The organism is Rathayibacter sp. VKM Ac-2762, assembly GCF_009866585.1.
GTDB lineage: Bacteria > Actinomycetota > Actinomycetes > Actinomycetales > Microbacteriaceae > Rathayibacter.
The window spans coordinates 899,953-955,234 of the sequence record NZ_CP047419.1 but is presented as its reverse complement, the minus strand read 5'-3'; the positions used below and the strand labels follow the sequence as shown (position 1 = coordinate 955,234).

Here is a 55,282-nt window from a genome sequence, read left to right as displayed (position 1 = left end):
CGGACCTGCCCCGTAACATGTCGGAAACAACAGGGACACGGTGGGGAAACCCCCCGTCACTACCCTGGAACGGCTGCGCTCTGCAGCACCCCGTTACGCCATTGGAGACCTTTGCATGTTTAAAGATTCTTCCGAGGTGCTCTCGTTCATCAAGGACACGGACGTCAAGTTCCTCGACATCCGGTTCACCGATCTCCCCGGTGTCCAGCAGCACTTCAACATCCCCGCCTCGACTGTCGATGAGGAGTTCTTCTCCGTCGGTCAGCTCTTCGACGGGTCCTCGATCCGCGGATTCGCGAACATCCACGAATCGGACATGCAGCTGATCCCTGACGTGACCACCGCCTACGTGGACCCGTTCCGCGTCGAGCGCACGCTGATCCTCGTCTTCGACATCTACAACCCGCGCAACGGGGAGATCTACTCCAAGGACCCGCGTCAGGTCGCGAAGAAGGCCGAGAAGTACCTCGCGTCGACCGGCATCGCCGACACCGCGTTCTTCGCCCCCGAGGCGGAGTTCTACATCTTCGACGACGTCCGCTACGAGATCACGCAGAACTCCGCGTTCCACTCCGTCGACTCGGTCGAGGGCGCCTGGAACTCGGGACGCGTCGAGGAGGGCGGCAACCTCGGCAACAAGACGCCCTACAAGGGCGGCTACTTCCCGGTGAGCCCCGTTGACAAGCAGGCCGACCTCCGCGACGACATCTGCCTCAAGCTGATCGACGCCGGCCTCATCCTCGAGCGCTCGCACCACGAGGTGGGCACCGGCGGCCAGGCCGAGATCAACTACCGCTTCGACACGATGGTCCACGCGGCGGACGACATCCTGAAGTTCAAGTACATCGTCAAGAACACGGCCGAGCAGTGGGGCAAGACCGCCACGTTCATGCCGAAGCCGCTCTTCGGCGACAACGGCTCGGGCATGCACACCCACCAGTCGCTGTGGAACGACGGCACGCCGCTCTTCTACGACGAGAACGGCTACGGCGGTCTCTCGGACCTCGCGCGCTGGTACATCGGCGGCCTGCTCAAGCACGCCCCCGCCGTCCTCGCGTTCACGAACCCGACGGTCAACTCGTACCACCGCCTGATCCCGGGCTTCGAGGCGCCGGTCAACCTGGTCTACTCGGCCGGCAACCGCTCCGCGTCGATCCGCATCCCGATCACGGGCACGAACCCGAAGGCCAAGCGCATCGAGTTCCGTGCGCCTGACGCCTCCGGCAACCCGTACCTCGCGTTCGCCGCCCAGCTGATGGCGGGCCTCGACGGCATCAAGAACCGCATCGAGCCGCACGAGCCGGTCGACAAGGACCTCTACGAGCTGCCCCCCGAGGAGGCGAAGCTCATCCCGCAGGTCCCTGCGACCCTGGGCGAGGCGCTCGACGCCCTCGAGGCCGACCACGACTTCCTCCTCCAGGGCGGCGTGTTCACTCAGGAGCTCATCGACACCTGGATCGAGTACAAGCGCGAGAAGGAGATCAAGCCCCTCGCGCAGCGTCCTCACCCGTTCGAGTTCGAGCTGTACTACGGGGTCTGATCCGGCAGCACTGCCGAAGGGCCGTTCCTCCTCGGAGGGGCGGCCCTTCGCCGTCCCCGGCGCGCGTGCGTCAGCGGTAGGAGGGAGCGTCTCCCGCGGCCGGCCCGTAGAACAGGCGCTCGAAGACCGCGCGGGAGCGGCGGGTCACGCCGAGGTAGTCGTCCTCGAGCGCCGTCGCGGACCCGGCCGGGTACTCGAGCAGGCGTGCGACGCCCTCGAGCTGACGGCGATCGGTCGGGAGGACGTCGCTGGTTCGGTTGCCCCAGAGCGTGGTGCCCGAGCGGACACGGGACGCGAGGATCCACGCGGCGCGCAGCCGCTCCGCGTCCTGCGGGCCGACCATGCCCTCCTCCTCCGCGACCGCGAGGGCGGTGAGGGTCGAGGTGGTCCGCAGCGCCGGGGTCCGCCGCGCGTGCTGCAGCTGGAGGAGCTGCACCAGCCACTCGACGTCGCTCAGCGATCCGCGGCCGAGCTTGAGGTGACGGCGCGGGTCGGCTCCCTGCGGCAGACGCTCGCTCTCGACCCGTGCCTTGATCCGCTTCACCTCGCGGATGTCGCGGTCGGAGACCGCTCCCGGGAAGCGGACCCCGTCGGCCAGCTCCTCGAAGTCCTCGATGAGCGCCTGGTCCCCCGCCACTCCCCGCGCCCGGAGCAGCGCCTGAGCCTCCCAGGTCAGCGACCAGCGGGCGTAGTAGGCGCGGTAGGAGTCGAGGGAGCGCACGAGGGGCCCGTTCTTGCCCTCGGGCCGCAGGTCGGCGTCGAGGTCGAGCGGCAGGCGGGAGTCCTCCGTGAGCCGGACCAGCTCGGCGACGACGAACTGCGAGTAGAGCTGTGCCTGGTGCGGCTCGGCGGTTCCGGGGCGCTGGACGTACATCACGTCGGCGTCGGAGCCGAAGCCCAGCTCCGCTCCCCCGTACCGGCCCATGCCGATGATCGCGAACTCCGCGTCGGCGCCGGGCCGGGTCGCACTGCCGCGCCGGATGGCGGCGAGCACGCCGCCCAGCAGTGCGCTGATGATGTCGGTGAGGCTGGTCGCGATCTCCTCGATCGAGCTGAGACCGAGCACGCCCCCCATGGCGGTCCGCAGCACCTCGCGCCGGCGCATCGAGCGGAGGACCGAGGCGACCGCGTCGGGCGTCTCGTGCCGGGCGAGCACGGCGCGCACCTCCTCGGCGAGCTGGGCGGCGCTGCGGGGGCGGAGGGCGTCGTCGTCCTCGAGCCAGGCCGCCGACTCCGGGATGCGGTCGAGCAGCTCGCCGACGAAGCGCGATCCGGAGAGCACCGTGGTGAGCCGCTTGGCGGCTCCGGACGAGTCGCGCAGCATCCGGAGGAACCAGGGCGTCCCGCCCAGTGCGTCGCTGAGGCGCCGGAACGCGAGCAGGCCGTAGTCGGGGTCCGGTCCGTCGGCGAACCACTGCAGCATCACCGGCACGAGGTGGCGCTGGATGCTCGCGCGGCGCGAGACGCCCGAGGTCATCGCGGCGATGTGGCCGAGCGCACCGCGGGCGTCCGCGAAGCCGATGGCGGCGAGGCGCGCCTCCGCCTGGCCGGTGGACAGCTCGGCGCCGCCGTCGGAGAGCGCGGCGACCGCGGAGAGCAGCGGACGGTAGAACAGGCGCTCGTGCAGGCCCCGGACGCGGTGCTTGATCCCGTTCCAGACGCTCAGCAGCTCCTCCGCCGTGCGGGCGAGCCCGCTGGAGCGGGCGAGGGTCCGCAGCTCGTGCTCGTCCCGCGGCATCAGGTGCGTGCGTCGCAGGCGCCGCAGCTGGAGGCGGTGCTCGAGCAGCCGGAGTGCTCGGTAGTCCTGCGCGAACTCCTCCGCGGCGGAGCGGCCGATGTACCCGCGGTCGGCGAGGGCGCCCAGGGCGAGCAGAGTCCCGGGCATGCGGATCTCGTCGTCGGTCTGCCCGTGGACGAGCTGGAGCAGCTGCACCGTGAACTCGATGTCGCGTAGGCCGCCAGGGCCGAGCTTGATCTGGTAGTGGACGTCGTTCTGCGGGATGTTCTCGGTGACCCGCTCCCGCATCCGCTGCACCGACTCGACGAAGTTCTCGCGGGAGGCGCTCGACCAGACCTTGGGCGCGACCGCGTCGACGTACGCCCGCCCCAGCTCCTGGTCGCCGGCGAGCGGACGCGCCTTGAGCAGCGCCTGGAACTCCCAGCTCTTCGCCCACCGGTCGTAATAGGTGATGTGCGACTCGAGGGTGCGCACGAGCGCGCCCTGCTTGCCCTCCGGGCGCAGGTTCGGGTCGACCTCCCAGAGCTCCGGCTCCATCGCCAGCGCAGAGGTCCCGCGCATGAGGAGCACGGCGAGCCGGGTGGCGACGTCGATCGCACGGGCGTTCGTCAGCTCCTTCTCCGGGTCGCCCTCGGCGACGAAGATCACGTCGACGTCGCTGACGTAGTTGAGCTCGGACGCTCCCGCCTTGCCCATGCCGATGACGGCGAAGCGGGTGGCGGCGACCTCGTCGCGGCCGAAGCGGCCCGGGCCCGTGCCCTCGACCAGCTCGGTCCGCGCCACGGCGAGGGACGCCTCCAGCGCGGCTCCGGCGAGGTCGGCCAGCGCCCTCGTCACCCGGTCGATCGCCGCGACGGGGTCGGCCTGGCTCAGGTCGTGGACGACGATCCTGGTGAGGAGGCGGCGGTACCGCACGCGCAGCGCCGTCCAGCCCGCCTCCTCCCGGAGCGACGAGAAGCCGTCGACGGCGCCGACCGACTCGAGCAGCTCGGCCTTCATCTCGGCGCGCCCAGGGAGCGTGCGCACCGGCTCGAGCACGCTGGCCAGCTCGTCGGGCCGGCGCTGGAGGAAATCGGCGAGGCCGGAGGAGGCTCCCACCACCAGAAGCAGCCGGGTCAGGGCCTCGTCGTCGGCGAGGACCGCGTCCATCCGGTCGCGGTGCCGCCGCAGCAGGTCGATCAGAGCGAGCAGCGCCTCGTCCGGGTCCGCCACCCGGGCGAAGGAGGGCAGCACCGACTCGAGCTGCCGCCCGGCCAGCTCCTCCGCCTCGGCCAGCCGCGCCCCGGTCTCGCCGAGCGCGGCGAAGCCGAGGCGTGCGACATCGCGGAGGGAGCGTTCGCGGGGCATGGCCGAGGCGTCAGAGCATCTCGAGATTGCTGCGCAGCTCGTACGGCGTGACCTGGGCGCGGTACTCGGCCCAGTCCTTCCGCTTGTTGAGCAGCACGAAGTTGAACACCTGCTCGCCCAGCGTCTCGGCCACGAGCTCGGACTCCTCCATCAGCGAGATGGCGCGGTCGAGGCTGGCGGGCAAGGCGCCGTAGCCGAGCGCCCGGCGCTCCGCGTCCGACAGGGCCCACACGTTGTCCTCGGCCTCGGCCGGGAGCTCGTAGCCCTCCTCGATGCCCTTCAGCCCGGCTGCCAGGAGCAGCGAGTACGCCAGGTAGGGGTTCGCCGCGGAGTCCAGCGCCCGGTACTCGATGCGCGACGACTGCCCCTTGTTGGGCTTGTAGAGCGGAACGCGCACGAGGGCGGACCGGTTGTTGTGGCCCCACGAGACGTAGCTGGGCGCCTCGTCGCCGCCCCAGAGCCGCTTGTAGGAGTTGACGAACTGGTTCGTCACGGCGGTGATCTCGGGGGCGTGCTTGAGCAGGCCCGCGATGAACTGACGGCCGAGCTTCGAGAGCTGGTACTGGGCGCCCTGCTCATAGAACACGTTCACGTCGCCCTCGAAGAGCGAGAGATGCGTGTGCATGCCCGAGCCGGGGTGCCCGGAGAGCGGCTTCGGCATGAACGTCGCGTAGACGCCCTGCTCGATCGCCACCTCCTTGATCACGGTGCGGAAGGTCATGATGTTGTCGGCCGTGGTGAGCGCGTCCGCGTAGCGGAGGTCGATCTCGTTCTGGCCGGGGCCCGCCTCGTGGTGGCTGAACTCGACCGAGATGCCCAGATCCTCCAGCATGCGCACGGAGCGGCGGCGGAAGTCGTGCGCCGTGCCTCCGGGGACGTTGTCGAAGTACCCGGCGGAGTCGACCGGCTCCGGACCCTCGGCGCCGAAGGACGACGACTTGAGGAGGTAGAACTCGATCTCGGGGTGCGTGTAGAAGGTGAACCCGCGCTCGGCCGCCTTCGCCAGCGTGCGCTTGAGCACGTTGCGCGGGTCGGCGACGGCGGGCTGGCCGTCCGGCGTGGTGATGTCGCAGAACATCCGCGCCGTCGGGTCGATCTCTCCGCGCCACGGGAGGATCTGGAAGGTCGACGGGTCCGGATGCGCGAGGACGTCGGCCTCGAAGGAGCGGGTGAGGCCCTCGATGGCGGAGCCGTCGAAGCCGAGCCCCTCAGCGAACGCGCCCTCCACCTCGGCCGGCGCGATCGCGACCGACTTCAGCGTGCCGACGACGTCGGTGAACCAGAGGCGAACGAATTTGATCCCTCGCTCTTCAATGGTGCGAAGAACGAAGTCCCGTTGCTTGTCCATCCAGACCCCTCCTGTTTCGACCCTCAGGCTACTGCCTCCGACCGGGGCCCGCGGGGCGCCCGAGGCGCGCCGTAGACTGGCGCCCATGTCAGCGCAGCCCGTGAAACGCGTTCGAACCCGCCACTTCCAGAACGCGAAGGACTCCGGTGCCCGCATCACCGGGCTGACCAGCTACGACCAGCTGACGGCGAAGATCTTCGACGACGCCGGGATCGACTTCCTCCTCGTGGGCGACTCCGCCGGCAACACGGTGCTCGGCTACGACACCACTCTGCCCGTCACCGTCGACGAGCTCATCCCGCTGGCACGTGCCGTCGCCGGAGCCGTCGAGCGCGCCTTCGTCGTCGCCGACATGCCCTTCGGCTCCTACGAGTCGGGTGCCGACGACGCGCTGCACACGGCGTTCCGCTTCATGAAGGAGACGCACGCGCACGCGGTGAAGCTCGAGGGCGGAGTCCGCTCCGCCGAGCAGATCCGGCGCATCGTCGAGGCGGGCATCCCCGTGATGGCGCACATCGGCTTCACGCCGCAGAGCGAGCACGGGCTCGGCGGCCACATGGTCCAGGGGCGCGGCGAGGGCATCGAGCAGCTGCTCGCCGACGCGCGCGCCGTCCAGGAGGCCGGTGCGTTCGCCGTCGTCCTCGAGATGGTGCCCGCCGACGCGGCACGTCAGGTGACGGAGGAGCTGCGCATCCCCACGATCGGAGTCGGAGCGGGACCGCACGTCGACGGACAGCTGCTCGTGTGGACGGACTTCGCCGGATTCACCACCGGCCGCATCCCCCGCTTCGTGAAGCAGTACGCGGATCTGCGCGGCGTGCTCACCGGAGCGGTCACCGCGTTCCGGGACGACGTGGAGTCCGGCGCCTACCCCGGCGCCGAGCACAGCTACGAGTAACCGCGGTCAGCGGTCCTCGGCGGCGTCCTCCTCGGCCCACTTGCGGCTGTTCTCGTGCAGCCGCTCGAGGGCGTGCTCCGCCTCCTCGCGAGAGGAGAAGGGTCCCACCCGGTCGACGGAGGGGGACACGAATCCCTGCTCCACCGTGCCGGCCTTGAGGTTGTACCACCAGGAGTTCGCGTCGCCGTCAGCCATGCCGCGATCCTACGCCGCAGCCCGCGTCGGTCCGCACCCCCGCCCTTCGCTAGCATGGCCGCTATGACTGCTGCGGCGACCGCCATCGGAATCGACATCGGGGGAACGGGCATCAAGGGGGCCTCGGTGGACCTGGCCGCGGGCACTCTGCTCAGCGACCGGATGAAGCTCGCCACTCCCCCGGGCGGCACGCCGAAGGACATCGTCGCCACCGTCCAGCAGATCCTCGAGAAGATCCCGGACCTGCCCTCGGACACCCCGGTCGGCATCTGCTTCCCCGCCGTCGTCGTCCACGGACGGACGATGTCGGCGGCGAACGTGTCGGACGAGTGGATCGGCCTCGAGGCCGAGAAGCTGTTCGAGGACGCGATCGGCCGGAACATCTTCTTCGTCAACGACGCCGATGCGGCGGGCTACGCCGAGTCGCGCTTCGGAGCGGCGAAGGACAAGGAGGGCCTGGTCATCATGACCACCCTCGGCACCGGCATCGGGACGGCGCAGATCCACGACGGGATCCTCATCCCCAACGCCGAGCTCGGCCACCTCGAGATCCACGGCGGCGACTACGAGAAGAAGGCCTCGTTCGCCGCCAAGGAGCGCGACGACCTCGACTACAAGCACTGGGCGAAGCGCCTGCAGCGCTACTACTCCCACCTCGAGGCGCTGCTCTGGCCCGATCTCTTCATCGTCGGCGGCGGCATCTCCAAGCACCACGACGAGTTCCTCCCGCTGCTCGACCTGCGCACCCCGATCATCCCGGCGGCGCTCCGCAACAACGCCGGCATCCTCGGCGCGGCCGCGCTCGCAGGGCGGGGCTGAGTCTTTTTCCTCGGCGGCCCCCGCCCGCCGAGGCGCGGTAGGCCTCGGGAGGCGACGCGTTCCGGGGAGCGGGGTGCGGACGGCTACGGCGAAACGCTGGCACGCGTTTCGCCGGTTCGCCTGGTGCGTGGCGCCATGGCGGACGGACGTGATCAGACTTTCAGGGTCCAGCGGTCGCGGTGAGCCAGGACGGGGGCGGGGGCACCTGGTCCTCGGCGGCGATCCGCAGCGGCGTCTCAGGACCGTCCTCCGGGATCGGCGCCTGCCGGACGTCGTGCTGCACCGCTTCGTCCGCAGGAGGCAGCGCGAGAGATGGACCGCGCCAGTCCTGTCGAGTGGCGGCGCAAGGATGTATCGAGACCCGGGAACCGCCACGGCAGGCCGTCGCGCTGCCTGCGGGCGGGAGCGCGAGCTCGGCGACCGGCGGAGACGCGAGATGCCCCGCCGGGGCGGGGCATCTCGTGGCGAAGGGGTCGGCTGATACGCCGGGTTCTGTTCACGCCGCGCCTCTCGGCGGGCGCTGGACGGCCATCTCTCTCGGAGCCACGTCGCCGTGACCCTCCAGCGGTCTACCCGAGGACCCGACGAGCAGCCGCATCGTCCTCTGTCTGACCTTGCTCCGGGCGAGGTTTACCGAGCGGACCGGATCACTCCGGCCCCTGGTGGTCTCTTACACCACCGTTTCACCCTTACCGCCGGCCGGAGCCGACGGCGGTCTGTTCTCTGTGGCACTGTCTCGCGGGTCGCCCCGGGTGGGTGTTGCCCACCGCCCTGCTCTGCGGAGCCCGGACGTTCCTCGGCACCACGGCTCTCGCCGCGGTGACGCGACCGTCTTGCCGGCCCGTTCGCCCGTCCAGTGTACGGCTCAGGCGAGGGTGGACTCCTCGCCGCGCACCAGGATGCAGCCGCTGTCGGGGCAGAGGACGACCTCGTCGGGAGCGGAGGCGCGGATCCAGGAGAGGTCCGACTCGGTGAGGGCCACGCCGCTACCCTCCGACACCTTCCCGCGGAGGAGGGCCGCGCCGACTCCGTAGCGGGCGCGCTGCTTCTCGTACAGCTCGACCAGGTCCTCCGGAAGGGTCGTCACCAGGTCCGCCCGGTCCCGGGCGAGCGCCTCCTGCTTGTCGCGGAGCTTCTCGGCCTGCGCGTCGCGCTCCTCGGCGAGGGTCCCGAGCGAGGCGACGACCTCGTCGCGCTCGGCCTGAGCCGCGGCGACCTCGGACTCGATGCCCTCGATCCGCTCCATCAGGGTCAGCTCGATGTCCTCGAGGTCTCCCCGTCGCTTCACGAGGGAGGTGATCTCGCTCTCGAGCGCGGCGATGTCCTTGGCCGCGGATGCGGTCTGCAGGCGGTCGCGATCGCGGGTGAGCCGCTTCTCGACCACGCTGACGTCGGACTCGATGCGCCCGAGCTCGGTGCGCACGTCCTCGAGGCGCCCTGTGCGCTCGGCGAGGGAGCGGCGGGTCTCGTTGTCGCGGGCCTGCATCGCCTGGATCCGCGCGATCTGCGGGAGCGTCGCGAGGGCGTGGCGCAGCTGCGCGCCCCTCGTGTCCAGACTCGCCAGAGTCAGGAGTTCGCGCTGGTGTGCGGGGCTGGCTTTCACGTGGCGGTCCTCGTTCCCGGCGCGCAGTACGGGCGCGCCGGGTCCATTCTCCCGTGCCCGCGGCGGGTCAGTGCACGATCGCGAAATCCCACGGGTCGGTGCGGGTCTCGCTCACCTCGACGGTGACCGTGGGCAGGGCCTCCCGCAGCGCGGTCGCGGCGACGTCGAGCCACAGCCACTCGCTCGCCCAGTGCGAGACGTCGATGAGGGCGGGCCCGGTGCCGTGCAGGGCCTTCTCGCGAGCCTCGGAGGCCGGGTGGTGCCGGAGGTCGGCGGTGATGAAGACGTCGCTCGTGCGGACGGCGGGGGCGTCCAGGAGGGAGTCCCCCGCTCCCCCGCAGAGCGACACGCGGCGCACGGGTGTCTCGTAGGCGCCCGCGGCCCGCACTCCCCCTGCGGTGGGCGGCAGGAGCTCGGCCACGGCTCCGGCCAGGCGTCCGAGCGTCACCTCCTCGGGCAGGTCGCCTACTCGGCCGAGCCCGACCGACGGGTCGGCGCCCGGGACGATCGGAGTCGTGCCGGTCAGGCCGAGGCGGGTCGCGATCACGTCCGAGACGCCGTCCGCGACGATGTCGGCGTTCGTGTGGGCCGAGATCAGTGCGCAGCCGCCCCGGACGAGATCCACGAGCAGGCGGCCCTTGTAGCCGTCCTCGGCGATCGAGGTGACGCCGCGCAGCAGCAGCGGGTGGTGCGCGACCAGGAGCTGGTATCCGCCGTCGACGGCCTCCGCGACGGTGTCGGAGACCACGTCGACCGTGAGCAGGATCCGCTCCACCGCGGCGTCGGGGTCGCCGGTGACCAGGCCGGGCGCGTCCCAGCTCTCGGCGGCCGCCTCCGGCCAGAGACGGTCGATGACGGCGTGGACGTCGCGCAGTGAGGGCATGCGTCCAGGGTAGGGCCGCTCAGGGCGGGTGGTCGGTCTCCACGGCGCGGATCCCGGCGTCGGCCGCCGCGTCCAGGTCGGCTCGCGGGTGGTCGTCCGACTCCAGCAGGAGGAGGGTGATGCCGCCGTATTGCTCGATCTCGAGCAGGCCCGCGACTCCGGGGGCGGCGAGCACGTGGCCGCCGATCCCGCCGGTGGTGTCGACGTCATGCGTGTGCAGGCTGGTGACGCTGATCCCCTGGAACGGCTGCGGGCCGACGAGGCCCAGCAGCGTAACCTCGACGCCGGTCAGCCGGACCTCGTGCTGGTCGTGCATCGCGTCCGCCGGGCGGCGGTAGGGCTCCGCCTGCGCGATCGGCCGGCGCAGGGTCGGCGTCTCCGTCCGCGCGCGCAGGCGGACGCCGACGAAGACGTCCGGACAGGGCACGAGCGAGCGCACCGCGGCCGGTCCGCCGAACGGCGCGATCAGGAGCCGTGGCGGCGCACGGTCGGTGGTCCGTGCTTGCCTGGGGACCATGAACGAGTACCTGCCCTGGGCCGTCGCGGCCGCCCTGCTCCTGGCCCTCCTCATCACGGTCGTCACCGGCCGCCGACGGCGCACTGCGGCGAGAGCGGCGGCGGAGCAGGCCGCGGAGGAGGCCGCGGAGGAGCACCAGCGCACGATCGCCGAGCGCGACCGGAGCCACGAGGCGGCGCTCAAGGCACTGACGCGCGCGCGCCACGCCGAGCGCGACCTCAGTCGGACCGAGCTCGAGACGGCGCAGGAGGAGGTCGAGCAGACCCGTGACGCGCTTGCCAGGACCTGGAGCAGCGAGGCCGTCTCGCACACCCTGATCCGGGAGGCGTGCGCCTCGGCGGGGCTGTCCGGAGTCCTCGCCACGAACGTCGTCTTCGTACCTGTCGACGCGCGCACGACGCGCCGCTTCCTCGCGCAGATCGACCATCTGCTGCTCACCCGGCACGGCGCGCTCATCATCGAGGCCAAGTACTGGCAGGGGGTCGTCTTCGACGGCGTGCGACCCGGTACCGTCCACCCCTCCTACGGCGTCCTCCTCGACGAGGACGCCCTGCCCGAGGCCTTCGCGGTTCAGATCGCACCGGGGACGGCGTCGCGGTGGACGGTGCGCACCCATGTCGAGCAGCACGTCCCCGCCCGGCAGGTCCGGATCCAGGCCGCGAGGCTCAAGGAGCACCTGGCCCTGCACGGACTGCCGACACCGTGGTTCGAGACGGCCGTGCTCTACAGCCACCCCGACGTGAGGACGTACGCGCCGGGATGGCAGGGCACGGGAGCGGCACGGACGAGGATCGTGACGGGAGTCGACGAGCTGACGGACGCTCTGGCCGATCTCGCACGGCGCCCGGGCACCACGATCGGGGAGGACGCTTGGAGCGAGCTCTCCGGATTCCTCGCCGGATGCGGCGGCCATGTGGAGCCGGTCGGGCCGCCCCGTGCGTGACCAGCAGGGGGACCCGGTGGCCGGACGGGCACGGTCCTGGCTGGCCTGACCGGCCTGAGCCGGACAGGACGGCGCCGGACAGGACGGCGCCGGACCCTGTATCGCCGTGAACGACGAAGGTCCGCACTCCCGGAGGAGTGCGGACCTGTTCGGTGGATCCGAGGGGACTCGAACCCCTGACCCCCTGCATGCCATGCAGGTGCGCTACCAGCTGCGCCACGGACCCATGTTGTGTTCTGTCTTGCTTCGTGCTGTCTTTCGCTGTCTCCGCCCGGCGGAAGCAACTCGAATAAACTACAACACGATTCGCGTGAAGTGAAATCGAGCGCTGTCGCCGGGCGTGTTCGTCAGTTCGAGGACGTCGACGAGTCGACGGCGACAGGCTGCTCGAGGGTGAACGGCACCGTCGGGCAGTCCTTCCAGAGGCGCTCGAGCGAGTAGTACATGCGGTCCTCCTCGTGGAAGACGTGCACGACGAGGTCGCCGAAGTCGAGGAGGATCCAGCGGCCCTCCGCACGGCCCTCGCGGCGCAGCAGCTTGGCGCCGGAGTCGTTCAGGCGGTCCTCCACCTCGTTCGCGATCGCGACCACGTTGCGCTCGGAGCGGCCGGTGGCGAGGAGGAAGATGTCGACCAGCGGCAGCGGCCCCGAGACGTCGAGGGCGACGAGGTCCTCACCGCCCTTGGAGTCGGCGGCGGTGGCCGCGAGCTGGAGCAGGGCGCGGGCGGAATCGGTCGCAGTCATGAAGCCTTCAGTGTCGGTGGTGGAGATCAGAAGATGTTGAGCACGAAGCCGCCGATGAACAGCGCGATCGCGCCGACCAGCAGGACGGCCGCGGTGATCGCGAGGACCACCGGGACGCTCACGCCGGCGCGCTTCTGCGGCGCGATCATCGAGGTGCCGGCGGCGTGGGTGGAGACGGCGCTGGACGCCCGGACCGGCTCGGACTCGCCGGCGGGCTGCTCGCGGTCGATGCGGTCGACGTAGCGGTCCACATCGGGCGAGTCGTAGAGGTTCGGGTGCTGGCCCGTGGAGCCGAGGCTGCGCGGGAGGTCGAACGAGCCGGTGACGAGGATCTCCCCCGTGTCCGTGCCGACGGTCGCGCCGGGACCCGTGGTCGGCAGGATCAGCGCGTTGGTGGTGGTGACGGCACCGGTGGCGGCGACTCCGCTCGCGATGAGGGAGTCGAACGAGGCGTCCACCTCCTCCTTCGACTTGCTGTCGAGCTCCTCGGTGATGGCGAGGTGCTCGATCGGCGGCTCGAAGCTCCCGGTGATCTCGGTGGCCTTCTCGTCGGCGATGTCGAGGGATCCCCCCACCGACGCGAAGAGCGCGGTGTTCAGGTGCGGCTGCTCGGGCTGCTCGCCGGCCGTCGGCTGCTCGTCGTCCGCGTCCCGCTCGTCGGGGGCGTCCGCGGACGGCGTCTCGTCATCGGAGGAGGAGCTCTCGATCTCGGCCTCGTGCACCTCGGCCTCGTCGGCGTCCGCGGTCGCATCGGCCGCGGACTCGTCCGTCTCCTCCTCGGACGCCTCGGGGGCGTCCTCGGTGACGACGTCCTCGTCGCCCTCCGGCTCCTGCTCCGCTGCACCCTCGGGCACCGGCTCCGCGTCGCGGGACTCGTCGGCCGCCTCGATCACGGGGACCGCCCCGGTCGGCGGGAGCGCCGAGGCGCGCTCCAGGGCGCCCTCGACGTCGTCTGAGCGCTCGTCGTCGGACCGCTCCTCGTCGGCGGGCGGCTCCGCCTCCGGGGCGGCGGCGACCTTCTCCGCCTGCTGCTGCGCCAGCAGTGCGCGCAGCTCCCGACGGGTCAGCTGGCGGCCCGTGGCGTTCTCGGTGGCGACGATCTCCATCGAGGAGGTGCGCAGGTCGGGCTCGCTCGCGGGGCTCGGCTCGACGGGGGTGATCCGCAGGGCCTGGGTGGGGGTCAGCACCGGCATGTCGCCGGCGGTGGTGGCGGTCGCGGTGGCAGCTCGGCGGGACGTCGTCGGAACGGCGGCGGTCGTGGCCGCACCGGCCTCGCGCCTCTCGCGCTCGCGGATCTCGCGCCGGGTGAGCGGCTTCTCCTCGGGCTGAACTGTCATGACGTGCTCCGATACAGGTGGTGCTTCGAGATGTACTGGACGACACCGTCGGGAACCAGGTACCAGACCGGATGACCCCGGTTGACGCGGCTCCGACAGTCGGTCGAGGAGATCGCCAGTGCCGGAATCTCCAACAAGGATACGTCCTGGGCCGGCAATCCCGAAACGTTGAGGACGTGCCCCGGCCGGCTGACGGCGACGAAGTGGGCCAGCTCCCACAGCTCGTCGTAGTCCTTCCAGCTCAGGATCTGAGCGACCGCGTCCGCGCCGGTGATGAAGAACAGCTCGGCGTCGGGGTGCGCGGCGTGGATGTCGCGCAGGGTGTCGATCGTGTAGGTCGTGCCGATGCGGTCCACGTCGACGCGGCTGACGGTGAAGCGCGGGTTCGACGCCGTCGCGATCACCGTCATCAGGTACCGGTGCTCGGCGGAGGTCACCGTCTTCTTGTGCCACGGCTGGCCGGTGGGCACGAAGACGACCTCGTCCAGGTCGAACGACTGGGCCACCTCGGAGGCGGCGACCAGGTGACCGTGGTGGATCGGGTCGAAGGTGCCGCCCATCACGCCGATGCGCGGACGCCGCGGGCCTCCGCTCGCGGCGGACGTCACGATCGCTGGGCTCCCCGCCTAGTGTCCGTGACCGTGCTGGTCGTGGGAGCCGGCACCGGTCTTGTGCGAGTGGCGGTTCGCCACGTCCCGGTAGCTCCAGGTGACGAAGCCGAGGGCCGTGAAGGCGACGGCGGCGATCAGGCCGAAGACGATCGGGGGGAACGGCAGCTCCGTGTGGGCCGCTGCTTCGGCGAGGACGGTCGTCGCGAGGGACATGCAGTGCTCCTTGGAGGTCGTGGTCGCCCCGGCGGGGCTCCGACGAGTCTACCCGGACGCCGCACGACGCCGGATCGCCGTTCCGGGCGCTAGGCGCGGACCTGTCCCGCGCCGCGCAGCAGCCACTTCGTGCTGGTCAGCTCGGGAAGGCCCATGGGGCCCCGAGCGTGCAGCTTCTGCGTCGAGATGCCGACCTCGGCGCCGAACCCGAACTCCCCGCCGTCGGTGAAGCGGGTGGAGGCGTTGACCATCACGACCGCGGAGTCGACCTCGGCGAGGAAGCGCTCGGCGCTCCGGAGGTCGTTCGTCACGATCGACTCGGTGTGGTGGGTGGAGTACCGGTCGATGTGGGCCATCGCGGCGTCGAGGTCGTCGACGATAGCGACGGCGACGTCGAGCGAGTAGTACTCCGCGGACCAGTCCTCATCGGTGGCGGGCACCGCGTCGGGCCAGAGCGCCGCGACGCGCTCGTCGCCGTGCACGGTCACTCCCGCTTCCGCGAGCCGGCCGAGGACGGGCGGGAGGAGGCGCTCGGCGGCGTCGCGGTGGACGAGGAGGGTCTCGAGGGCGTTGCAGGTGCTCGGACGCTGCACCTTGGCGTTGTGGACGATGTCCACGGCCCACTGCTCGTCGGCACTGGCGTCGAGGAAGACGTGGACGACTCCGGCGCCCGTCTCGATCACAGGGACCGTCGACTCCGTCACGACCGACTCGATGAGGCCCGCGCTCCCCCGCGGCACCAGGACGTCGACGTAGCCGCGCGCTCGCATGAGGGCCTTCGCGCCCTCGCGGCCGTGGTCGTCGACCGTCTGCACCAGCTCGGCGGGCAGGCCGACGGAGGCGACGGCCTCCTGCAGCAGTTCCACCAGGACGCGGTTCGTGTTCTCCGCGGCCGTGCCTCCACGCAGGATCACGGCGTTCCCGCTCTTGAGGGCGAGCGCCGCGATGTCGATGGTGACGTTCGGGCGCGCCTCGTAGATCGCTCCGACCACGCCGAACGGGACCCGCACCTGGGTGAGGGAGGCGCCGTTGGGCAGGTTCGATCCCCGCACCGTCTGCCCGACCGGATCGGTGAGCCCGACGACCGCGACGACGGCGTCGGCGAGGGACCCCAGGCGCGCCGCATCGAGGCGGAGGCGGTCCTGCAGGCCCGGGCTCATCCCGCTCTCGCGACCCCGCTGGAGGTCGAGCTCGTTCGCCGGGACGACGCGCTCGGCGCTCGAGCGCACCGCGTCGGCGATGGCGAGCAGAGCCCGGTTCTTGAGGTCGGTGGTCGCACTGCGGAGGGAGCGCGACGCGACGCGGGAGGCGGCGAACCGCTCGGTCAGCGCACTGCTGTCGGGGGTCGTCTGCGGCATCCGGCCAGTGTAGAGGCAGACGACCCCGGCGGCGGGAGTCAGCTCTCCTCGACGGCCTCCGTGCCGTCGCCCTCGTCGGCGACGCGCCAGACGCCGCCCTGGCGCTCGCGCTCGAGCTCCGCGCGGGCCTCGGCCTTGGCGTCCATCCGCTCGAAGTAGTCCTCGCGACGCTCGTTGCGGGTCTTGCGCCGGTTGTCCTCGAGGCGGAGGTCCGTTCCGCGGGGCGCGGTGATGAGCTCGGCCGTCGAGGTGAGGGTCGGCTCCCAGTCGAAGACGACGCCGTCGCCGGGGCCGATGACGACGGTGGAGCCGGCGACCGCTCCAGCCGAGAACAGGCCGTTCTCGACTCCGAGCTTGGCCAGGCGGTCGGCGAGGAAGCCGACGGCCTCGTCGTTCGTGAAGTCGGTCTGCGCGACCCAGCGCACGGGCTTGGTGCCCAGGACCCGGTACACGTTGCCGTACGAGCCGCCCTCGACCCGGATCTCGAAGTCCTTCTCGTCCACGGCGCGGGGGCGGATGGTGATGCGCTCCACCCGCGGCACGGCGGCGAGCTCGAGGCGGTGCTTCTCGACGATCTCGGCGAGGGCGAACGTCAGCTGGCGGAGTCCCGAGTGGCTGACCGTCGAGATCTCGAAGACGCGGTAGCCGCGGCCCTCGAGGTCGGCCCGGACGAAGTCGGCCAGCTCCTGGGCCTCGGGCACGTCGACCTTGTTGAGCGCGATCAGCTGCGGGCGCTCGATCAGCGGCACCTGTCCGTCGCCGACGGGGTACGCCGCCAGCTCGCCGAGGATGATGTCGAGGTCGGTCAGCGGGTCGCGGCCGGGCTCGAGCGTGGCGCAGTCGAGCACGTGGACGAGCGCGGTGCAGCGCTCGACATGGCGGAGGAACTCCAGGCCCAGGCCCTTGCCCTCGCTCGCGCCCTCGATGAGACCGGGCACGTCGGCGACGGTGAACCGCGACTCCCCCGCCTGCACGACGCCGAGGTTGGGCGCGAGGGTCGTGAACGGGTAGTCCGCGATCTTCGGCTTGGCCGCCGAGATCGCCGCGACGAGGCTCGACTTGCCCGCCGAAGGGAATCCGACGAGCGCGACGTCCGCGACGGTCTTCAGCTCGAGGACGACGTCGCCCTCCCAGCCCGGCGTGCCGAGCAGCGCGAAGCCGGGCGCCTTGCGCTTCGTGGTGGCGAGCGAGGCGTTGCCGAGCCCGCCCTGCCCGCCCGGAGCGATGACGAACCGGAGGCCGGGCTCGTCCATGTCGATCAGCTGGTCGCCGTCCGGCGACTTGACGACCGTGCCGACCGGGACGGGGAGCTCCATGAGCTCGCCGTTCCCGCCCGCGCGGTGGTCGCCCATGCCGGGACCGCCGTTCTCGGAGCTGCGGTGCGGGTGGCGGTGGTAGGCGAGCAGCGTCGTCGTCTGCGGGTCGGCGACGAGGACGATGTCGCCCCCGTGCCCGCCGTTGCCTCCGTCGGGGCCGGCGAGCGGCTTGAACTTCTCGCGACGGACGGAGACGCAGCCGTTGCCGCCGTGGCCGGCACGCAGATGCAGCGTGACGTTGTCGACGAAGGTGACCATGGTGTGAATCCGTCCGTGAGTGCGTGCGGCGCCGGGATGCCGGCGCCGGGGGGCTGTGCCCCGGTAAACGCGCAAGGGGCGAGCCGAAGCCCGCCCCTTGCGTCCTGTGCCTGTGCGGCCGAGGAGGTCGACCCTACTGGGCGGCCGCCACGATGTTGACGACCTTGCGGCCGCCCTTGCTGCCGAACTCGACAGCGCCCGCCGAGAGGGCGAACAGGGTGTCGTCGCCACCGCGTCCGACGTTCGCGCCGGGGTGGAAGTGGGTGCCGCGCTGGCGGACGATGATCTCGCCCGCGTTCACGACCTGGCCGCCGAAGCGCTTGACGCCGAGACGCTGCGCGTTCGAGTCGCGACCGTTGCGAGTGGAGCTCGCGCCCTTCTTGTGTGCCATTTCTCATCTCCTCGAGACCGGGGGGCCGCAGCCCCGTGCTGTTGCCCTGCAGGGCGATGGCTCGCTCCGCAGGTCAGCTCAATTCCTTTGCAGGACTACTTGATGCCAGTGACCTTGACGCGCGTGAGGTCCTGACGGTGCCCCTGGCGCTTCTTGTAACCGGTCTTGTTCTTGAACTTCTGGATGATGATCTTCGGACCACGGAGGTCCTCGAGCACCTCGGCGGTGACGGTGACGCCCGCGAGGGTCGCCGCGTCCGAGGTGATCGACTCACCGTCGACGAGCAGCACGGCAGGAAGCTGCACGGTGCCGTTCTCGTCGGCCTTGACGCGGTCCATCGTCACGATGGTGCCGACCTCGACCTTCTCCTGCCGACCGCCGGCGCGCACAACTGCGTAAACCACTTCTCGTACCTGTTTCTCGTCTGGACGGAGCGGAGGCCTCGTCCGGGGCTTGTAGGGACGGGGCTGAGCCCCGGTCTTCCGGTTCGTACCCGTCTCCTCACGACACGAGGGAACCGGCACCGCGGCCCGCGCCCCGTGAGGGGCGGAGCGACAACGGAAATCTGCGTGAGCACATGGATCGCGCCACACCAACGGTCAAGAGTACGGGATCCGCGCTCCACGGTCAAACGCACACGACTGCGAAGCCGTGTCCACCCGACCGGCGACCCCGTCACGATAGTCGAGGAGGAGGCGCGTGGACGGACGGCGCGCCGCCTACGATCGGGGAATGGCCATCCTCGTCGACGCCGCGCGCTGGCCGGCGCACGGCCGGCTGTGGGCGCACCTCGTGAGCGACGTCTCGCTCGAGGAGCTCCACGACTTCGCGCGCCGTCTCGGCGTGCCCGAGCGCGGCTTCGACCTGGACCACTACGACGTGCCCGAGGAGCGGATCGACGAGCTCGTCGCCGCGGGCGCGGTCCCCGTCGGCGCGCGGGAGCTGGTCGAGCGGCTGAGGCGGAGCGGGCTCCGCGTCCGCGGGCGCGACCGGGACGCCGAGAGGGCCCGGCGCCGGCTCTCGCCGGGCACCGGGCCCTCCTGACACCGGGTCGCGCTACTGGTCGGCGCGGCGCGGGGTCTGCTCGGGGATGACCGCGACTCCGGTGAGCGCGGCCGTCGTGACGCGCCGGCTCTTCGCACGGCCCTGGCCGGGCTGCTTCGGGGCCGGCAGAGCGTCGAGCACGGAGTCGAGCAGGTGCTCGGCGACCTCGCTGCGGACGCGGCGCGGAGGCGTGACCGGCGCGATCGGGATGTCGAGGATCGGCGCGGCAGCGGCCGGCTCGATCTCCTTCTCGACCGGGGTCTCGACGGGAGCCGACTCGACGGCCGCCGTCTCGGCGGCCTCCTGGCGCGGCTCGCGGTCGCGGCTGCGACGACGGCGCTCGCCCCGAGCGGGACGCTCGCCGCGACGGCTCGGCTCGGACGGCTGCTCCTCGGGTGCCGTGGCGGACTCCTCCGGCGCCATGGCCTCGACGGTCTCGGCGGCGTCCTCGACCAGCGCGGCCGCCTCCTCCGCCGCCTGGCGCACGGCCTGGGGGTGGATGGTGCTGGCGGCGATCTGCGCGAGCGCGTTCTTCGCGTCGTCCGTGATGGCGTGGGTGCTGACCGGCTTGGTCGCCGGCGCGCCCTGCCCGTTCTGCCCGCCGTTCGAGCGCCCGGAGGCGGCGGACTGCTGCTCGCCGCCCTTGCCCCGGCGGCGCTGCTCCTGCTGCGGAGCGGCGGTCGACCGGTGCTTGAGCACGGGGTCGTGGTGGACGATGACGCCGCGTCCGGCGCAGATCTCGCAGTTCTCGCTGAAGGTCTCGAGCAGGCCCAGGCCCAGCTTCTTGCGGGTCATCTGCACGAGGCCGAGCGAGGTGACCTCGGCGACCTGGTGCTTCGTCCGGTCGCGGCTCAGGCACTCGACCAGGCGGCGGAGCACGAGGTCGCGGTTGGACTCGAGCACCATGTCGATGAAGTCGACGACGATGATGCCGCCGATGTCGCGCAGGCGCAGCTGGCGGACGATCTCCTCGGCCGCCTCCAGGTTGTTCTTCGTGACCGTCTCCTCGAGGTTCCCGCCCGAGCCGACGAACTTGCCGGTGTTGACGTCGACCACCGTCATCGCCTCGGTGCGGTCGATCACGAGCGAGCCGCCGCTGGGCAGCCAGACCTTGCGCTCCAGCGCCTTCTCGATCTGCTCCGTGATGCGGAACTCGTCGAACGCGTCCTTCTCACCCGTGTAGACCTCGACGCGCTCGAGCAGATCGGGTGCGACCTGGCTGAGGTAGAGCTCGATGGTCTCGCGGGCGTCGTCGCCGGCGATGACCATCTTCTCGAAGTCCTCGTTGAAGACGTCGCGGACGATCTTGATCAGCAGGTCCGGCTCGCTGTGCAGGAGAGCGGGAGCCTGCCCGGTCGCGGCCTTCGCGCTGAGAGCCGTCCACTGCGCGGTCAGGCGCTCGACGTCGACGGTCAGCTGCTCCTCCGTGGCGCCCTCGGCCGCGGTCCGGACGATGACGCCCACGTTCTCGGGCAGCACCTCCTTGAGGATCTTCTTCAGGCGGGCGCGCTCGGTGTCCGGGAGCTTCCGCGAGATGCCGTTCATCGAACCGTTGGGCACGTAGACGAGGTAGCGGCCGGGGAGCGAGATCTGGCTCGTGAGACGGGCGCCCTTGTGGCCGACGGGGTCCTTCGTGACCTGGACGAGGACCCGGTCGCCGGGCTTGAGCGCGAGCTCGATCCGGCGGGGGCCGCCGGCGTTGTTCGCGGCGTCCCAGTCGACCTCGCCGGAGTAGAGCACGGCGTTGCGCCCGCGTCCGATGTCGACGAAGGCGGCCTCCATGCTCGGGAGGACGTTCTGCACGCGGCCGAGGTAGACGTTGCCGATGAGCGACGCCTCCTGCGAGCGGGCGACGTAGTGCTCGGCGAGGACGCCGTCCTCGAGCACGCCGATGCGGATGCTGTCCTCCTTCGAGCGGACGACCATGACGCGGTCGACGGCCTCCCGGCGGGCGAGGAACTCGGACTCGGTGACGACCGTACGGCGCCGGCCGGCGTCGCGGCCGTCGCGGCGGCGCTGCTTCTTGGCCTCGAGGCGGGTCGAGCCCTTGATGCGCTGCGGCTCGGTGATGAGCTCGGGCTCGCGGGCCTCGCGCTGCTCGCGCGGCTGGCGGACCCGGACGACGGTGTTCTCGGGGTCGTCGGAACCGGACCTCTCGCTCTCGCCGCTGCGGCGGCGCGAGCGGCGGCGGACGGAGCCCTGCTCCTCGGCCGGGCTCTCGCGCTCCTCCTGGACGCCCAGCGGCGCACCGCGGGGAGGCAGCGGAGCCAGCTCGACGTAGTCGGGCAGGACCGGCGCCTGGAACAGCAGCGACGGGCTCGGCAGTGCGGGCCGTCGCGGCTCCTCCTGCTCGGCGCCCGGGGTCTGCGGGAGGGCGTTGAAGAACACCGCGCCCGTCGACGTCGACGAATCGGCCGCCTCCGCGGCGCTCCCGGTCTCGGGCAGCTCGGTGCCCTCGGCTCCGGTCTGGTCGGTCTCGTTGCTGTCGATGATCGTCTCCCCTGTCGCTGGCGCGCTCGACTCGGTCCGCCGGGTCGCCCGGCGGCCACCGAAGAGGCGGCTGATCTTCCTGGCCCCGCTGCGGGGCTCGTCGCGGTCCGGATCGGATCCGCTCGTACTGTTGTCTTCCACCATTCCTGGTGCACTCCTCGGCCGGGTCGTCCGCCGCGTCGTCTTCCCGGATGCTTCTCTCGTGCGAGGGGCCTCGGCCCGCCGCGAATCCTTCCGCTCCCCCGGTCCCGTCGCGCTCGTGGCGCGGGACTCCGGTTGCAGCTGCACACTCGGAACTGACTATCCGACACGCGCTCCCCCGCGGTGCGACCTGCGGTCGACTCCCGGCGGAGCGGAGATCCGGCGCGTCCATTCGCGGAACGCTGTCGATCTCCTGTGGCCCGGTACTCGCCCGGTAAACCTTCTTCGCGTCGATGCGGGGTCCCCCGGACCGACGGCTCCGATTATCGCACGCATTCCCAGAGGCGCCGATCCGGCGCGTGCCATAATCCCCCGGTGTCCAGCGATCCCGGGGTGCGCGACGCCCCCACCCAGCAGCGCCCCGTCCTCTTCGCCGTCCTGCTGATCGTCCTCGGCGTGATCGGCTGGACCGCCGCCTTCGCTCTCACGAACGACAAGTTCGCCGCTCTCGAGAACCCCGATGCGGGCCTCGGCTGCGACTTCAGCCTGCTGGTGCAGTGCAGTGCGAACCTGAACTCGGCGCAGGGCGCGGTCTTCGGCTTCCCGAACCCTCTCATCGGCCTGGCGGCCTGGATCGCGCCGATCGTGGTGGGGCTGGGCCTGCTCGCGGGCGCCCGGTTCGACCGGTGGTTCTGGGCGGCCTTCAACGTCGGCTTCCTGCTCGCCCTGGTGTTCGTGGGCTGGCTCATCGCGACGAGCGTCTTCGCGCTCGGGACGCTCTGCCCCTGGTGCATGCTCACCTGGGCCGTCGTCATCCCGGGCTTCTGGCTGGTGACGCTCCGCAACCTCCGTGAGGGCGTGTTCCCCGTCCCCGCCGGGGTGCGCCGCTTCGCCGGTGCCGCCTACGGCTGGGTCCCGTTCATCACGCTGCTCTGCTACCTGCTGATCGCGGTGATCGCGCAGGTGAGGCTGAACGTGCTCGCCTACCTCTGACGGACGTCGTCAGAGGCAGGCGGCCGAGCGGCTCAGGCGAACCAGAGGCCGAGCTCGCGCGCGGCCGACTCCTCGGAGTCGGACCCGTGCACGAGGTTCTGCTGGACCTTGAGGCCCCAGTCGCGGCCGAGGTCGCCGCGGATGGTGCCGGGCGCGGCCGTGGTCGGGTCGGTGGTGCCGGCGAGGGCGCGGAAGCCCTCGATCACGCGGTCGCCCGCGATGCGCAGGGCGACGATCGGGCCGCTCTCCATGAACTCGACGAGCGGCTCGTAGAAGGGCTTGCCCTCGTGCTCGGCGTAGTGGGCGGCGAGCAGCTCGCGGTCGGCCTCGACGAGCTTCACGTCGACGAGGGAGTAGCCCTTCGCCTCGATGCGGCGGAGGATCTCGCCGGTGAGGTTGCGGGCGACGCCGTCGGGCTTGACGAGGACGAGGGTCTCCTGGGTGGCCATGGTTCAGCGGTCTCCTTCGGTGGGGTCGGTGGGCTCCGCCGCCCGGCGCGTCTGAGCGTCGAGGCGGGTGCCGGTCACCATGCAGTACGTCCACAGCGCCACGAAGGCGGCGCCGATCACGTACATGATCGGGACCAGCAGGCCCGAGGCCACGATAACGAACTGGAGCACCCAGCCGATGCGGAAGCCGACCGGCCGGTTCAGCAGGCCCAGAGTGGCGACGAGCGCGAGGCAGACCACCGCTCCCCCGACCAGCACGACCACGGGGTCGGCCGCCTTCAGCCCGAAGGCGACCAGGGTGGCGAGGAAGACGATGACCGCCTCGAAGCCGAGCACGATCGAGCCGAGGCTCTCCCGGACGGTCCGCGAGCGCCGCGGGCGTCCGGCCCTCACGCGCCCAGCCAGTTCTCGTCGCGGGCCGCAGTGATCGTGCGGCCGACGAGGGTGATCGAGCCCGTGACCAGCAGAGCGCCCTTGTCGGTGCGCGCCGCGAGGACGCGGCCGGCCGTGAGAGCACCCAGCGGGTCGTCGGCGACGCGGACCGCCTCCTCCGGGAACACGGTGCGGGCGAGCGCGGCGAGCTCCTCGGCGGGCATCGCCCGATCGCTCGGCGCCGTGGTCACGATCAGCTCGTCCACCACGGGGCGGAGCTCCCGGAGGATCCCCTCGGCGTCCTTCTCGGCCAGCACGCCGAGGACGGCCGTCACGCGGTCGAAGTCGAAGTAGCGGCCGAGAGCGGCGGCGAGGGACGCGGCACTGTGCGGGTTGTGCGCCGCGTCGACGACGGTGCGCGGAGCGAGTCCGACGAGCTGCAGGCGGCCCGGGGAGGTCGCGGCGGCGAAGCCCTCGTCGAGGACGTCGCCGGTGAGCTCCTGCGTCCCGCCTCCCAGGAACGTCTCGACCGCGGCGACGGCCACGGCGGCGTTCTCGGCCTGGTGGTCGCCGAAGAACGGCAGCAGCAGCTGCTCGTACGTGGTGACGAGTCCCCGGACGGTGACGACCTGGCCGCCGACGGCGACGGTCGTCGACTCGACGTCGAACTCCGCCCCCTCGACGACGATCGTCGACTCGGTGGCCTCGGCCGCGTGCCGCAGCACCGCCTCCGCCTCCGGGACCTGCCTCGCGGAGACCACCGAGGCGAGCGGCTTGACGATGCCCGACTTGGTGCGCGCGATCTCCTCGATCGTCGAGCCGAGGCGGTCGGTGTGGTCGAGGGCGATCGGCGTGAAGACGGCGACCTGCGCGTCGGCGACGTTCGTCGAGTCCCACTCGCCGCCCATCCCCACCTCGACGACGGCCACATCGACCGGCGCGTCGGCGAAGGCCGCGTAGGCCAGGACGGTGATCGCCTCGAAGAAGGACAGCGGCGCCTCGCCCTGCTCGGCCAGCTCGGCGTCGGTCATCCGCAGGTACGGCTCGACGTCCTGCCAGTTGTCGGCGAGGCTCCGGTCCGAGATCGGCTCTCCGTCGATGACGATGCGCTCGTTGAAGCGCTCGAGGTGCGGACTGGTGAACAGGCCCACCCGCAGCCCGTGGGCGCGCAGCAGGCTCTCGATCATCCGGCTGGTCGAGGTCTTGCCGTTGGTTCCGGCGATCTGGATCACCGGGTAGGCGCGCTGCGGGTCGCCGAGGATCTCGACGGCGCGCCGGGTCGGAGCGAGGCGCGGGCGGACGCTCGCCTCGCCCAGGCGCTCCAGCAGCGCGGCGTAGACGGCGTCGGCGGCCGCGCGGTCGGCGTCGTCCGGCTCGAACGGATCAGACATCGGCGGCCTCGAGCTTCTCGACGCGGATGATGGCGGTGCCCGCGGGGCCGAAGGCGATCGCGCCCTCGCCGCCCTCGAGAGCCGTGGTGAGCGGAGTGAACGCGCATCCGGTCGCGAGGGTCTCCTCCGCGATCCAGAGCGCGTGCGGCTCGAGCGCCTGCAGGCTCGGCTCGTCGAGCACGACCTCCAGGACGATCCGGTCGCTGACCTCGAACCCGGCCGCCTTGCGGGCGTCCTGCACCGCGCGGATGAGGTCGCGGGCGAGCCCCTCCGCTTCGAGCTCGGGGGTGGTCGCCGTGTCGAGGAGCACGAAGCCCCCGCGCGGGAGCAGGGCGATGGCGGGGTCGTCGCCGGCCGAGCCGCCGACCTCGAGCGTGAGCTCGTACTCGCCCTCGACCAGCTCGACGCCGCCGGCGGTGACGACGCCGTCCGTCTCGCTCCAGTCGCCGGCCTTGGCGGCCCTGATCACGGTCTGCACGCCCTTGCCGAGCCGGGGCCCGGCGGCGCGCGCGTTGACCGCGAGACGGGAGGTGACGCCGTAGTCGGCGGCGCTGGAGTCGACCAGCGGCACCAGCGACACCTCCTTCACGTTCAGCTCGTCGCGGAGGATCGCCTCGAACGGCGCGAGCTCGGCGGCGTCGGCGACCACCACGGTCAGGCGCGCGAGCGGCAGGCGGACGCGGAGCCCGGCCTGCTTGCGGAGGGAGAGCGCGGTGGACGAGATGCCGCGGACCGCGTCCATCGCGTGCACGAGCGCCGGGTCGGCGGGGAACTCGTCCGCCTCCGGCCAGTCGGTGAGGTGGACGCTGCGGCCGCCGGTCAGGCCCTGCCAGATCTGCTCCGTGACGAGAGGCAGGAGCGGGGCGGCGACGCGGCACACGGTCTCGAGGACCGTGTAGAGCGTGTCGAACGCCTCCGATCCGCGGCCGTCCTCGTCGACGCCCTGCCAGAAGCGGTCGCGGGAGCGGCGCACGTACCAGTTCGTGAGCACGTCGCTGAAGTCGCGGAGCGCGGCGGCCGCGAGCGTGGAGTCCAGCGCCTCGAGCCGGCCGGTCACGGTCTCGACCAGATCGCGGGTCTTGGCCAGCAGGTAGCGGTCGAGGACGTCCTCGGAGCCGGTGCGCCTGGTCGCCTCGTAGCCGCCGCCCGCCGAGGCGTTGGCGTAGAGGGAGAAGAAGTACCAGGTGCTCCACAGCGGCAGCAGCACCTGGCGGACGCCCTCGCGGATGCCCTCCTCCGTCACGACGAGGTTGCCGCCCCGGAGGACCGGGCTCGACATCAGGAACCAGCGCATAGCGTCGGAGCCGTCGCGGTCGAAGACCTCGGCCACGTCCGGGTAGTTGCGCAGCGACTTGGACATCTTCTGCCCGTCGTTGCCCAGCACGATGCCGTGGCTGACCACGTTGCGGAACGCCGGGCGGTCGAAGAGCGCGGTGGAGAGCACGTGCAGCGTGTAGAACCAGCCGCGCGTCTGCCCGATGTACTCGACGATGAAGTCCGCCGGGTTGTGGGTGTCGAACCAGTCGGCGTTCTCGAACGGGTAGTGCACCTGGGCGAAGGGCATCGATCCGGAGTCGAACCAGACGTCGAGGACGTCGCTGATCCGGCGCATCGTCGAGCGCCCGGTCGGGTCGTCGGGGTTCGGGCGGGTCAGCTCGTCGATGAACGGCCGGTGCAGGTCGTCCGGGCGCACGCCGAAGTCGCGCTCCAGCTCGTCCAGCGAGCCGTAGACGTCGATCCGCGGGTACTCCGGGTCATCGCTCTTCCACACCGGGATCGGCGAGCCGAAGTAGCGGTTGCGGCTGATGGACCAGTCGCGCGCGCCCGAGAGCCACTTGCCGAATTGGCCGTCCTTGACGTTCTCGGGGACCCAGGTGATCTCCTGGTTGAGCTCCTCCATGCGGTCGCGGATCGCGGTGACGCGGACGAACCAGCTCGAGACCGCCTTGTAGATCAGCGGATTGCGGCAGCGCCAGCAGTGCGGGTACGAGTGCTCGTAGCTCGCCTGGCGGAGCAGCCGGTGGCCCGCGCGCAGGAGCTGCGTGAGGGGCTTGTTCGCGTCGAAGACCTGGAGGCCGGCGACCTCGCTGATCTGCGGCAGGAAGCGGCCGCCGTCGTCGACCGAGATGATGACGGGGATGCCCGCCGCCTCGCAGACCTTCTGGTCGTCCTCGCCGTAGGCGGGCGCCTGGTGCACGATGCCGGTGCCCTCGCTGGTGGTCACGTAGTCGGCGACGAGGATGCGCCACGCGTTCTGCGTGCCCCAGGCCTCGGTGTCCGCGTAGTGGTCCCAGAGGCGGTCGTAGCTGATCCCCTCGAGCTCGGAGCCGCGGTGGGTGCGCGAGACGGCGGCCAGGGACGACTCCGCGTCCGGATAGCCGAGGTCCTTCGCGTAGGCGCCGACCTGGTCGATGGCGAGCAGGTACTCGGCCGAGAGCTCGCGCTCCTCGGGCTCGCCCCTGCCGTCGGCCGCGCCGTTCGGGCCGGCGGGGACGACCGCGTACTCGATGTCGGGCCCGACTGCGAGCGCGAGGTTCGTCGGCAGCGTCCAGGGGGTCGTCGTCCACGCGAGAGCGCGGACCGCCGTCAGCTGGAGCGCCTCCGCCGTCTCGCCGACCAGCGGGAAGGTGACGGTGACCGTCTGGTCCTGGCGCATCTTGTAGACGTCGTCGTCCATCCGCAGCTCGTGGTTCGAGAGCGGCGTCTGGTCGCGCCAGCAGTACGGCAGCACGCGGTGGCCCTCGTAGGCGAGGCCCTTGTCGTAGAGCTGCTTGAACGCCCAGATCACCGACTCCATGAAGGTGGGGTCGAGCGTCTTGTAGTCGTCGTCGAAGTCGACCCAGCGCGCCTGGCGGGTGACGTAGTCCTGCCACTCCCCGGTGTAGCGCAGCACCGACTCCTTCGCGGCGGCGTTGAAGGCCGCGACGCCCATCTCCTCGATCTGGGACTTGTCGGTGATGCCGAGCTGCCGCTCCGCCTCGAGCTCGGCGGGCAGGCCGTGGGTGTCCCAGCCGAAGCGGCGGTGCACCTGCCGTCCGCGCATCGTCTCGAAGCGGGGGAAGACGTCCTTGGCGTAGCCGGTGAGGAGGTGCCCGTAGTGCGGCAGGCCGTTGGCGAAGGGCGGGCCGTCGTAGAAGACCCACTCCGGCGCTCCCTCGCGCTGCCGGATCGACTCCTGGAAGGTGTCGTCCGCCTTCCAGTACGCGAGCACGCGCTCCTCGATCTCGGGGAAGCGCGGCGACGGGGACACGCCCCGGCCGAACGCGGAGCCCTCGGCGGGCTCGGCTCCGTGCGGGGTGGGCGGGGTCAGGGGGTAGGTCACGTGCGGTCTCCTGGCAGTGCTGCTGGTCTGCACGAGGACGGCCCGCCCGGATCTCAGACCCCGGGCCGGGTCGCGGTACCACCTCGCTTGGACCGGTCGGCCGGTCGCTCCCGGAGGAGTGCCCGCTGACGCGTTCCCACTCGATCGGCTGTCACGGGCCGCACCCGTCCGGGTCTACTGGGCGCAGGCCGGAGCCGGCGCCGTTCTTCCGGAGACTCACCGGTGATGGCCGGGTCGAAGTCGTCCGGCGCTATCCTAGCGCGTCGGGGGAAGCGGAGCAGGAGCGGTTCATGGTGCGAGGAGTGCAGCGCGGACGGCCCCGTGCGTCGTCGCGCTCCATGCTCGAGGACGCCGCTCTGGACCTCTTCGTCGAGCAGAGCTACGCGGGCACGACGATCGAGCAGATCGCTCAGCGCGCGGGCGTCTCGCGCAACACCTTCTTCAACTACTTCGAGTCCAAGAGCGACGTCTTCTGGGTCCTGGTCGACGACCGGCTGGCAGAGCTCCCGGAGGCGCTGGCCGAGACGGCGGCAGAGGCGCCGGTGATGGACGCGCTCGGCGACGCGCTGCTCGCGATCGGCTCCGGCTTCGGACCCGCGACGGTGCCGTGGGTGCTCACCCAGTCCGACATGATCGGCAGCGTCCACGAGCTGCAGGCGTCGGCCCTCGGCCGCCTCGCGCGGCAGGCGGCCGTCATCGCCCGCTTCGTGGAGGAGCGGAGCGCGCGCCCGCTGCCCTCGCACCTCTCGCGCGCCATCGCCTACGCGAGCGTCGGAGCCGCGGTGGCGGCCGTGCAGGCCTGGGCCGCGGCGGGCCCCACCCGCGGCGAGCTCGTGCCCTATCTCGACGAGGCGCTCGCGCCCGTCCGCGCCGGCTTCGCCCCCGTCGTCGACTGACCCGGCTCCCGCCGCTCCGGTAGAATCGTCGCGGCCGGCGGGCGACTCGCCCCGGAGCCCCATCCAGGCACCATCACCACCGACACGGTGCCGCCCATAGCGAACCGGAGCATCATGACCCTCGCCGACCGCCTCCCCGCGAAGCCCGCCCTCGAGGGCCTGGAGGGCACGTGGGGCCTCCGCTGGCAGACCGACGGGACCTACCGGTTCGACCGCACCGGCCTCACCCGCGCCGACGTCTACTCGATCGACACCCCGCCGCCCACCGCCTCCGGGTCGCTGCACATCGGGCACGTCTTCTCCTACACGCACACCGACGTCGTCGCGCGGTTCCAGCGGATGCGCGGCAAGAGCGTCTTCTACCCGATGGGCTGGGACGACAACGGCCTGCCCACCGAGCGCCGCGTGCAGAACTACTACGGTGTGCGCTGCGACCCGACGCTCCCCTACGAGCCCGGCTTCACGCCTCCGTTCGAGGGCGGCGACAACAAGAGCAGCAAGGCCGCCGACCAGAAGCCGATCTCGCGCCGCAACTTCGTCGAGCTGTGCGAGCGCCTCACCGTCGAGGACGAGAAGCAGTTCGAGGACGTCTGGCGAGCCCTCGGCCTGTCCGTCGACTGGTCGCAGAGCTACCGGACCATCGGCGACGAGTCGCAGGCCGCCTCGCAGCGCGCCTTCCTCCGCAACCTCGCCCGCGGCGAGGCCTACCAGGCGCAGGCCCCGACGCTCTGGGACATCACCTTCCGGACCGCCGTCGCCCAGGCGGAGCTCGAGGACAAGGACCAGCCCGGCGCCTACCACCGCCTCGGCTTCCACCGCGAGGGCGGCGAGGACGTCTTCATCGAGACGACCCGTCCCGAGCTGCTGCCGGCCTGCGTCGCCCTCGTCGCGCACCCCGACGACGAGCGCTACCAGGCGCTGTTCGGCACCACCGTCCGCACGCCGCTCTTCGACGTCGAGGTCCCGGTGCTCGCGCACCACCTCGCGCAGAAGGACAAGGGCTCGGGCATCGCGATGATCTGCACCTTCGGCGACACCACGGACGTGGTCTGGTGGCGCGAGCTCGACCTGCCCAACCGCGCGATCATCGGCTTCGACGGCCGCCTGATCTCGGAGGCGCCCGCCGCGATCACGAGCGACGCGGGCCGCGCCGCCTACGAGCAGCTCGCCGGCAAGACCGTCTTCTCCGCGAAGCAGGCCGTCGTGGCGCTGCTGAAGGAGTCCGGCGAGATGGTCGGCGACCCGCGCCCCATCACCCACCAGGTCAAGTTCTTCGAGAAAGGCGACAAGCCGCTCGAGATCGTGTCGACCCGCCAGTGGTACATCGGCAACGGCGCTCGCGACGCGGTGCTCAAGGAGCGCCTGCTGGAGCTCGGCCGCGACGTGCGCTTCGTGCCGGAGTTCATGCGCGTCCGCTACGAGAACTGGGTGAACGGCCTCTCCGGCGACTGGCTGATCTCGCGCCAGCGCTTCTTCGGCGTGCCGATCCCGGTGTGGTACCCGCTCGACGGCGACGGCAACCCCGTCTTCGACTCCCCGATCGTGCCGGACGAGGCGGCGCTGCCGGTGGATCCCTCCAGCGACCCGGCCCCCGGCTACTCGGAGGACCAGCGCGGAGCTGCGGGCGGCTTCCAGGGCGAGCTCGACGTGATGGACACCTGGGCGACCTCCTCGCTGACCCCGCAGCTCGCGGGCGGCTGGGAGCGCGACGACGAGCTCTGGCAGCTGGTCGCTCCCTACGACCTGCGCCCGCAGGGCCAGGACATCATCCGCACCTGGCTCTTCTCGACCCTCCTGCGCTCGCAGCTCGAGGACGGCCGCGCCCCGTGGAGCACGGCGACCGTCTCCGGCTTCATCGTCGACCCCGACCGCAAGAAGATGTCGAAGTCGAAGGGCAACGTGGTCACTCCCGCCGCGATGCTCGAGCAGCACGGCTCGGACGCGGTCCGCTACTGGGCCGCCTCCTCGCGCCTGGGCACCGACGCGGCCTTCGACCCGCAGAACCCGACGCAGATCAAGATCGGCCGCCGACTGGCGATCAAGATCCTCAACGCGGCGAAGTTCATCCACGGGTTCCCTCTCGCCGAGGGCGCCGAGGTCACCGACCCTCTCGACCTCAGCATGCTGGCCACCCTCGACACCGTGGTCGCCGACGCGACGACGGCGCTCGAGAACTACGACCACGCCCGCGCCCTCGAGACGACGGAGGCGTTCTTCTGGACGTTCTGCGACGACTACCTGGAGCTGGTGAAGGAGCGCGCGTACAGCGAGGACGGCGCGTCCGCCGCGGCCGCCCTGCACCGGGCGCTCGACGTCCTCCAGCGCCTGTTCGCGCCGTTCCTGCCGTTCGCGACGGAGGAGACCTGGTCGTGGTCGCACGACGACTCGGTGCACCTGCGCCCCTGGCCGGCCGTCGAGGGCCTGGGCGGCGACCCCGCCGTCCTGGCCGCGGCGAGCTCCGTCCTCACGGCCATCCGGCGCGCGAAGACCGATGCGAAGGCCTCGCAGAAGACGCCGGCCCGCTCCGCCCTGGTGACGGCGCCCGCCGAGCTCGTCGCGTCTCTCCGACTCGCCGCGGGAGACCTCGCGGCCGTCGGCAGGATCGCGACGCTCGACTTCGCCGAGGGCGACGCCCTCGCGGTCGGCATCGAGCTCGAGACCGAGGCGTAGCGCCGCTCCCGGGAGGCGGGAATGGTCCCGCCTCCCTCCCCACCGTCGAGAGGACCCCTCCCATGCAGCTCGGAACCCGCTGGTCGGTCGGCCAGGTGCCGCCGCAGACCCTCCCCGAGATCGTCGTCACCGCCATCGGCGACGTCGAGGGCGAGCTCGCCGCGGCCGGCACGGCGACCGCCGACTGGCGCTGGACGCTCACCTGGCTCGAGGGCAGGCCCGTCCTCGAACTCGACGACGGCACGACGATCACCTACCGTCCCGCCGATGACGCCGCCTACATCACGCAGCCGCAGGGCCGCGTGGAGGGCGAGGACGACGACGACTGGGGCTGACGCCCCTTCGCGGCGCGGTCGCCGAGCCCGGTGAGCGCGCGCTTCCTGCGATCCTGAGCCGGAGCCCTCTCCCCCGCTCGCGCTCTAGGCTCGCAGGATGAGCGCTCCCGATCCCGTCGCCGTCCTGCTCGAGCCGAGCAGACTCCCCCACGGGCTCCCCGACTTCGCCGCCGTCGACCCCGAGGCCTACCGCCCGGCGTTCCTCGAGGCCCTCCGCCGGCACCGCGCCGAGATCGACGCGATCGCCGGCGCCTCCGAGCCGCCGACCGTCGAGAACACCCTCGTCGCCCTCGAGCGGGCGGGCCGCGAGCTGCGCCGGGTGAGCGCCGTCTTCTTCACTGTCGCCGCCTCCGACCGCACTCCGCTCACCGACGCTCTGGAGGCCGAGCTCGCTCCGCTGCTCTCGGCCCACAGCGATGCGATCAGCCTCGACCCGCGCCTGTTCGCCCGGCTCCGCGCTCTCGCCGAGCAGTCGACGGAGCTCGACCTCGACGCCGAGACGGCCTACCTCCTCGAGCGGAGGATCACCGGGTTCGAGCGCTCCGGTGCGCTCCTCGACGACGCGGGGAAGGCACGGCTCGGCGAGCTGAACGAGCAGCTGTCGACCCTGACCACGCGCTTCGAGAAGGACCTGCTCGCCGAGTCGAACGACCGGGCCGTCCTCCTCGAGGACGTCGCCGGCCTCGACGGGCTCGACGAGTCCGACGTCTCGGCCGCCGCGCGCGCCGCCGCCGACCGCGGCGTCGACGGCTGGCTGATCACCCTGCCCCTCTACTCCGGACACCCCTGGCTCGCGCGTCTGCGCGACCGCGGCGTCCGCGAGCGCGTCCTGCGCGCCTCTGTCGGCCGCGGTGCGGAAGGCGGGCCGCACGACACCACCGCGACCCTGCAGCGCATCGTCGCGCTGCGGGCCGAGCGCGCAGCTCTGCTGGGCGCGGCCTCGCACGCCGAGTTCGTGATCTCGGGCCAGACCGCGGGCTCGCCGGAGCGCGTCCTGTCGCTGCTGCGCGAGCTCGCCGCTCCCGCCGCCCGGAACGCGGGGATCGAACTCGAGCGGATGCAGGCCTCCGCCGACGCCGAGCAGGACGCCGCCGGAGCGCCGCGCTTCACGATCGAGGCGTGGGATCGCGCCTACTACGAGGAGCGCGTGCGGTCGGAGAGCTACTCCGTCGACTCCAGCGCACTGCGTCCCTTCTTCGAGCTCGAGCGGGTGCTCCGGCACGGCGTGTTCGCCGCCGCCACCGGTCTCTACGGCGTCCGCTTCTCGGAGCGGAGCGACCTGGCCGGCTACAGCGAGCACGTCCGCGTGTTCGAGGTGCACGAGGAGGACGGGACCCCGCTGGGCCTGTTCCTGCTCGATCCCTTCACCCGCGACTCGAAGCGCGGCGGGGCGTGGATGAACTCCCTCTCCAGCCGCACCTCGCTGCTCGGCGACTCCGCCGTCGTCGTGAACAACCTGAACCTGTCGGCTCCGGGCGCGGGCGAGCCCGCCCTTCTCAGCCTCGACGAGGTGGAGACGCTGTTCCACGAGTTCGGGCACGCCCTGCACGGCCTGTTCGCGAGCACGCGGTACCCGCGCTTCGCCGGTACCGCGGTGTTCCGGGACTTCGTCGAGTTCCCGAGCCAGGTGAACGAGACGTGGGTGCGCCGCCCCGGGCTCCTCGCCGAGTACGCCCGCCACGTCGAGACCGGCGAGGCCCTGCCCGCGGGGACCGTCGAGCGCCTCGAGGCGTCCGCGCTGTGGGGCGAGGGCTTCGCGACGAGCGAGTACCTGGCGTCCGCCCTGCTCGACCTCGCCTGGCACTCCCTGCCGGCCCCGGTCGAGCCGCGCGACGCGGCCGCCTTCGAGCGCGAGGTGCTCGACGGCGCGGGCCTCCTCCTCCCCGCCGTGCCGCCCCGCTACCGCAGCACGTACTTCGCGCACGTCTTCTCCGGCGGCTACTCCGCGGGCTACTACTCCTACATCTGGAGCGAGATCCTCGACGCGGACACGGTCGAGTGGTTCGAGGAGAACGGCGGCCTCGACCGCTCGGCGGGCGAGCGCTTCCGCCGCGGGGTGCTCGAGCTCGGCGGCTCCCGCGATCCGCTCGACGCGTACCGCGCGTTCCGCGGGCGGGATGCGCGGACCGAGCCGCTGCTCGCGCGCCGCGGCCTCCTCTAGCGGCGCCGGGGGACGAGCCAGGCGAGGAGGACGAGTCCCACGACAAGGCCCCAGAAGGCCGAGCCGATCCCTGCGATGGTCGTGCCGGAGGCGGTGACCAGGAGCGTCGCCGCCGCCGACAGCCGCAGCCGCGCGTCCTCCACGGCGGCCTGCACCGCCGACACGAACACCCCCAGGAGCGCCAGACCGGCGACCGCCTCGATCAGCAGCGGGCTCGCGGAGGACACCAGCGCGGCGGCCGCTCCGGCGAACACGCCCAGCACGAGGTAGGAGGCGCCCGCCGAGACCGAGGCGACCCAGCGCTGCTCCGGCCGCGGCGAGGCCTCGGGACCCGCGGTCAGCGCGGCGCTGAGCGCGGCGTAGTTGATCGGCACGCCGCCGAAGATCGCCGAGACCCCGGAGAGAGCACCGGTCGAGACGATCCCGGGACGCGAGTGGGCCGCGAAGCCGAAGCTCGTCAGCACCGCGATGCCCGGGATGTTCTGCCCGGCCATGGTGACCACGTAGAGCGGCAGGCCGATCCCGACCATCGCTCCGATCTCGAACACCGGAGCGACGAACTGCGGCACGGGGAGCAGCGGCGCACCGGCGAGTGCCGCGCCGTCCGTCACGATCAGCAGCACGATCGCCAGGGCGATCGCGGCCGGCACCGCCCAGCGGGGCAGGAGCCGCAGGAGCAGCAGCCAGAGCAGGATCACCGGCAGCGCGAGCGCGGGGATCTCGACCGCCGCGCGCACCGGCGCCAGGACGAGCGGGAACAGGATGCCCGCGAGCATGGCGTTCGCGAGCGGCCGCGGGATGCGCGCGACGAGCCTCCCGAGCGCCGGCCACAGCCCGGTGACCACCAGCAGAGCGGAGGCGACCAGGAACGCCCCGACCGCGCGGTCGAAACCACCGGGGAGCGTCGCGGTCGCGGCCAGCAGGGCGGCTCCCGGCGTGCTCCAGGCGAAAGTCATCGGCACGCGGTAGCGGATGCTCAGCACGATGCAGAGGACCCCCTGCAGCACGCAGACGGCGAGGAGGCCCGAGGCTGCCTGCACGTCGGTGGCGCCCACCGCGACCACCCCGGCGAGCACGATCGCGAACGAGCTCGAGAAGCCGGTCAGGGCGGCGACGATCCCGGCGAGCAGCGGCTGGACGATGGCGGAGCCTCCCGGAGGATCGACCGGCACCGAGGCGACCGGACGCGCCGTCGGCGCGCTCCGCCAGGTTAGGGAAGCGGGAGCGCCTCGCCCGACGATCCGCCGGGCCAATCGCGGTGAACTGGCAGAGCGGGGCGGGGAGCGACTAGGCGCTCTTCTCCTGGCGACGGGGAGCGTGGGGCACGATCGTCGGGGCCGCGTTGTCGAGCACCGCGGCGCGGGTGACCACGACGCGCGCCACCTCGTCCGAGGAGGGCACCTCGAACATGATCGGGCCGAGCACCTCCTCGAGGATCGCGCGCAGTCCGCGGGCGCCGGTCTGACGGAGGACCGCCAGGTCCGCGATGGCCTCGAGAGCGCCCCGGTCGAACTCGAGCTCGACGCCGTCGATCTCGAACATCCGCTGGTACTGCTTCACGAGCGCGTTGCGCGGCTCGGTGAGGATCTGCATGAGCGCGACCTGGTCGAGCTGCGTGACCGTCGTGACGACCGGGAGGCGCCCGATGAACTCGGGGATCAGCCCGAACTTGTGCAGGTCCTCCGGGAGGACCTCGCTGAAGATGTTGATCTCGTCTTCCTTGTTGTGCAGCGGGGCGCCGAAGCCGATGCCGCGCTTGCCCGCCCGCGACGAGATGATGTCCTCGAGTCCGGCGAAGGCGCCGGCGACGATGAAGAGGACGTTCGTCGTGTCGATCTGGATGAACTCCTGGTGCGGGTGCTTCCGCCCGCCCTGCGGGGGCACGGAGGCGACGGTGCCCTCGAGGATCTTGAGCAGTGCCTGCTGCACTCCCTCGCCCGAGACGTCGCGCGTGATCGAGGGGTTCTCGGCCTTCCGCGCGATCTTGTCGACCTCGTCGATGTAGATGATGCCGGTCTCGGCACGCTTGACGTCGTAGTCGGCGGCCTGGATGAGCTTGAGGAGGATGTTCTCGACGTCCTCGCCGACGTAGCCCGCCTCGGTGAGGGCCGTGGCGTCCGCGACGGCGAAGGGCACGTTGAGGCGCTTCGCGAGGGTCTGGGCGAGGTAGGTCTTCCCGCATCCCGTGGGGCCGATGAGCAGGATGTTGCTCTTGGCGATCTCGACCTCGTCGTGGATCGCGTCGGCGGCGGTGATGGTGTTGCGGGCGCGCACGCGCTTGTAGTGGTTGTACACGGCGACGGCGAGGGCCTTCTTGGCCTGCTCCTGCCCGATCACGTACTCCTCGAGGAAGCCGAAGATCTCCTTCGGCTTCGGGAGGTCGAACTCGTGGCTCGTCTCCTCGCTCGACTCGGAGAGGCGCTCCTCGATGATCTCGTTGCAGAGCTCGACGCACTCGTCGCAGATGTAGACGCCCGGTCCCGCGATGAGCTGCTGGACCTGCTTCTGGCTCTTGCCGCAGAAGGAGCACTTCAGCAGGTCGGCGCTTTCGCCAATACGTGCCACGGGGATGCCCCACTTCCTTGTCGTGCGTCTGTCGTGCGTCGGTCGGTCGTGCAACGGAGCCCGGAGCTCCGGCCGGTGCGAGCGGGACGAGCCCCCTGACACTGCTCCGAGCCTAGCCGCTGAGCCGCGAGGGCTCGGCAGGCGGGCCGGATTCGCCGTGGCTTGCGCCTCGTGTGGCGCTTTGCTACGGCGACGGAGGACGCAGAGAGGGGCCGGGCGGCGGATCGCTCCGCCACCCGGCCCCTCCCGGACGCCCTACGCCGTGAGAGCCGGGAGGCTCTTGCGGCTGGTGAGCACCTGGTCGATCAGCCCGTACTCGAGCGCGTCGCTCGCGCCGAGGATCTTGTCGCGGTCGATGTCCTTCTTGACCTGCTCGATCGAGCGGTTCGAGTGGTGCGACAGCGTCTCCTCGAGCCACTCGCGCATGCGCATGATCTCGGCGGCCTGGATCTCGATGTCCGAGGCCTGGCCCCCGCCCTGCTGCACGGCGGGCTGGTGGATGAGGATGCGCGCGTTCGGCAGCGCGAGGCGCTTGCCGGGCGTTCCCGCGGCGGTGAGCACGGCGGCGGCCGAGGCGGCCTGGCCGAGCACGACCGTCTGGATGTGCGGGCGGATGTACTGCATCGTGTCGTAGATCGCCGTCATCGCGGTGAAGGATCCACCGGGCGAGTTGATGTACATGACGATGTCGCGGTCCGGGTCCTGGCTCTCGAGCACGAGGAGCTGGGCCATGATGTCGTCCGCGGAGGCGTCGTCGACCTGGACTCCGAGGAAGATGATGCGGTCCTCGAAGAGCTTGGCGTACGGGTCCTGGCGCTTGTAGCCGTAGGCCGTGCGCTCCTCGAACGTGGGGAGGATGTAGCGCGAGGACGGTGCGGCTCCGGAGCCGAACGCCGTTCCGCCGAAGGTGGGTGTGGTCATTGTCTGTTCCTGATCTCTCGGCGCGTTCGCTGGACTACTCGTCGATGGCGGTTCCGCCACCGCCGGCCACGTCGGTCGCCGACGAGCGGATGTGGTCGACGAAGCCGTAGGCGAGGGCCTCCTCGGCGCTGAACCAGCGGTCGCGGTCGCCGTCCTCGTTGACCTGCTCGACGGTCTTGCCGGTCGCCTTGGCGGTGATCTCGGCGAGGCGCTTCTTCATGTCGAGGATGAGCTGCGCCTGGGTCTGGATGTCGGAGGCCGTGCCACCGAAGCCGCCGTGCGGCTGGTGGAGGAGCACCCGCGCGTTCGGGGTGATGTAGCGCTTGCCCTGGGTTCCGGCGGTGAGGAGCAGCTGGCCCATGGAGGCCGCCATCCCGATGCCCACGGTCACGATGTCGTTCGGGACGAACTGCATCGTGTCGTAGATCGCCATGCCCGCGGTGATGGAGCCGCCGGGCGAGTTGATGTAGAGGTAGATGTCCCGCTCGGAGTCCTCGGCTGCCAGGAGCAGGAGCTTCGCGGCGATCTCGTTCGCGTTCTCGTCGCGCACCTCGGAACCGAGCCAGATGATCCGGTCCTTGAGCAGGCGGTCGAAAACACTGTTGGGCATAACCATGTCGGCCATGTATTGCTCCGTTTCAGTTGTCGCTTCGGAGGCGAATCTATCGGACGCCGCCAGGCCGATCCGGCCGTGTTCGCCCGGGGCGGAGCGGGAGTCGCCCGTGTTCGCCCGGGGCGGACCGGAGCCCCGCAACGAGAGGAGCCGCCCTCCGACGGATCGGGGGGCGGCTCCTGACGTGCTCGCGGGGACTACTCCGCGGCCGGGGTCTCCTCGGCGGGAGCGGCGGCCTTCTTCTTGGCCGGCGCGCGCTTCTTCTTGGGGGCCGGGGCAGGCTCCTCCTCGGCAGCGGGCTCCTCGGCGACGGGCTCCGCGGGGACCTCGGCGTCGGCGGCGGCCTGAGCCTCCTCCACGACCTCGGTCTCGTCCGAGGCGACGGCCTCGTCGGAGGCCTCGACGGCCTCGTCGTCACCGGGGACCGCGGTGAACGCGGTCAGGTCGACGGCGTTGCCCTCGGTGTCGGTGACCTTCGCCTTGCCGAGGACGATCGCGAGCGCCTTGTTGCGGGCGACCTCGCCGACCATCTGGCCGATCTGGTTGTTCTCGGACAGGATCTTGATGAACTCGTTCGGCTCCATGCCGTACTGCGCCGCACCCTGGATGAGGTACTGCGTGAGCTCGTCCTGGCTGACCTGGACCTTCTCCTGCTCGACGACGTGGTCGAGGAGGATCTGCGTCTTGAAGGTCTTCTCGCTGGCCTCCTTGACCTCGGCGCGGTGCTCGTCGTCCTCGAGGCGGTTCTCGCCCTCGAGGTGGCGGTGCACCTCGTCCTCGACGAGACCGGCGGGCACGGGGACCTCGACGAGGGCGAGCAGCGCCTCGACGAGCTTCTCGCGGGCCTCGCCGCCCTGGCCGAAGGTCTTCTGCTGGGCGGCCTGCTCCTTGAGCGACTCGCGCAGCTCGGCGATGGTGTCGAACTCGCTGGCGATCTGCGCGAAGTCGTCGTCGGCCTCGGGGAGCTCGCGCTCCTTGACGGCGGTGAGCGCGACGGCGATCTCGGCCTGCTCGCCGGCGTGGTCGCCGCCGAGCAGCGGAGCGGTGAACGTGGTGCTCTCGCCCGCGGTGAGCGAGTCGAGCGCCTCGTCGATGCCCTCGATCAGCTCGCCCGAGCCGAGCTCGTACGAGATGGCGTTGGCGGTGTCGACCTCGACGCCGTCGATGGAGGCGACCAGGTCGATCTGCGCGAAGTCGCCGGTCTTCGCCGGGCGGTCCACGGTGACCAGGGTGCCGAAGCGGCTGCGGAGCTTGTCCAGCTCGGCGTCGACGTCGGCGTCGGTGACCTCGGCCGCCTCGACGGTGAGCTCGATGCCGTCGTAGTCCGGGACGGTGATCTCGGGGCGCACGTCGACCTCGATGGCGAGCTCGAGGTCGCCGGTGAAGTCCTTGTCGCTCGGCCAGGCGACGATGTCGGCCTGCGGGCGGCCCAGGGGGCGGACCTCGGTCTCGCGGACGGCCTCGCGGTAGAAGCCGTCGAGGCCCTCGTTGACCGCGTGCTCGAGCACCGCGGCCTTGCCGACGCGCTGGTCGACGATGGCGGGCGGGACCTTGCCCTTGCGGAAGCCGGGGACGTTGATCTGCTCGGCGATGTGGCCGTAGGCGTGCGTGATGCTGGGGCCGAGCTCGTCCGGGGTGACCGAAATCGCGAGCTTCACGCGGGTCGGGCTCAGCTGTTCTACCGTGGTCTTCACGTGAGGGGATCTCCTGTGCTGGTTGGTGTCGGCGCCGGATGACGGTCGTCACGGGTCGATGTCGTCACGATGAGTACTCGTGGTCGGGGCGACAGGATTCGAACCTGCGACCTCCCGCTCCCAAAGCGGGCGCTCTAGCCAAGCTGAGCTACGCCCCGGATGCGCGGGCCTGGGCACCGTGCGTGAGACTCTCGTCGAGCCGTCCCCGCACGTGCGCTTGCGCGACACGCCGAAATGGCCTTCGCAAGTGTACTGCACCGCGGCAGCGGCGACCGGAACCGCGCGGCGGAGGACGACCGGGGTGTCCACGGTGCTCGCGCGATGTACTACGCTGTCCTGGTGCCCGGTCGAGAGATCCGGACGCACCGGTTCGCGGTCGTCAGACCAGCGATTCGGGGCTGTAGCTTAGTGGTAAAGCCTCTGTCTTCCAAACAGATGATGCGAGTTCGATTCTCGTCAGCCCCTCTCCTCTCGAAGAGCCCCGGACGTCCGGGGCTCTTCGTCGTTCCGAGGCGTTCCGGACGTGCTCAGCCGACCGCGCCGCGGTGCTCCTCCGTCAGGGCGAGGTACGAGGCGGCGTTCCGGCGGATGCCCTCGCGCTCCTCCTCCGTCAGCTCCCGCCGGACCCTCCCGGGGACGCCCGCCACCAGCGAGCCCGGCGGGACGACCGTCCCCTCGAGGACGACGGCGCCCGCGGCGATCAGCGAGCCGGTGCCGACGACGGCCCCGTTCAGGACGGTCGCGCTCATGCCGACCAGCACGTCGTCCTCGAGGGTGCAGCCGTGCAGCACGGCGTTGTGCCCGACCGAGACTCCGGCGCCGATGACCGCGTCGTAGTCGGCGTCGACGTGGACGACGACGCCGTCCTGGAGGTTGCTGCCGGCGCCGAGCTCGATCCGCGCGTGCTCGGCGCGCAGGACGGCGCCGTACCAGACGCTCGCCCGCTCCCCCAGGCGCACGGAGCCGATCACGGTGGCGCCCGGAGCGACCCACGCGGTGTCGGCGATCTCCGGGACGCGTCCCCCGGTCAGGGCGAGGACGCGGGCGCCCTCCGCAGGACTCGACGGCATCGGGTTCTCCTCTTCTCCGGTGGTCAGCGCCCGGCGCGCAGGAAGGCGAGGACCGCCAGCACCCGCCGGTGGTCGGAGCCCGAGTCCTCGAGCCCGAGCTTCTGGAAGATCGCGGTCACGTTCTTCTCCACGGCGCCCACGCCGACGAAGAGAGCGGAGGCGATGCCCGCGTTCGTGCGCCCCTGGGCCATCTGCTCCAGCACCTCCCGCTCCCGCGGGGTCAGCGAGGCGAGCGGGTCGCGGTTGCGCTGCAGGAGCGAGGCGACGACCTGCGGGTCGAGGACGGTTCCGCCCGCTGCGACGCGCTCGACGGCGTCGCGCAGCTCCTCCACGGAGGCGACCCGGTCCTTCAGGAGGTAGCCGAGTCCGCCGTCGCCGGAGCCGAGCAGCTCCTGCGCGTAGGTGACCTCGACGTACTGGCTGAGCAGCAGAACCGACACCTGCGGGTAGCGCCGGCGGATCTCCAGCGCCGCGCGGACGCCCTCGTCGCGGAAGGTCGGCGGCATCCGGACGTCGAGCACGGCGACGTCGACCCCGGCCGGGTCCCGCGCCAGATCGGCGAGCAGGGCGTCCGCGTCCCCGAAGGCGCCGACGGAGGCGAACCCCGCGTCCTCGAAGAGGCGGACCAGGCCCTCGCGCAGGAGGACCGAGTCCTCGGCGATGGCGACGCGGATCACGGGCACGCCCTCAGGATAGGGCGGCCGGGCGGTAGGGGACGTGCACCCCGACCGTGGTCGGCCCGCCGACCGGCGACTCCACGCTCAGGATCCCGCGCAGGCCCCGGACGCGCCCGCCGACCCCCTCGAGACCGTGACCGGCGACCGGCGACGCCCCGCCGACTCCGTCGTCCACCACCCAGGCGTCGAGCCAGCGCTCCCCCGGAGTGCCGGAGTCGCGGGTGTCGAGGTGCACCCGCACCGATCGGGCACGGGAGTGCTTGGAGGCGTTGGCGAGCAGCTCGGCGACGACGAAGTAGACGCTGCGCTCGACCTCGGGCGGGACGTCCGCCACGGGGTGCTCGGTGAGGACCTCGACCGGCACCGGGCTGAGCTCGGCGAGCGAGTGCACCGCCGCCTCGAAGCCCCGGTCCTGCAGGATCGGCGGCGCCACTCCGCGGGAGAGGGCGCGCAGCTCGTCGAGCGCGGCGCGCACGTGCTCGCGAGCCTCGTCGACCAGGCGGGCGGCGGACTCCGGGTCGGCGGCGAGTCGGTTGCGGGCCGAGGCCAGGTCCATCTGGACCCGGATCAGGCGCTGCTGCGGGCCGTCGTGGATGTCGCGCTCGAGTCGGCGCAGCGCGCGGTCCTCGGCGGCGACGGCTGCGCCGCGGGAGGCGCTCAGCTCGGCGACCTCGCGCTGGAGCGCCTCCGACTCCCACGGGCCGAGCAGGAGACGGTCGACCAGCCAGTGCAGGAGGGAGAGGCCGCGGGTGGCGAACGGCAGGGTCGAGACGAAGAGGACGGTCGTGGCGACCGTCGCCGCGGCGACCAGTCCCGCCGGAGGCTGCGGGGCGCCCAGCAGAGCGGCCCCGCTCTCGGCCAGCAGGCGGGCCGGACCGGGGGCCCCCGTGAGCGCGGCGGCCACCGTGCCCGGGCCCGCCCAGGTCCACAGCGCGAGGAGCAGTCCGGACAGCAGCGCGAGCACCGGAGCCACGACGAGCGTGTGCAGGAGAGCGAGCCAGTAGTGCCCGTCGATCACCGGACCGTAGAGGGCGAAGGTCGACGGAGTGACGGAGGAGGGCGATCGCCGCCACTGCGGCCGGGGGACGGCGGGCCGTCCGGCCAGCACGTCGAGGCCGACGGCGGCCCGCGAGAAGAAGCGCGCCGCGTAGAGGGCGGCGGGCAGGAACACCAGGCCGATCAGGACTCCGACGAGCCCGAGCGCGACGGCCAGCGCGACGCCGGCGCAGAAGGCGCCGAGGAGCGCGACCGGGATCGCGGCCACCAGCGCGAGCACCTCCCGGGGCAGTCCGCGCCAGAGCCGGAGGTAGGCGCGCGAGGCCTCGCCGAGGGCCGTCGATGCTCCACTCATCCGCGCCTCCTGTCCGCTCCCGCCGCCGCCGCGACCCGGTCGAGCGTACCGGCGGCACGGCTCCGGGCACCCGGGGGGAAGCCCCCGTGACGCCCCTCCGCGACAGAGGTGAGCCTGTCCTTCACCGGACTGAGCCGAGCCTGCGCTTCCTTGCGGCGCCGAGGGATCTGCGTACTGTTGACGATCAGTCACCCCCTCTCGAAAGGACCAGACGATGTCCACCACGTCCGTCACGTCGCTCACCTCGTCGAACCCGGATGTCGCATCCGGAGTCGCCCAGTTCCTCAGCCCCGTCGTCGTCGAGATGACCGCGCTCGCCGTCAACGGCAAGCAGGCGCACTGGCACGTCCGCGGCGCCAACTTCATCGGCGTCCACGAGCTGCTCGACGCGATCGTCGGCCGCGCCATCGAGTGGGCCGACCTCGCCGCGGAGCGCGTCGTCGCCCTCGGCCTCCCGGTCGACGCCCGCATCCAGACCGTCGCCTCGGCGACGCGGTCCGAACCCCTCACCCCCGGCTTCCAGCGCTCCGAGAACGCGATCGTCGAGATCATCCGCCAGATGGACGTCGCCATCGCGACCGTCAACACGGCGATCGCCGAGCTCGCCGAGATCGACGCGAGCAGCCAGGACGTCGCGATCGAGATCGGCCGCGGCCTCGAGAAGGACCGCTGGTTCCTCTTCGCCCACGTCAGCGAGAGCTGAGCACCACGCCTCGACCGGCCCGCGGATCCTCGGATCCCGCGGGCCGTCGTCGTTCCCCGGCCCGTCCGCGCGATCCGGAGCAGCCGGAGTCGCGACGGGCGCGGGTCAGCCGCCGTGCGTGAAGCGGCCCGCCAGGAGGGTCGCGGCGACCGGCATGGATCGGAGGGCTCCTGCATCGGCGGCGAGCGGATCGCGGTCGACCACCACCAGATCGGCGGGATCGCCGGCCGCGGGCGTGAGCCGGCGCACCCGGGTCGAGGCGACGATCGCCTCCTCGACGCTCACCCGCTGCTCCGGATGCCAGGGCTCGTCGCCCGGCAGCGCCCGCGCGACCGCGGCCGAGATCGCGACCCACGGGTCGAGCGGAGCGACCGGAGCGTCCGAGCCGAGCACCACGCGGGCCCCGGAGTCGAGCAGCGAGCGCAGCGGGAACGCCCGGCCGGTGCGTCCCGGCCAGTACCGCTCCGCCACCTCGCGGTCGTCGAGCGCGTGCGCGGGCTGCACTCCGGCCTCCACGCCGAGCGCGGCGAACCGCGGAAGGTCGGTCTCCGCGAGTAGCTGAGCGTGCTCGATCCGGCCCCCGCCGACCCGGCCGAGCGCGTCCAGAGCCAGCGTCGCCGCGGCGTCTCCGATCGCGTGCACGGTGGAGCGGATGCCCCCGGCGGCCGCGCGGGCGAGCAGCTCGTCCAGCTCGGCGGGCTCCACGGTGAGGACGCCGTTGCCGTCGTGGTCGGCGTAGGGGTGGGCGCAGTAGGCGGTCCTCGTGTTGAGGGAGCCGTCGATCAGGACCTTGAGCGGGCCCATCCGCAGCAGGCCGTCACCGCCGTCGAGTTCGTCGCCAGTGCGCAGTCCCTCCGCGAGGGCGCGGTCGAGGTGGTCGCGGTAGACGCCGGTGTCGACGCGGAGGGAGCGGGTTCCGCCGTCGACGCGACGGGGCCAGTCCCCCGCGTTCCAGCGCATCTCGAGGTCGACGACGCCGACCACCCCGCGAGCCGCAGCCCGCCGCGCCGCCGCGTCGGCGAGTGCGTCGAGCTCGTCGTCGCCGAGGGCGCCGAGTGCGGTGACGAGCTCGAAGCAGGCGTCCTCGCGCAGCAGCTCGGGCTCGGGAGCGACGGCGTAGCGCCGGTACGCGGCGGAGTTCAGCCAGGCGCAGTGCAGGTCGCCGCTGATCAGCACGACGGGCCGTTCCGGAGAGACCTCGTCCAGGAGCGCGGTCGTGGGCGGCTCCGGCCAGAGGCCGTCGCGGAAGCCGAAGCCGATCAGCGTGCCGGTACCGGGCTCCTCCGCCAGGCGACGTCGGACCGCGTCCGCCGTTCCGCGGGCCGAGTCGGCTGACGAGACGTCCAGGCGCGGTGCCGTCATCGCCCACTGGGAGAAGTGGACGTGCTCGTCCCAGAGGCCGGGGAGCACCCAGCGCCCGTCGAGGTCGCGCACCTCGTCGCCCGGGGCGGCGGCGGCGTCCGGTCCGACCGCTTCCACGCGGCCGTCGCGCAGGAGCACGGCACCGGGTCGGGACGAGCCGAGGAGGCGGGCGCCCCGGAGCAGGAGACCGCCGGTCATCGGGCGGCCTCGCGGAGCGCGGGGCGGACGGCTCGGCGGGCGCGGGACCGGGCCGGCGTCTCTCCACCGGCGCTCACGACTGGCACACCGGGCACCAGTAGAGCTTGCGCGCGCCGATCTCCTCGAGCAGCACGTTCGTGCCGCAGACGCGGCAGGGCAGACCCTCGCGCTTGTAGACGTAGTTGCGCTCGGCGCGGCTGCGGACGGCTTTCGAGCGCTCGGTCTTCGTCAGGCCGCGGCGCGTGATCATCATCCCGGTCCGGATGCCGTCCTCGAGCAGGTCCGCCCAGTCCCGCCACAGCTCCTGTGCGAGCTCCAGCGGCACCTGCTTGCCGGGAGTGTGCGGGTCGAGGCCGGCGCGGTAGAGCAGCTCCGCGCGGTAGATGTTGCCGATGCCGCTGACCACGGACTGGTCCATCAGCACCAGCCCGACCGGCGTCGCCGTCCTGCGGAGCCGGTTCACGAAGCGGTCGCGCGCCTCGTCGGAGTCGTCGACGGCCGGATCCGGACCGAGGCGGGCGAGGAGGGCCTCCACCTGGGCGGGGTCCATCACCTCGCAGGCGGTGGGGCCGCGCAGGTCGGCGACCGTCTCCTCCGTCATGATGCGCACGCGCACCGCGCCCACGGGCGGCGGCGGGAACTCGTCGAGGTCGGAGTCGGTCTCGTGCTCCGTCTCGGAGAGGCGCACGGCGCGGCGGCGCCGGGGAGCGCCGATGCTGCTGCCGGCCTTGCCGTCCGGGAACAGCGGCGAGACGTGCCCGAGGAAGTCCCACGCACCGTAGAGGCCGAGGTGGACGTGCAGCGTCAGGTCGCCCTCGAAGCGCAGCAGCAGGTGCTTGCCGACGGCCGTGGACTCGAGGACCGCGCGCCCGTCGAGGAGCGCGGCTCCCTCGGTGAAGCGGCCCTGGGGGCTGCTGGTCGCGACGCGGTGCCCGACGACGTCGCGCTCGAACTGCAGGGCGATCCGGTGGACGGAGTGCCCCTCGGGCACTCAGCGCTCCTTCGCGGCGGAGTCGACGACCCGGCCGGCGATGTCGCCGGTGGCCTCGTACTCGGCGAGCTGCGCGATGCGGCGCACGTGCCGCTCCTCGAAGGTGAAGGGCTCGGCGACGAACGCGTCGATGAAGCCGGTGGCCTCCTCGACGGAGTGCTGGCGGGCCCCGATCGAGATGACGTTCGCGTCGTTGTGCTGGCGGGCCAGCACGGCGGTGCTCAGGTTCCACACGAGCGCCGCGCGCACGCCCGCGACCTTGTTCGCCGCGATCTGCTCGCCGTTGCCCGAGCCGCCGAAGACGACGCCGAGGGCCTCGACTCCCGCCTCCTGATCGCGGACGACCGCGGCGGCGGCGTTGATGCAGAAGGACGGGTAGTCGTCCAGCGGGTCGTAGGACGTGGGGCCGTGGTCGATCACGTCGTGACCGGCGGCGCCGAGGTGCTCGATCAGGTGACGGCTGAAGTCCAGCCCTGCGTGGTCCGTGGCGATGTGGATGCGCACGAGAGAACTCCTCCGGAAGAGCCGTCTGGGGCCCGCGGTGCCCGGGCCGGGAGCCAGAGTACCGCGGGTCGGCTCAGTCGAACTGCGGGTCGCGGGTCCGCGAGCGCTTGAGCTCGAAGAAGCCGTCGAAGGAGGCGGCGGCGACGATGCCGTCCCAGAGGGTCAGCGCCTGCTCGCCCCTCGGGATCGGAGAGATGACGGGGCCGAAGAAGGCGACGTCCCCGATCGCGATGACCGGGGTGCCGACGTCCTGGCCGACCCGCTCGATCCCGTCGAAGTGGGAGGCGCGCATCGGCTCGTCGTGCTCGTCCGAGTCGGCGTGGGCGGCGAGCTCCGCGGGCAGGCCGAGCTCGGCCAGCGACTCGGCGATCACCGCGTCGACGTCGGTGCGCCCGCCCGGGTGGATCCGGGTGCCGAGCGCGTCGTAGAGCGGCTTCACGTGCTCGCGGCCCTCGCGCTCGGCGACGGCGGCGACCAGGCGCGTGTAGCGCAGCGCGCGCGGGAGGAAGGCGCGGTACGAGTCGTCCACGTCCTTGTCCTCATTGAGGACGGCGAGGCTCATGATGTGCCACTGCACGTCGAGGTCGCGCGCCGGCGTCACCTCGTCCACGAATCGCGAGGTCATCCAGGCCCACGGGCAGGAGGGGTCGAACCAGAAGTCCACAGAGGTCATGGGGACACGCTACGCCGCTCGCGGCGGCCGCGTCCGCGCTCCCCGGCGGCTCCGCAGGATCGGCGCCACGGGGCTCCACGGCGGGTCCCGGCAGCTCTAGGGTGGATCGGCGGCGCCCGCACCCCGGCGCCCGCGGCAGCGCCCGAGACGAACGGATGGAGCACCCCCGTGCCAGGAGACAACCTCACCCGGAGCGAGGCGCAGGAGCGCGCCTCGCTGATCCAGGTCCACGACTACGACATCGCCCTCGACCTGACCCGCGGAGCCGAGACCTTCCTCAGCACGACCACGGTGCGCTTCTCCGCCACCGAGGGCGCCTCGAGCTTCATCGACGCCGTCACGGGCACGGTCCACTCCGTCACCCTCAACGGCGCGGAGCTCGACCCCGCCGACGTCGCCGACGGCGTCCGGATCCGCCTCGACTCCCTGGCTGCGGACAACGAGCTCACCGTCGTCGCCGACATGCTCTACACCAACACGGGCGAGGGCCTGCACCGCTTCGTCGACCCCGTCGACGGCGAGGTGTACCTGTACTCGCAGTTCGAGGTGCCCGACTCCCGCCGCGTCTTCGCGGTGTTCGAGCAGCCGGACCTCAAGGCCGAGTTCCGCTTCACCGTCACCGCGCCCGCGCAGTGGCAGGTCGTGTCGAACCAGCCCACTCCCGAGCCGGTCCCGGCGGGCGAGGGGATCGCGACCTGGAGCTTCGAGCCCACCCCGCGCATCTCCTCCTACATCACGGCCCTCGTCGCCGGACCCTACGTGGTCGAGACCGACTCGCTCGTCTCCTCCGACGGCCGCACCATCCCGCTGGGGGTCTTCGCCCGGGCCTCGCTCGCGCCCTTCCTCGACGCCGACTACGTGTTCGAGAAGACGAAGCAGGGCTTCGCCTTCTACGAGGAGAAGTTCGGCGTCCCGTACCCGTTCGCGAAGTACGACCAGCTGTTCGTCCCCGAGTTCAACGCCGGCGCGATGGAGAACGCGGGAGCGGTGACCTTCACCGAGACCTACGTGTTCCGCTCCAAGGTGACGGACGCGATCAAGGAGCGCCGGGTCGTCACGATCCTCCACGAGCTCGCCCACATGTGGTTCGGCGACCTGGTCACGATGAAGTGGTGGAACGACCTCTGGCTCAACGAGTCGTTCGCCGAGTACGCCTCCACCCTCGCCACCGCGGAGGCGACGGAGTGGACCGAGGCGTGGACCACCTTCGCCGCGATGGAGAAGAGCTGGGCCTACCGCCAGGACCAGCTGCCCTCGACCCACCCGATCGTCGCGACCATCAACGACCTCGAGGACGTCCAGGTCAACTTCGACGGCATCACCTACGCCAAGGGCGCCTCGGTGCTCAAGCAGCTCGTCGCGTGGGTCGGCGAGAAGGAGTTCCTCGCCGGCGTCCACGAGTACTTCGTCAAGCACGCCTTCTCGAACACGGAGCTGCGCGACCTGCTGGTCGAGCTGGAGGCCACCAGCGGGCGCGACCTCACCGAGTGGTCGGCGCAGTGGCTCGAGACGGCCGGCGTGAACACGCTCCGCCCCGAGATCGCGGTCGACGAGAGCGGAGCGATCGCGTCCTTCGCGATCCTGCAGACCGCGGTCGAGGAGTACCCGACGATCCGCCCGCACCGCCTGGCGATCGGCCTGTACGACTTCGAGGGCGAGCGCCTCGTCCGCGTCGACCGCCTCGAGCTGGACGTCGACGGGGAGCGCACCGAGGTGCCAGAGCTGATCGGCCGCACCCGTCCGGCGCTCGTGCTGCTCAACGACGACGACCTCGCCTACGCGAAGGTCCGCCTCGACGACGCCTCGCTCGCCGTGGCCGTCGAGCACCTCGCGAGCATCGACAGCCCCCTGGCCCGCTCGCTGGTCTGGGGCTCGGTCTGGGACTCGACCCGCGACGCCGAGTCGGCGCCGCGCGACTTCGTCCGCCTCGTCCTGGGCAACGTCGCGACCGAGACCGAGTCCACGACCCTGCGGACGGTGCTCAACCAGCTCGTCGCCACCGCCACCCAGTACGTCGCTCCGGAGTACCGGGCCGAGGTCGTCGAGGAGGCGGGCGATCAGCTGTGGACGCTCGCGCAGAGCGCCGAGCCGGGCAGCGACGCGCAGTTCCAGTTCGTGAAGTTCTTCGCCGCGATCGCGTCCACCCCGGCGCACCTCGAGGCCGTGCAGGCGCTGCTCGACGGCTCCACCGCCCTCGACGGCCTCGACATCGACACCGACCTCGGCTGGGAGCTGCTGATCGCTCTCGTCGCCGGCGGGCGGGCCGGTGCGGACGACATCGACGCGGCGCTCGCCTCGGACAACACGGCGACCGGCCAGCAGTCGGCCGCGCACGCCCGTGCCGCACTGCCGACCGCGGAGGCGAAGCGCGCGGCGTGGGACTCAGTCACGGCCGACGACTCGGCACCGAACACGATCGTCCGCTCGACGGGCCTGGGCTTCCAGCGCGCCGCCGACCCGCGCCTGCTCGACGCGATGGTCCCGGTCTACTTCGACGCCCTCCGCTCCCTCTGGGAGTCGAAGAGCTACAAGATCGCCGAGTACCTGGTCGTCGGCTTCTACCCGGCCGCCACGCCCTCGCAGGAGATCGTCGACGCCACCCGCGCCTGGCTCGACGCGAACCCGGAGGTCCCGGCGCTGCGCCGACTCGTGATCGAGAACCTGGCCGGCGTGGAGCGTGCGCTCCGCGCCCAGGAGCGCGACACCCGGGGCTGACAGCGAGCCGCCCGGTCCCCCGGCGCTCGGCGCTGCGGGACCGGGCGGCTCTCCCCGCTCCCGGCGCCTAGCGCTGCGGGACCGAGCGGCGCTCCGGCCCGTCATAGGCGGACAGCGGCCGGATGAGTGCGTTCGAGCCCCGCTGCTCGATCACGTGGGCCGTCCAGCCCACCACCCGCGCGGCGACGAACAGCGGAGTGAAGATCCCGGTGTCGAAGCCCATCAGCCGGTAGGCGGGGCCGGACGGGTAGTCGAGGTTCGGCAGGATCCCCGTCCGCTCGGCCATCGCCGCGGCCAGGGCGTCGTACAGCTCCATCATCTCGCCGGCCCCCTCGTGCTCGGCGAGCCGCCGGAGAGCGGCGTCCATGGTCGGCACCCGCGAGTCGCCCGACTTGTAGACCCGGTGGCCGAACCCCATGACCTTCCGGCGCTGTCCGAGAGCCTCGGCGAGCCACTCGCGGGACCGCCGGTCCGCCTCCGGTCCGGTGCCGACCTCGTCGAGCACGTGCAGCACGGCCTCGTTCGCCCCGCCGTGGAGCGGTCCCTTGAGCGCTCCCACGGCGGCGGTCACGGCGGAGTGGACGTCCGACAGCGTCGACGTCACGACGCGGGCCGTGAAGGTCGAGGCGTTGAAGGAGTGCTCGGCGTAGAGCACCAGCGAGACGCGGAACGCGTCGACGACGACCGGCTCCGGCACCTCGCCGAAGGTCGTCCAGAGGAAGTTCTCGGAGTAGTCGAGGTCGTCGCGCGGATCGATCGGCTCGAGGCCGCGCAGGCGGCGCTGAGCGTAGGCGACGATCGACGGCAGTGCCGCCCAGAGCCGCACGGAGCGCTCCAGCACGGCCTCGGGAGCGTCGGCGTCCGGATCCTCCTCGAGCGCGCCCAGGACGCTCACCGCCGTCCGCACCACGTCCATCGGGTGCGCCGACAGCGGCAGCAGGTCGATCACGGTGCGCACCTCGGGGGCCAGGGCGCGGTGGGCCCGCTCCACGGCGGCCAGCCCGGCCGCCTCCTCCGCAGTGGGGAGCTCGCCGTGCCAGAGCAGCCAGGCCACGTCCTCGAACGAGGTCCCCGCCGCGAGCTCCTGCACGGGGTAGCCGCGGTAGAGCAGCGAGTTCGACGCCGGGTCGACCTTCGAGACGGCCGTCGTGTCGACGACGACCCCCACGAGTCCCTTGCGGATGTCCTGATCGGTCGTGCTCATCCTTCGCTCCTTCGCGAGAGGCGGGCGGCGGCACCGGGGAGCGCCGCCGGTTCGTGCGGGTCGGCGCGCTCAGGCGCCGTAGTGGTCGGCGAGCGAGAAGTCGAAGACGCCCTCGTCGAAGCGGCTGTACGAGGCGTAGTCGAGGAGCTCGTAGAGCTCGGCGCGCGTCTGCATGCCCGCGACCTCCGAGCGGAGCGAGCCCTCCGCCTTGAGGGCGTCGAGTGCCCGCATCGCGGCGCCCATCGCGATCCGGAGCAGCGAGACCGGGTGGATCACGACGTTCACGCCGACGTCGGCGAGCTGCTGCGCGCTGAACAGCTCGCTCTTGCCGAACTCGGTCATGTTGGCGAGGATCGGCACGTCGATCGCGGCGCGCACGGCCTCGAACTCTGACAGGTCGCGCATCGCCTCGGGGAACACTGCGTCGGCTCCGGCGTCGACGAGGCGCTTGGCGCGGTCGATCGCGGCCGGCAGGCCGTCGAGGGCGCGGATGTCGGTGCGGGCCATGATCACCAGGTCGGAGTCGCGGCGCGCGTCGACGGCCGCCGCGATCCTCCGCACCGAGGTCGCCTCGTCGACGACCGCCTTGCCGTCGAGGTGCCCGCAGCGCTTGGGGTTCACCTGGTCCTCGATGTGCAGCCCCGCGACTCCGGCGTCCTCGAGCATCTGCACCGTGCGAGCGACGTTCAGCGGCTCGCCGAAGCCGGTGTCCGCGTCGACGAGGACGGGCAGGTCGGTCAGGCGCGCGATCTGCTGCGAGCGGCCGGCCACCTCGCTGAGCGTGGTGAGCCCGATGTCCGGCAGCCCCAGCTCGGCCGAGAGCACGGCGCCCGAGACGTAGATCCCGTCGAAGCCCTTCGCCTCGATGAGGCGCGCGGAGACCGGAGTGAACGCGCCGGGCAGCTGCAGCAGCTCGCCCGAGGCGAGGCGCTCGCGGAAGAGGCGGCGCTTCTCGGCGGGAGTCCGGGTGGAGTGGAGCATCGGGCGTCCTTCCCAGGGCGGTGTCCGGGTCCGAGCGGACCCGACTCGAATCTATACGCGCGCGGAGCTCGTGCACCCGTCTCGGAGGGAGGCGTCCCGTAGCCTGGAGCGGTCATGCTGCTTCTTCAGACCTCCACCCCGGACCCTGTCGCCGCCACCGTCTCCTTCTTCGAGTCCGAGCCCTTCTGGAAGGTGGTCGCGATCCTCGGGATCGTGCTGGGCGCGCTGCTGGTGCGCGTCATCGCCCACTTCGTGATCGGCCGCGTCGTCGACCAGATCGTGTCGGGAGTGAAGCGCCGCCAGCGCGTCGAGGACACCCAGTCGATCGCCGCGTCGCCGCTCGCGGCCGTGCGGGTGGTGCAGCGCACGCGCACGCTCGGGTCGATCCTCAACAACCTGAGCTCGATCCTGATCGTCGTCATCGCCCTGGTCATGATCGTGACGACGATCGACAAGGACCTCATCGGCTCCTTCGCCCTGCTGACGGCCGCCCTCGGCGCGGGCCTCGGCTTCGGCGCGCAGAACATCGTCAAGGACGTCCTGAACGGGCTGTTCATGGTCGCGGAGGACCAGCTCGGGGTCGGCGACGTCGTCGACACCGGGCAGGCGACGGGCGTGGTCGAGTCGGTCGGCGTCCGGGTGACGCAGATCCGCGACGTCAACGGCACCCTCTGGTTCGTCCGCAACGGCGAGATCGTCCGGGTCGGGAACATGTCGCAGGGCTGGTCGCGCGTCATCGTCGACCTGGCCGTGCCCTACGAGACGGACCTCGAGCAGGTGCAGTCCACGGTCCTCGCGACCGCGAACGAGCTGGCGGCGAGCAGTCGCTGGCGGGCCCGGATCATCGACAAGCCCGAGCTCTGGGGCCTGGAGTCCATCGCCGACGACGCCCTGGTCATCCGGGTCGTGGTCAAGACCCGCACCACCGCCAAGGACGACGTCGCCCGCGAGCTGCGCCTGCGCCTGAAGAAGTCGCTCGACGCGCTCGACGTGAAGCTCCCCTCGCTGGCCACCGTCGTCCTCGAGGGCTTCGAGGGGGCGACGAGCGTCGGAGGCGCCAAACCGCCGCGGACCACGCCCTCCCCCACGATCAGCACCGAGCACGGCAAGCCCGTGCGGCTCCCCCGCGCGCTGCGGCGCGGGAGCGGGACGCCGCCCCAGGACGGCGGCGGCACCTCCGGCCCGACGGGAGCGCGCTCGTGAGCGGCCTGCAGATCGGCGGCACGCCTCCGCTGCGCAGCTTCTGGGAGCACATCGGCGGCCGGCCGACGTTCGAGCGCCTGGTCCGCCGCTTCTACGAGGGCGTCCGCGAGGACGAGGTCCTCTGGCCGATGTACCCCGAGCACGACCTCGAGGGCGCGATCCAGCGGCTGACCGGCTTCCTCGAGCAGTACTGGGGCGGGCCGGGCACCTACAGCGAGGAGCGCGGCCACCCGCGCCTGCGGATGCGGCACCAGCCCTTCCGGATCAACCCCGAGGCCCGCGACCACTGGCTCCAGCACATGCGGACGGCCGTCGACGATCTCGAGCTCGCTCCGGCCGACGACGCCCTGCTCTGGGACTACCTGGAGCGCGCCGCCCACGCGATGGTGAACACCTTCGAGGAGTAGCCGCTCAGCCCGGGGTGCGGACCAGCACGTGTCCGCGCCGTGAGGTGAGGCGGCGCCAGGCGCCGCTCTCGAGCAGGGCGACCGGGTCGTCGGCGCCGAGGAACCCGAGCGCGAAGAGGGCGAACGCCGCTCCCGCCGGGACGTCCTCGAGGCCGTCGAGCGGGCGGCCCCAGACGCTCGACCGCACGCGGCCGACGATCTGCTCGCCCGTCTCGGAGCCGACGGCCGCCGCGATCTCGTCGATCCCCTCGCGCGCGACGCGCTCCAGGAAGCCCGGGTCCACGGGCTCGCGCCGGGTCCAGCCGCCGCGGGGCGGGGAGACGCCCGCCCAGGGCCCCGCCGTCGCGTCGTCGCCGTCGGGCAGGACGACCGGCTTGCCGTCCGCTCCGCCCGGCTCCCACTGCAGGCGGGCGAGGCGGTCCGACAGCGCACGGATCGGCACGACCCGGTCGAAGCCGGCGGGCTCGTCGAGCGCGAAGACGCGCAGGCCCAGCACGGTCGCGGAGCGGTCGAGCAGACCGCGGGGCTGGAGGATCGGCGTGTAGGCGGCCAGCACGTGGTCGTCGGCGAGGAGCCGGACCGCACCGTCCTCGACCCGGGCCGAACGGCCGAGGAAGACGCGCAGATCCGACAGGCTGGGCGGATCCGCCAGGGAGAAGGACGAACTCATCGCGTCGATAAACTTACCCGAGGCCGCTCGCCCGACCGCCCGACACCCCGGAGGTACCGTGCCCGATCCCCTGTCCTCGTTCCTCACCGCGCTCGACCTGACGGACACCGGCGCCCGCACCAGCGAGGACATCTCGACGGGTCCCTCGCAGTGGATGCCCGAGGGGCGGGTCTTCGGCGGCCAGGTCCTCGCGCAGTCGCTCATCGCGGCCGGTCGCACCGTCGAGGGGCGCTCCGTGCACTCGATGCACGGGTACTTCCTCCGCCCCGGGGACGTCTCCCTGCCGATCACGTTCTCGGTCGACCGGATCCACGACGGCCGCTCCTTCTGCACGCGGCGGACGCAGGCCTACCAGAACGGACGCCCCATCCTCTCGATGATCGCCTCGTTCCAGACCGAGGACGAGGGCCTCGACCACCAGGCGCCGATGCCGGAGGGGATCCCCGACCCGGAGTCGC

49 protein-coding genes, 3 tRNA genes and 1 other RNA gene (1 of these 53 cut by a window edge) are annotated in these 55,282 nt (G+C 71.8%); 16 read left to right on the top strand and 37 right to left on the bottom strand.

Annotated features, from left to right (window positions below; all coding sequences use genetic code 11):
• Positions 1-115 precede the first annotated feature (115 nt).
• A complete protein-coding gene (gene glnA / locus GTU71_RS04570; RefSeq protein WP_104223668.1) occupies positions 116-1,540 on the top strand; it encodes a type I glutamate--ammonia ligase in 1,425 nt (474 codons plus the stop codon).
• 70 nt (positions 1,541-1,610) lie between these two features.
• Here glnA and GTU71_RS04565 read toward each other — a convergent pair whose 3' ends face one another.
• Both GTU71_RS04565 and GTU71_RS04560 read right to left on the bottom strand, forming a co-directional pair.
• Positions 1,611-4,625 (bottom strand): bifunctional [glutamine synthetase] adenylyltransferase/[glutamine synthetase]-adenylyl-L-tyrosine phosphorylase, encoded by a 3,015-nt coding sequence (locus GTU71_RS04565; RefSeq protein ID WP_159939387.1) that lies wholly within the window; start codon positions 4,623-4,625, stop codon positions 1,611-1,613.
• A 10-nt stretch (positions 4,626-4,635) separates the two neighbouring features.
• A complete protein-coding gene (locus tag GTU71_RS04560; protein ID WP_068253236.1) occupies positions 4,636-5,973 on the bottom strand; it encodes a glutamine synthetase family protein in 1,338 nt (445 codons plus the stop codon).
• An 85-nt stretch (positions 5,974-6,058) separates the two neighbouring features.
• Between GTU71_RS04560 and panB the strand changes: the two genes are divergently transcribed.
• Positions 6,059-6,871 (top strand): 3-methyl-2-oxobutanoate hydroxymethyltransferase, encoded by an 813-nt coding sequence (panB, locus tag GTU71_RS04555; protein ID WP_159939386.1) that lies wholly within the window; start codon positions 6,059-6,061, stop codon positions 6,869-6,871.
• Between the two features lie 6 nt (positions 6,872-6,877).
• Here the strand turns inward: panB and GTU71_RS04550 are convergent, their stop codons facing one another.
• Positions 6,878-7,066 (bottom strand): SPOR domain-containing protein, encoded by a 189-nt coding sequence (locus GTU71_RS04550; protein WP_104223671.1) that lies wholly within the window; start codon positions 7,064-7,066, stop codon positions 6,878-6,880.
• A gap of 63 nt (positions 7,067-7,129) precedes the next feature.
• Here GTU71_RS04550 and ppgK point away from each other — a divergent pair, with 63 nt between their 5' ends.
• Positions 7,130-7,885 (top strand): polyphosphate--glucose phosphotransferase, encoded by a 756-nt coding sequence (gene ppgK / locus GTU71_RS04545; RefSeq protein ID WP_104239180.1) that lies wholly within the window; start codon positions 7,130-7,132, stop codon positions 7,883-7,885.
• A gap of 465 nt (positions 7,886-8,350) precedes the next feature.
• Here ppgK and rnpB read toward each other — a convergent pair.
• The 4 genes from rnpB to GTU71_RS04525 all read right to left on the bottom strand — a co-directional run bounded on the left by rnpB (position 8,351) and on the right by GTU71_RS04525 (position 10,888).
• Positions 8,351-8,729: RNase P RNA component class A (gene rnpB, locus GTU71_RS04540), an RNA gene on the bottom strand.
• Positions 8,730-8,750: 21 nt separating this feature from the next.
• Entirely contained in the window at positions 8,751-9,488 is a 738-nt protein-coding gene (locus GTU71_RS04535; RefSeq protein WP_104226713.1) for a hypothetical protein, read from the bottom strand.
• A 67-nt stretch (positions 9,489-9,555) separates the two neighbouring features.
• On the bottom strand, positions 9,556-10,371 hold the full coding sequence (locus tag GTU71_RS04530; protein ID WP_159939385.1) for a Nif3-like dinuclear metal center hexameric protein: 816 nt from the start codon (positions 10,369-10,371) through the stop codon (positions 9,556-9,558).
• Between the two features lie 19 nt (positions 10,372-10,390).
• Entirely contained in the window at positions 10,391-10,888 is a 498-nt protein-coding gene (locus GTU71_RS04525) for an acetolactate decarboxylase (RefSeq protein ID WP_159939384.1), read from the bottom strand.
• Between GTU71_RS04525 and GTU71_RS04520 the strand changes: the two genes are divergently transcribed.
• On the top strand, positions 10,887-11,831 hold the full coding sequence (locus GTU71_RS04520) for a nuclease-related domain-containing protein (RefSeq protein WP_159939383.1): 945 nt from the start codon (positions 10,887-10,889) through the stop codon (positions 11,829-11,831). The two genes, GTU71_RS04525 and GTU71_RS04520, sit on opposite strands and share 2 nt — an antisense overlap.
• Positions 11,832-11,984: 153 nt before the next feature.
• On the opposite strand, the gene GTU71_RS04515 is transcribed toward GTU71_RS04520, so the two are convergent.
• The 9 genes from GTU71_RS04515 to rplU form a co-directional block, all read right to left on the bottom strand.
• Positions 11,985-12,057 (bottom strand) — tRNA-Ala (locus GTU71_RS04515).
• A gap of 121 nt (positions 12,058-12,178) precedes the next feature.
• The gene (rsfS, locus tag GTU71_RS04510) at positions 12,179-12,574 is read right to left on the bottom strand and encodes a ribosome silencing factor (protein WP_104223676.1); all 396 of its coding nucleotides are present in this window, start codon (positions 12,572-12,574) and stop codon (positions 12,179-12,181) included.
• A 26-nt stretch (positions 12,575-12,600) separates the two neighbouring features.
• Complete coding sequence (locus GTU71_RS04505; RefSeq protein WP_159939382.1) at positions 12,601-13,911, bottom strand: hypothetical protein; 1,311 nt, start codon at positions 13,909-13,911, stop codon at positions 12,601-12,603.
• Entirely contained in the window at positions 13,908-14,519 is a 612-nt protein-coding gene (gene nadD / locus GTU71_RS04500; protein ID WP_104223678.1) for a nicotinate-nucleotide adenylyltransferase, read from the bottom strand. The genes GTU71_RS04505 and nadD overlap by 4 nt, the downstream gene beginning before the upstream one ends.
• Positions 14,520-14,537: 18 nt before the next feature.
• The gene (locus GTU71_RS04495) at positions 14,538-14,735 is read right to left on the bottom strand and encodes a hypothetical protein (RefSeq protein WP_104223679.1); all 198 of its coding nucleotides are present in this window, start codon (positions 14,733-14,735) and stop codon (positions 14,538-14,540) included.
• An 89-nt stretch (positions 14,736-14,824) separates the two neighbouring features.
• Positions 14,825-16,093, bottom strand: a complete 1,269-nt coding sequence (locus tag GTU71_RS04490) for a glutamate-5-semialdehyde dehydrogenase (protein ID WP_159939381.1) — start codon at positions 16,091-16,093, stop codon at positions 14,825-14,827.
• 38 nt (positions 16,094-16,131) lie between these two features.
• Positions 16,132-17,667 carry a GTPase ObgE gene (gene obgE, locus GTU71_RS04485; protein ID WP_104295482.1) on the bottom strand — a complete coding sequence of 512 codons (1,536 nt, stop codon included), beginning with the start codon at positions 17,665-17,667 and terminating at the stop codon, positions 16,132-16,134.
• 133 nt (positions 17,668-17,800) lie between these two features.
• Positions 17,801-18,058 (bottom strand): 50S ribosomal protein L27, encoded by a 258-nt coding sequence (rpmA, locus tag GTU71_RS04480; protein WP_068209107.1) that lies wholly within the window; start codon positions 18,056-18,058, stop codon positions 17,801-17,803.
• A 95-nt stretch (positions 18,059-18,153) separates the two neighbouring features.
• A complete protein-coding gene (gene rplU, locus GTU71_RS04475; RefSeq protein WP_104223682.1) occupies positions 18,154-18,462 on the bottom strand; it encodes a 50S ribosomal protein L21 in 309 nt (102 codons plus the stop codon).
• Positions 18,463-18,790: 328 nt separating this feature from the next.
• Here rplU and GTU71_RS04470 point away from each other — a divergent pair, with 328 nt between their 5' ends.
• On the top strand, positions 18,791-19,102 hold the full coding sequence (locus GTU71_RS04470; RefSeq protein WP_104226718.1) for a DUF4031 domain-containing protein: 312 nt from the start codon (positions 18,791-18,793) through the stop codon (positions 19,100-19,102).
• A gap of 12 nt (positions 19,103-19,114) precedes the next feature.
• Here GTU71_RS04470 and GTU71_RS04465 read toward each other — a convergent pair whose 3' ends face one another.
• Positions 19,115-21,736 (bottom strand): Rne/Rng family ribonuclease, encoded by a 2,622-nt coding sequence (locus tag GTU71_RS04465; protein ID WP_159939380.1) that lies wholly within the window; start codon positions 21,734-21,736, stop codon positions 19,115-19,117.
• Positions 21,737-22,108: 372 nt separating this feature from the next.
• On the opposite strand from GTU71_RS04465, the gene GTU71_RS04460 reads away from it, so the two are divergent.
• Complete coding sequence (locus GTU71_RS04460) at positions 22,109-22,726, top strand: vitamin K epoxide reductase family protein (RefSeq protein WP_244230638.1); 618 nt, start codon at positions 22,109-22,111, stop codon at positions 22,724-22,726.
• Positions 22,727-22,758: 32 nt separating this feature from the next.
• On the opposite strand, the gene ndk is transcribed toward GTU71_RS04460, so the two are convergent.
• Genes ndk through ileS form a run of 4 tightly spaced genes read right to left on the bottom strand, consistent with a single transcriptional unit; the run spans position 22,759 to position 28,248 of the window.
• Positions 22,759-23,175, bottom strand: a complete 417-nt coding sequence (gene ndk, locus GTU71_RS04455; protein WP_104223686.1) for a nucleoside-diphosphate kinase — start codon at positions 23,173-23,175, stop codon at positions 22,759-22,761.
• Positions 23,176-23,178: 3 nt separating this feature from the next.
• Positions 23,179-23,568: a DUF4233 domain-containing protein gene (locus GTU71_RS04450; protein ID WP_104262805.1), complete on the bottom strand. Its 390-nt coding sequence runs from the start codon at positions 23,566-23,568 to the stop codon at positions 23,179-23,181.
• Complete coding sequence (locus GTU71_RS04445) at positions 23,565-24,938, bottom strand: folylpolyglutamate synthase/dihydrofolate synthase family protein (RefSeq protein ID WP_159939379.1); 1,374 nt, start codon at positions 24,936-24,938, stop codon at positions 23,565-23,567. The genes GTU71_RS04450 and GTU71_RS04445 overlap by 4 nt, the downstream gene beginning before the upstream one ends.
• Positions 24,931-28,248 (bottom strand): isoleucine--tRNA ligase, encoded by a 3,318-nt coding sequence (ileS, locus tag GTU71_RS04440; RefSeq protein ID WP_159941096.1) that lies wholly within the window; start codon positions 28,246-28,248, stop codon positions 24,931-24,933. Before ileS ends, GTU71_RS04445 begins: the two co-directional genes overlap by 8 nt.
• A gap of 302 nt (positions 28,249-28,550) precedes the next feature.
• On the opposite strand from ileS, the gene GTU71_RS04435 reads away from it, so the two are divergent.
• The 4 genes from GTU71_RS04435 (at position 28,551) to GTU71_RS04420 (ending at position 34,322) form a co-directional block, all read left to right on the top strand.
• Positions 28,551-29,156: a TetR family transcriptional regulator gene (locus GTU71_RS04435; RefSeq protein WP_104254919.1), complete on the top strand. Its 606-nt coding sequence runs from the start codon at positions 28,551-28,553 to the stop codon at positions 29,154-29,156.
• A 114-nt stretch (positions 29,157-29,270) separates the two neighbouring features.
• Entirely contained in the window at positions 29,271-31,826 is a 2,556-nt protein-coding gene (gene valS / locus GTU71_RS04430) for a valine--tRNA ligase (RefSeq protein ID WP_159939378.1), read from the top strand.
• A 62-nt stretch (positions 31,827-31,888) separates the two neighbouring features.
• Positions 31,889-32,161 (top strand): hypothetical protein, encoded by a 273-nt coding sequence (locus GTU71_RS04425; protein WP_159939377.1) that lies wholly within the window; start codon positions 31,889-31,891, stop codon positions 32,159-32,161.
• Between the two features lie 97 nt (positions 32,162-32,258).
• Positions 32,259-34,322 carry a M3 family metallopeptidase gene (locus GTU71_RS04420; RefSeq protein ID WP_159939376.1) on the top strand — a complete coding sequence of 688 codons (2,064 nt, stop codon included), beginning with the start codon at positions 32,259-32,261 and terminating at the stop codon, positions 34,320-34,322.
• Here GTU71_RS04420 and GTU71_RS04415 read toward each other — a convergent pair.
• The 6 genes from GTU71_RS04415 to GTU71_RS04390 form a co-directional block, all read right to left on the bottom strand.
• On the bottom strand, positions 34,319-35,494 hold the full coding sequence (locus GTU71_RS04415; protein WP_159939375.1) for a benzoate/H(+) symporter BenE family transporter: 1,176 nt from the start codon (positions 35,492-35,494) through the stop codon (positions 34,319-34,321). The two genes, GTU71_RS04420 and GTU71_RS04415, sit on opposite strands and share 4 nt — an antisense overlap.
• 115 nt (positions 35,495-35,609) lie before the next feature.
• Complete coding sequence (gene clpX / locus GTU71_RS04410; protein ID WP_104223693.1) at positions 35,610-36,887, bottom strand: ATP-dependent Clp protease ATP-binding subunit ClpX; 1,278 nt, start codon at positions 36,885-36,887, stop codon at positions 35,610-35,612.
• 255 nt (positions 36,888-37,142) lie between these two features.
• Complete coding sequence (locus GTU71_RS04405; protein WP_068253282.1) at positions 37,143-37,808, bottom strand: ATP-dependent Clp protease proteolytic subunit; 666 nt, start codon at positions 37,806-37,808, stop codon at positions 37,143-37,145.
• Positions 37,809-37,842: 34 nt separating this feature from the next.
• Positions 37,843-38,433, bottom strand: coding sequence for an ATP-dependent Clp protease proteolytic subunit (locus GTU71_RS04400; RefSeq protein WP_097165884.1), 591 nt, complete (start codon positions 38,431-38,433; stop codon positions 37,843-37,845).
• Between the two features lie 185 nt (positions 38,434-38,618).
• Positions 38,619-40,115: a trigger factor gene (tig, locus tag GTU71_RS04395; RefSeq protein WP_104232539.1), complete on the bottom strand. Its 1,497-nt coding sequence runs from the start codon at positions 40,113-40,115 to the stop codon at positions 38,619-38,621.
• Positions 40,116-40,195: 80 nt separating this feature from the next.
• A tRNA-Pro gene (locus GTU71_RS04390) sits at positions 40,196-40,273 on the bottom strand.
• A 236-nt stretch (positions 40,274-40,509) separates the two neighbouring features.
• On the opposite strand from GTU71_RS04390, the gene GTU71_RS04385 reads away from it, so the two are divergent.
• Positions 40,510-40,580, top strand: a tRNA-Gly gene (locus tag GTU71_RS04385).
• A gap of 62 nt (positions 40,581-40,642) precedes the next feature.
• Here the strand turns inward: GTU71_RS04385 and GTU71_RS04380 are convergent.
• Genes GTU71_RS04380 through GTU71_RS04370 form a run of 3 tightly spaced genes read right to left on the bottom strand, consistent with a single transcriptional unit; the run spans position 40,643 to position 43,213 of the window.
• A complete protein-coding gene (locus tag GTU71_RS04380; protein ID WP_159939374.1) occupies positions 40,643-41,185 on the bottom strand; it encodes a gamma carbonic anhydrase family protein in 543 nt (180 codons plus the stop codon).
• A 23-nt stretch (positions 41,186-41,208) separates the two neighbouring features.
• A complete protein-coding gene (locus GTU71_RS04375; protein ID WP_104247297.1) occupies positions 41,209-41,868 on the bottom strand; it encodes a response regulator transcription factor in 660 nt (219 codons plus the stop codon).
• 4 nt (positions 41,869-41,872) lie between these two features.
• Positions 41,873-43,213, bottom strand: a complete 1,341-nt coding sequence (locus GTU71_RS04370) for a histidine kinase (protein ID WP_208543608.1) — start codon at positions 43,211-43,213, stop codon at positions 41,873-41,875.
• A 214-nt stretch (positions 43,214-43,427) separates the two neighbouring features.
• Between GTU71_RS04370 and GTU71_RS04365 the strand changes: the two genes are divergently transcribed.
• Positions 43,428-43,916: a DNA starvation/stationary phase protection protein gene (locus GTU71_RS04365; protein WP_104232536.1), complete on the top strand. Its 489-nt coding sequence runs from the start codon at positions 43,428-43,430 to the stop codon at positions 43,914-43,916.
• A gap of 105 nt (positions 43,917-44,021) precedes the next feature.
• On the opposite strand, the gene GTU71_RS04360 is transcribed toward GTU71_RS04365, so the two are convergent.
• The 4 genes from GTU71_RS04360 to GTU71_RS04345 form a co-directional block, all read right to left on the bottom strand.
• The gene (locus tag GTU71_RS04360; RefSeq protein WP_159939373.1) at positions 44,022-45,476 is read right to left on the bottom strand and encodes an amidohydrolase family protein; all 1,455 of its coding nucleotides are present in this window, start codon (positions 45,474-45,476) and stop codon (positions 44,022-44,024) included.
• A gap of 73 nt (positions 45,477-45,549) precedes the next feature.
• A complete protein-coding gene (locus GTU71_RS04355; protein WP_159939372.1) occupies positions 45,550-46,467 on the bottom strand; it encodes a DNA-formamidopyrimidine glycosylase family protein in 918 nt (305 codons plus the stop codon).
• Complete coding sequence (locus GTU71_RS04350) at positions 46,468-46,971, bottom strand: ribose-5-phosphate isomerase (protein ID WP_104223700.1); 504 nt, start codon at positions 46,969-46,971, stop codon at positions 46,468-46,470.
• A 73-nt stretch (positions 46,972-47,044) separates the two neighbouring features.
• Positions 47,045-47,644, bottom strand: a complete 600-nt coding sequence (locus GTU71_RS04345) for a DsbA family protein (protein WP_104232533.1) — start codon at positions 47,642-47,644, stop codon at positions 47,045-47,047.
• A gap of 168 nt (positions 47,645-47,812) precedes the next feature.
• On the opposite strand from GTU71_RS04345, the gene pepN reads away from it, so the two are divergent.
• Positions 47,813-50,359 (top strand): aminopeptidase N, encoded by a 2,547-nt coding sequence (gene pepN, locus GTU71_RS04340; RefSeq protein ID WP_159939371.1) that lies wholly within the window; start codon positions 47,813-47,815, stop codon positions 50,357-50,359.
• 67 nt (positions 50,360-50,426) lie between these two features.
• Here pepN and GTU71_RS04335 read toward each other — a convergent pair whose 3' ends face one another.
• Together GTU71_RS04335 and prpB are read right to left on the bottom strand one after the other, a co-directional pair.
• Positions 50,427-51,563: a bifunctional 2-methylcitrate synthase/citrate synthase gene (locus tag GTU71_RS04335; protein WP_159939370.1), complete on the bottom strand. Its 1,137-nt coding sequence runs from the start codon at positions 51,561-51,563 to the stop codon at positions 50,427-50,429.
• A 69-nt stretch (positions 51,564-51,632) separates the two neighbouring features.
• A complete protein-coding gene (gene prpB, locus GTU71_RS04330; RefSeq protein WP_159939369.1) occupies positions 51,633-52,544 on the bottom strand; it encodes a methylisocitrate lyase in 912 nt (303 codons plus the stop codon).
• Between the two features lie 114 nt (positions 52,545-52,658).
• Between prpB and GTU71_RS04325 the strand changes: the two genes are divergently transcribed.
• Positions 52,659-53,747, top strand: a complete 1,089-nt coding sequence (locus GTU71_RS04325) for a mechanosensitive ion channel family protein (protein ID WP_104223705.1) — start codon at positions 52,659-52,661, stop codon at positions 53,745-53,747.
• Positions 53,744-54,154, top strand: coding sequence for a globin (locus GTU71_RS04320; protein WP_279630823.1), 411 nt, complete (start codon positions 53,744-53,746; stop codon positions 54,152-54,154). The genes GTU71_RS04325 and GTU71_RS04320 overlap by 4 nt, the downstream gene beginning before the upstream one ends.
• A gap of 4 nt (positions 54,155-54,158) precedes the next feature.
• Here the strand turns inward: GTU71_RS04320 and GTU71_RS04315 are convergent, their stop codons facing one another.
• Positions 54,159-54,824: a hypothetical protein gene (locus GTU71_RS04315; RefSeq protein ID WP_104247302.1), complete on the bottom strand. Its 666-nt coding sequence runs from the start codon at positions 54,822-54,824 to the stop codon at positions 54,159-54,161.
• A 58-nt stretch (positions 54,825-54,882) separates the two neighbouring features.
• Between GTU71_RS04315 and GTU71_RS04310 the strand changes: the two genes are divergently transcribed.
• A protein-coding gene (locus GTU71_RS04310) for an acyl-CoA thioesterase II (protein WP_244230637.1) crosses the window boundary here: on the top strand, positions 54,883-55,282 show its beginning. It continues 467 nt past the right edge of the window; the window shows 400 of its 867 coding nt (coding positions 1-400); its start codon is at positions 54,883-54,885; its stop codon lies beyond the right edge, outside the window.

What these genes read in the sequence shown, in the direction of transcription:
- glnA (WP_104223668.1), top strand. Translation starts at nt 116, where the DNA reads ATGTTTAAAGATTCTTCCGAGGTGCTCTCGTTCATCAAGGACACGGAC.
- GTU71_RS04565 (WP_159939387.1), bottom strand. Translation starts at nt 4,625, where the DNA reads ATGCCCCGCGAACGCTCCCTCCGCGATGTCGCACGCCTCGGCTTCGCC.
- GTU71_RS04560 (WP_068253236.1), bottom strand. Translation starts at nt 5,973, where the DNA reads ATGGACAAGCAACGGGACTTCGTTCTTCGCACCATTGAAGAGCGAGGG.
- panB (WP_159939386.1), top strand. Translation starts at nt 6,059, where the DNA reads ATGTCAGCGCAGCCCGTGAAACGCGTTCGAACCCGCCACTTCCAGAAC.
- GTU71_RS04550 (WP_104223671.1), bottom strand. Translation starts at nt 7,066, where the DNA reads ATGGCTGACGGCGACGCGAACTCCTGGTGGTACAACCTCAAGGCCGGC.
- ppgK (WP_104239180.1), top strand. Translation starts at nt 7,130, where the DNA reads ATGACTGCTGCGGCGACCGCCATCGGAATCGACATCGGGGGAACGGGC.
- GTU71_RS04530 (WP_159939385.1), bottom strand. Translation starts at nt 10,371, where the DNA reads ATGCCCTCACTGCGCGACGTCCACGCCGTCATCGACCGTCTCTGGCCG.
- GTU71_RS04520 (WP_159939383.1), top strand. Translation starts at nt 10,887, where the DNA reads ATGAACGAGTACCTGCCCTGGGCCGTCGCGGCCGCCCTGCTCCTGGCC.
- GTU71_RS04525 (WP_159939384.1), bottom strand. Translation starts at nt 10,888, where the DNA reads ATGGTCCCCAGGCAAGCACGGACCACCGACCGTGCGCCGCCACGGCTC.
- rsfS (WP_104223676.1), bottom strand. Translation starts at nt 12,574, where the DNA reads ATGACTGCGACCGATTCCGCCCGCGCCCTGCTCCAGCTCGCGGCCACC.
- GTU71_RS04505 (WP_159939382.1), bottom strand. Translation starts at nt 13,911, where the DNA reads ATGACAGTTCAGCCCGAGGAGAAGCCGCTCACCCGGCGCGAGATCCGC.
- GTU71_RS04495 (WP_104223679.1), bottom strand. Translation starts at nt 14,735, where the DNA reads ATGTCCCTCGCGACGACCGTCCTCGCCGAAGCAGCGGCCCACACGGAG.
- GTU71_RS04490 (WP_159939381.1), bottom strand. Translation starts at nt 16,093, where the DNA reads ATGCCGCAGACGACCCCCGACAGCAGTGCGCTGACCGAGCGGTTCGCC.
- obgE (WP_104295482.1), bottom strand. Translation starts at nt 17,667, where the DNA reads ATGGTCACCTTCGTCGACAACGTCACGCTGCATCTGCGTGCCGGCCAC.
- rpmA (WP_068209107.1), bottom strand. Translation starts at nt 18,058, where the DNA reads ATGGCACACAAGAAGGGCGCGAGCTCCACTCGCAACGGTCGCGACTCG.
- GTU71_RS04470 (WP_104226718.1), top strand. Translation starts at nt 18,791, where the DNA reads ATGGCCATCCTCGTCGACGCCGCGCGCTGGCCGGCGCACGGCCGGCTG.
- GTU71_RS04465 (WP_159939380.1), bottom strand. Translation starts at nt 21,736, where the DNA reads ATGGTGGAAGACAACAGTACGAGCGGATCCGATCCGGACCGCGACGAG.
- ndk (WP_104223686.1), bottom strand. Translation starts at nt 23,175, where the DNA reads ATGGCCACCCAGGAGACCCTCGTCCTCGTCAAGCCCGACGGCGTCGCC.
- GTU71_RS04445 (WP_159939379.1), bottom strand. Translation starts at nt 24,938, where the DNA reads ATGTCTGATCCGTTCGAGCCGGACGACGCCGACCGCGCGGCCGCCGAC.
- GTU71_RS04435 (WP_104254919.1), top strand. Translation starts at nt 28,551, where the DNA reads ATGGTGCGAGGAGTGCAGCGCGGACGGCCCCGTGCGTCGTCGCGCTCC.
- valS (WP_159939378.1), top strand. Translation starts at nt 29,271, where the DNA reads ATGACCCTCGCCGACCGCCTCCCCGCGAAGCCCGCCCTCGAGGGCCTG.
- GTU71_RS04425 (WP_159939377.1), top strand. Translation starts at nt 31,889, where the DNA reads ATGCAGCTCGGAACCCGCTGGTCGGTCGGCCAGGTGCCGCCGCAGACC.
- GTU71_RS04420 (WP_159939376.1), top strand. Translation starts at nt 32,259, where the DNA reads ATGAGCGCTCCCGATCCCGTCGCCGTCCTGCTCGAGCCGAGCAGACTC.
- GTU71_RS04405 (WP_068253282.1), bottom strand. Translation starts at nt 37,808, where the DNA reads ATGACCACACCCACCTTCGGCGGAACGGCGTTCGGCTCCGGAGCCGCA.
- GTU71_RS04400 (WP_097165884.1), bottom strand. Translation starts at nt 38,433, where the DNA reads ATGGCCGACATGGTTATGCCCAACAGTGTTTTCGACCGCCTGCTCAAG.
- GTU71_RS04380 (WP_159939374.1), bottom strand. Translation starts at nt 41,185, where the DNA reads ATGCCGTCGAGTCCTGCGGAGGGCGCCCGCGTCCTCGCCCTGACCGGG.
- GTU71_RS04370 (WP_208543608.1), bottom strand. Translation starts at nt 43,213, where the DNA reads ATGAGTGGAGCATCGACGGCCCTCGGCGAGGCCTCGCGCGCCTACCTC.
- GTU71_RS04365 (WP_104232536.1), top strand. Translation starts at nt 43,428, where the DNA reads ATGTCCACCACGTCCGTCACGTCGCTCACCTCGTCGAACCCGGATGTC.
- GTU71_RS04360 (WP_159939373.1), bottom strand. Translation starts at nt 45,476, where the DNA reads ATGACCGGCGGTCTCCTGCTCCGGGGCGCCCGCCTCCTCGGCTCGTCC.
- GTU71_RS04345 (WP_104232533.1), bottom strand. Translation starts at nt 47,644, where the DNA reads ATGACCTCTGTGGACTTCTGGTTCGACCCCTCCTGCCCGTGGGCCTGG.
- GTU71_RS04335 (WP_159939370.1), bottom strand. Translation starts at nt 51,563, where the DNA reads ATGAGCACGACCGATCAGGACATCCGCAAGGGACTCGTGGGGGTCGTC.
- prpB (WP_159939369.1), bottom strand. Translation starts at nt 52,544, where the DNA reads ATGCTCCACTCCACCCGGACTCCCGCCGAGAAGCGCCGCCTCTTCCGC.
- GTU71_RS04325 (WP_104223705.1), top strand. Translation starts at nt 52,659, where the DNA reads ATGCTGCTTCTTCAGACCTCCACCCCGGACCCTGTCGCCGCCACCGTC.
- GTU71_RS04315 (WP_104247302.1), bottom strand. Translation starts at nt 54,824, where the DNA reads ATGAGTTCGTCCTTCTCCCTGGCGGATCCGCCCAGCCTGTCGGATCTG.